The following is a 57,671-nucleotide window of genomic DNA, read 5'->3' as shown; positions in this document are numbered from 1 at the left end:
TTATATTTTTACTGAATCATGGTTTACACAATTATCTATATATTCTGAAAAAAATAGTATTAGTTTACAAAACTGGAATTGTTTAATTCTTATAAGAAATGGAATTAACAAAATTTTAGAAGAATATAGAAAAAAAAAAATAATAAAAAATTCTCTTGAAATATGTATTTATATTTATACAGGAAAATCTATTCAAAACATTTTAAAAAAACTTAAAACAGAATTAAAATTTATATTACTTACTTCAAAAGTAATAATAAAAAATTATGAATGTGCATCATCAAATGCTCATAAAATAAATACTATTCAAAACATTAAAATTTCTTTAAAAATTATCAATGGAATAAAATGTCCTAGATGTTGGCATTATCACTTAAATAATGAAAAAATTAATACAAAAAAAATACAAACAAACAATAATTTATGTACTAGATGCACTAAAAATATTAAAGGACCGTATGAAACACGTCTTTTCGTATAAAAAAATTCATATAAAAAAATTTATACTTTTTTTATGGATTACTGTATTAATCATCGTAATCGATTATATGACAAAAAAATGGGTAATACATACTTTTGATCTTTATCAGAATAAAACCATTTGTTCTTTTTTAAATCTATTTTATATACACAATAATGGAATGGCTTTTGGTTTACTATCACAACAAAAATTTTGTCCAGAATTCCTGATATTTTTTACAGGAACGATGGTAACAATTAAAATTGTTCAAATTTTTTATTCTTTTTTTATCAAAGAAACATATAAAAATTATATGTTTTATTGTTTTATTATAGGAGGAGCTATAGGAAATTTGATTGACCGCATCAAATATGGTTGTGTCATTGATTTCATCGATATACATATTTATACAATTCATTTACCAATATTTAATATTGCAGATATTAGCATTATGTTTGGAGCTTTAGCATCTATATTATATTCTATATTTTTAAAATAAAATATTTTTATACACATATTCTTATGTGTATAAAAATATAAAAATTGTTTTTTAAAAAAAAAATAAACTATATACGGAAAAATATATGAAAAATGCTATACATATTGCAGTAGTAGGAGCTTTAGGTAAAGTTGGGAAGCTATTAGTCTCTGAAATAAAAAAAAAAAAATGTTTGCAATTGGTCGCAAAAATAATAAAAAATAACCCAAGTAATAATTTAAAAAAAAAAACATTTAATCAATTAAATAATACTGATACTGATCAAATATTATATTCTTGTTTAAAAAAAGCAATACAAGAAAAAAAAATTGATATAGTCATTGACTTTAGTAACCCAGAATCAACAATACAACAACTAAAAATTTGTAAAGAATTTAAAAAAAACATAGTTATTGGAACTACAGGATTTAATATCAATCAAATAAAAATGATTCAAGAATATTCAAAAAAAATAGGTATAGTATTATCATCTAATTTTAGTATAGGAATTAATTTAGTCTGTGATCTGTTAAAAAAAACTGCTTTAATCTTAGGTCATAATAGTGATATTGAAATTATTGAATCACATCACAGAGAAAAAAAAGATTCTCCATCAGGCACGGCAATTCATTTAGGAAATGTAATTTGTGATACTCTAAAATGGAATTTAGAAAAAAGTGCAATTTATAGAAAAAAAGAAATAACACCTATTAGAAAAAAAAAACAAATTGGTTTTTCTATCATTAGAGCCGGAAACATTATAGGAGAACACAAAATAATTTTTATTAACGAATTTGAATCAGTAGAAATTAAACATACAGCTTTTAACAGAACTCCATTTGCAGAAGGAGCTATTCGAGCTGCTCAATGGCTTCTGTTTAAAAAAAATGGTTTATTTAATATGAACCATGTAATTAATGAAACATTTTAAAAAATATTATGTAAAGTGAACACAGTTACGTTATATCAATAGTCAATTCACATAAAATATTTTTATAAAAATAATTCTATTCAATTTATAGGAAAAAAAATTGCACAAAAAAGCAACGTTAGTACTAGAAAATGGTTTAGTATTTCATGGAAAATCTATTGGAATCAATGGTTCTATAATAGGAGAATTAGTCTTTAATACCGCAATGACTGGTTATCAAGAAATATTAAGTGATCCTTCTTATTTAAATCAAATTATTACTTTTACGTTTCCTCAAATTGGAAATACTGGAATAAATACAGAAGATGAAGAGTCATATCGTATTCATGCTTCTGGAATAATTATTCATACGTTAACAAAAAAATCTAGTAATTATCGTAGTCAACATAGTTTAAAAACTTATTTAATAAGAAATAATATTGTTGGAATTTCTAATATAGATACTAGACAAATAACTCGAATATTAAGAAAATTGGGTTCACAAAAAGGTTGTATTTTTACAGAAGAAACAGAGAGTTATTATTCTGCTTACCAAAAAATTAAATCTTTTTCAGGATTAGAACATAAAAACCTTACTACATTAGTATCTATTAAAAAAGATTATCAATTTTCTCCAAAAAAAAATAATGATTATAATAAAAATTATACACAACATTTAAATATTGCAGTATATGATTTTGGTATAAAAAATAACATATTAAATATTTTACATCAAAAAAAATGTATTTCACATGTATTCCCTCCAGAATCAACTGCTGAAAAAATCATTAATACATATAAAAAAAACAAAAAAAAACTTCATGGGATAATTTTATCTAATGGACCAGGTGATCCAAGACCATGTATTAACATTTTATATGAAATTAAAAAACTATTATCACTTCACATTCCTATATTAGGAATTTGTTTTGGGCATCAATTACTAGCTTTAGCTAATGGAGCAGTAATAAAAAAAATGAAATCTGGTCATCATGGAGCTAATCATCCTGTTAAAAATGTTATAACAAATAAAGTCATAATTACTTCTCAAAATCATAATTTTACTATAGATATAAATACTCTTCCAAAAAATATAATTATTACCCATATATCATTATTTGATACAACTATACAAGGTATTGAACTAGTTAATGCACCAGCAATAGGATTTCAAGGTCATCCTGAATCTGCTCCTGGACCTCAAGATGCTGTTTATTTTTTCGACCTATTTATACACAAAATTCATCATTTAAAAAAACAATACAATGATAATTACAATTAAATCTTTGAGAAAAAAAAATGCCAAAAAGACATGATTTAAAAACTATTTTAATATTAGGATCAGGCCCAATTGTTATTGGGCAAGCGTGTGAATTTGATTATTCTGGTGTACAAGCTTGTAAAGCATTAAAAGAAGAAGGATATAAAATAATTTTAGTTAATTCTAATCCTGCAACAATTATGACCGATCCTGATATAGCTGATGTAACATATATCGAACCAGTACATTGGAAAATTATTCAAAAAATTATAGAAAAAGAAAATCCAGATGCAATATTACCAACTATGGGAGGACAAACAGCATTAAATTGTGTATTAGATTTACATAAAAAAAAAGTTTTACAAAAATTTAATGTGGAAATTTTAGGTTCTTCCATTAATTCGATTAATACTGCAGAAAATAGATCTTATTTTGAAAAAGCTATGTATAGTATTAACTTAAAAACGGCAAAATCAGGTTTAGCTTACAATATTGTAGAAGCATTAAACATTTTAAAACAAGTACATTTTCCTTGTATTATTAGACCATCTTTTACTATGGGAGGTAGTGGAGGAGGAATAGCTTATAATTATGAAAAATTTATTCAAATTTGTAAAGAAGGTTTAAAATTATCTTCTAATAAAGAACTTTTAATTAGTGAATCGTTAATTGGATGGAAAGAATTTGAAATGGAAGTTTTAAGAGATAATAAAAATAATTTTATTGTAGTTTGCTCTATAGAAAACTTAGACCCCATGGGTATTCATACTGGAGATTCTATTACTGTAGCTCCTTCTCAAACTTTAACAGATAAAGAATATCAAAATATGAGAAATGCTTCAAAATCAATATTAAAAAAAATAGGCATTAAAAATGGAGGAGCTAATGTTCAATTTGCAGTAAATCCTATAAACGGAAAAATGATTGTTATTGAAATGAATCCCAGAGTCTCTCGTTCTTCTGCTTTAGCATCAAAAGCTACAGGTTTTCCTATTGCAAAAATTGCAGCTAAACTTTCTATTGGATATACATTAGATGAATTAAAAAATGACATTACTAATAAAAAAACTCCAGCATCTTTTGAACCATCTATAGATTATATAGTTACAAAAATTCCTCGTTTTAATTTCGAAAAGTTTAAAGGTTGTAATGATCGTTTAACTACTCAAATGAAATCGGTGGGTGAAGTAATGGCAATTGGTTCAACTTTTCAAGAATCACTACAAAAAGCAATTTGTAGTTTAGAAATTAATGAATACGGTTTAACTCCAAAAGTGTCGTTAAAAAATTGTGACGATAATATCATTCAAAAAATTGAATATGAATTAAAAGAAGCAGGATTTCAACGTTTATGGTATATTGCTGATGCTTTTCGACATAATATGTCTATTGAACAAGTACATAAACTTACCAAAATTGATCCATGGTTCTTATATGAAATTTTAGACTTGATATTATTAGAAAAAAAAATTAAAAATACAAAATTAGAAGAAATGAACTCACAGTTTTTAAAAAAAATTAAAAAAAAAGGATTTTCTGATATTAGAATTGCACAATTAATCAATTCACATGAGGAATTAATTCGTAAAAAAAGAAAAACACTAAATATATTTCCTATATTTAAAAGAATAGATACATGCGCAGCTGAATTTCAAACAGAAACAGCATACATGTATTCAACATGGGGAAACGAATGTGAATCTCAACCCACAAATAATTTTAATAAAAAAATAATTATATTAGGTAGTGGTCCAAATAGAATTGGTCAAGGTATTGAATTTGATTACTGTTGTGTACATGCATCTTTTGCTTTACAACAAATAGGATATGAAACAATTATGATTAATTGTAATCCAGAAACTGTTTCAACTGATTATGATACTTCTAATAGACTATATTTTGAACCGATAACATTAGAACATATTTTAAACATTATATATTTAGAAAATCCAAAAGGTGTCATTATCCAATATGGAGGACAAACTCCTTTAAAATTAGCAAAAAGTTTAGAAAAAGAAAAAATTAATATTTTAGGAACTAGCTCAGATTCTATAGACAAATCAGAAAATAGAAATCGTTTTCAAAAAATAGTTACTCAACTAAAATTAAAACAACCTAAAAATAAAACAGTGAAAACGATACAAGAAGCACAATTAGCAGTAAAATTATTACAATATCCAATTATGGTTAGACCCTCTTATGTTTTAGGAGGAAGTAGTATGGAAATACTGTATAATGAATTGCAATTAAAAAATTATTTTTTAAAAATACTACAAAATAAAAATAAAAATCTAACAATATTAGTAGATCAATATCTAGAAAATGCTATAGAAATTGATGTTGATGCAGTATGTGATGGAAGAAATGTATTTATTGGCGGTATTATGGAACATATAGAACAAGCAGGCATCCATTCTGGAGACTCAGCTTGTTCTTTACCTACTTATACTATTTCTCAAAAAATAAAAGAAAAAATTAAACAACAAGTCATTAAATTATCTTTAAAAATAGGTGTTATAGGATTAATAAATGTACAATTTGCTATACAAAACCAAAATATATTAATTTTAGAAGTGAATCCCAGAGCTTCAAGAACTCTTCCATTTATTGCGAAAGCTACAGGAATTTCTTTAGCAAAAATAGCAGCAAAAATTATAGGTGGACAAAAAATAAAAGATCAATCTAAAAATTATTTAAAAACAATTCACACATCTTATTTTTCAGTTAAAGAAGCCATCTTACCTTTTAATAAATTTCCTGGTGTTAATCCCATTTTAGGACCGGAAATGCGATCAACGGGAGAAACAATGGGTATTGGTTTTACTTTTTCAGAAGCATTTTCAAAATCTATGTTAGGTGCTCAAATTTATATAAATAAAAACAAAAAAGTATTAATATCAGTACAACAATCTGATAAAAAAAAGGTTATTAATTTAGCAATAAAATTAATAAATATTGGTTTTCAAATAGATGCAACCAAGGGTACACAAAAAGTGCTAGAAGATGCAGGAATTCAATCACAATTAATACATCAAATTTATGACAGTCAAGAAAATAATATTAAAAATAAAAAATATAGTTATATTATTCATACATATTCAATGAATTCTATACATCCAGAAAAAATAAATAGAATATTAAATTATGCTATGGAATATAAAATACATTTTGACACTACTCTAAATGCTGCATTTGCAACTGTTATGGCTTTAAGTTTTAATCCAACAGAAAATGTATATGATTTACAATCATTACATAAAAAATATATAACATATTCTTAAAATGAAAATCATCATATTTTTATATAAAAAAAATAATAACTATTATATTAATTATTAAAAAGGTTGAAAAAAAAATTTTTTATCTTCCCATCTTAATAAGGTTAATTTTTTACCCCAACAACATCCAGTATCTAATGGAAAAAACCTTTTTGGAGTACCTTTTCCATCTAAAGCAGACCAGTGACCAAAAACAAAAGAAAATTCTATAGGAATAGAATTTTCCATTAAAAACCAAGGAATTAAATTATTATCACTATCTTTAAGTGAAGGAGGTGACTTTTCTAGCATATTTAAATTACCATTTGATTCACAATATCTTATGCGAGTTAAAGCATTAATAGTAAATGCAAAATTATTGAATGGTGTCAAACTATCATTCCAAAAATTATTTTTATCAATATTAATTTTATTTAAATATTCACAACACTGATCACTAGATAAAATCTTTTCAGCATTTCTAGCACATTTTTGAGCTACTGATAAAGTCCATTGAGGAAAAATACCAGCATGTGATAAAATAAATTTATGTTGATAATTTACTCTTAATAAAGGTTGTCGACGTAACCATTGAATTAATATTTCACTTTCTTTATTCTGAAAGAAAGAAATCGTATCCTTTCTTAAAGGATTACCTTTCTGATAATTAAGATAAGATAAAATAAAAAATAAATCATGATTTCCTAAGACTAAATAAACTGCATCTTCCAATGAAAATAAATATTGTACTACTTCAAAAGATTTTGGACCTCTAGATACAAGATCACCAGTAACCCATAGTTGATCAATATTTTTATTAAATTTTACTTTTTTTAAAATTAATTTTAATTGATCAAAACAACCATGAATATCTCCTACTAAATAAATAGTCATATTTTTTCCATATTTAAAAAAATAAAAATTATAACTTGATATTATGTATATATTTTTTTTATTAAATAATTTGACAAAACACAATAATCTATTATTGTTAAATTTTGTGCCCTTAATAAAGGGTTAATATTTAATTTTAATAATGTATGTAATGAAAATAAAGATGATAAACTATGTTTAATAATTTTTCTCCTTTGAGAAAATGCAGTTTTAGTAATTAAACTTAAAATTTCTATATTAACAATTGGATATTTATTTTTATGAGGTTTAAATTTTATAAAATAAGATTTTACTTTTGGAGATGGGTAAAAAGAATTAGAATCTACAATTATCAACGGAATAATATCACAATAATACTGTGAAATAATTGAAATACGACCATAATGTTTATTTCCAGGTAATGCAATTAATCTACAACCAACTTCATACTGCACCATAAAATGCATATCATGTATAAAGTCTATTCGTTTCAAAAATAATAAAATTAATTGAATAGAAATATTATAAGGAAGATTTCCAATTACTCGAACAGGATAATGATTACTATTGTACTTAAAAATATTTTGATAATTAAAATGTAAAGCATTGTCATGAAGAATTTTAATTTTACTATTAATAATTTTTTTTTTTAAAAAATTTACCATTCTATGATCTATTTCAATAACAATCACATTTTCTGTTATTTTACACAAAGGAACAGTTAAGGCACCTAATCCTGGTCCAATTTCTAAAAAAAATTGTTGTATCTGAGGATTAATTAAACATATTATTTTTTTTATTATATCTTGATTTAATAAAAAGTTTTGACCTAAATTTCTATTAGGAATACTATTTTTGATAAAAATATCCAAAGAATTGTTCATAGTTTATCAGTTCTTCCATGGAATCATTAATTTTATTATAAAAATTCAAAATTAAAAAAGTATGTTATTTTAAATAAACATAAACAAAAAAAATAATATTTATATCTTTACAAACATATACTTCTAAATCATGAAATTTTTATATTTTACTTTATTTTTAATATTGTTAAAATAAATGTAATAATAGTTTTATCATATTTATTAAAACACAATAATTCAACAGTAACAATTAATTAAATAAAATATATTCAATTCAGTATTTTTTACACAATATAAATAAACAAAAAGATACAAATATATTAATAAAATCACTTAAATATTAACACTATATATTTCTTTTGTGATAATAATCATTTTTTTTTAAAACATAGAATAAAAAAAATTATGGAATCTTGGTTAATATATTTAAAAAGTCAACCTACTGGATATTCTATATTAATAATAGGAATAATATCTTTCGCAGAATCTTTATTAATAATAAGTTTTCTTTTTCCGAGTATTGTTTTTATGACAGCAATAGGAACATTAATAGGTAATAGACAATTAAATTTATACTCTGCATGGTTTGGTAGTACCATAGGTTGTTTATTTGGAGATTGGTTATCCTATTATATAGGATGGAAATTTAAAAAATGGTTAAACAATTTATTTTTATTTCAAAAATATCAAACAATATTTAGATTAACAAAAAGCGCACTATATCAATATAGTGTTCTTACTATTTTAATAGGAAGATTTATTGGTCCTACTAGACCAATTATTTCAATTATTTCCGGAATGCTTCAATTACCAATAAAAAAATTTTTTCTTCCTAATATCGTCGCATGTATATTATGGCCGATATTATATTTTTTACCTGGAATTGTTGCTGGTATTACAATAAATAATCCAGAATTAATAGCAAAAAAAGACAATTTCAAAATACTATTAATATTCATATTTTTAATAAATATCATTGGAATATGGTTTTTTTGGAGGTGGTGGAAAGCACATAAATATCAACAACTACTTTTTTCTTTAACTGTTAAAACAACATTTTGGATATCATGCATTTTATGTTTAATAGGAATATTAGGAATTATTTTAATCCAATTTCATCCTAAAATGTATATCTTTAGAACATTATTATGGAAAATATTTTTTTCCCCTACAATTCAAAATCATGATGAAACATTAAATAATTAAAAATTTTTTAAATTACATACAATAAATAATTATTTAATTTCCATACATATTCGGCACGAGAGGATTTGAACCTCTGATTTCTGTCTATTAATGACAGTTCATCACCAATTTATATTACGTGCCGAACTATTTCAAAAAACCTGATATTTTTAATAAAATATATATTTTTAATTATCAAATACTTGATAATTAAAGTAAAAAAATTACTTTAACAAAAAATCAATATGTAATAATTTTTTTTTAAAAGGGTGTCTTTGCACTTCTTTTATTTTTACTACATAATTAATGATATTATCAATATTTAAATTGATATTATTTTTATCAAAATGTAAAGTATTTTCAACTTTAGAAAAAATATTTTGATTAATTGAAATATATACAGGAATTATTTTTTTTCCATAAATTATAGCCGGAATTTTATTTTGATTTCTCAAAAAACGACTAGAACTTTTTCCTATTTTTATTCGCTTTTCTGCAAAGATAACTAACATATTTTTTCCATACAAATATATATAAATATATTTTAAAATACAATTGATTTATATTATTTTAAATAATTTTTTTTATATAATTCTATATAAATTTATGGACATCTTTCTAACATAACAAAAAATAAACTAATACATAATGATATCATGATATTTTCCTTTTTTATTTTTGTACTAAAAAATTAATGTTAGAAATATACAATAAGAAAACTAAATAAGTGAACGAAGCCATTTAATTTCTTTTTCCCATAAATTGGAGTTAATACTTTCTATAATAATTGGAATATGAAAAAAATTTTTATTATTCATTACCCATTTAAACAGTGATACTCCAATATTTCCATAACCTAAACTATGATGTCTATCAACTCTACTATTAAAAAGTGATTTTGCATCATTTAAATGTATACCTTTTAAATATTTAATACCAACTATTTGATCAAAATCTTCCAACACTTTATCACAAGAATATTCTGAACTAAGATCATAACCAGATGCAAATAAATGACAAGTATCTAAACATACTCCTACACGATTTTTATCTTTTATATTAGAAATAATATTAGATAAATGAGAAAAATTATAACCTACACTACTTCCTTGTCCTGCAGTATTCTCAATAACCACAATAATGTTTTTAACTGTTTCACAAGATATATTAATGGATTTAGAAATAATTTCTAAACATTTTTCCTCAGAAACTTTTTTTAAATGATTACCAGGATGTACATTCAAATATAATAAACCTAATTGTAAACATCTATTTAATTCATCTATAAAAGATTGTCTTGATTTTTCTAAAAAAAGTTTCTTTGGATGTCCTAGATTAATTAAATAACTACTATGAGGTAAAATTTGATTATTATTATAAGCATATTTTTTACATGCTTTTTTAAAACTAATAATACTGTTTTCACTTAATTTTTTAGATTTCCATTTTCTTTGATTTTTAGTAAAAAAAGAAAATGCAGTAGATTTTAATTGATACGCTCTTTTTAATGCTTTGAGTGGACCTCCTACAGCACTTACATGAAAACCTAAATATCTCATACATACCTTATTTAATTAAATTAATAAATACATTTTTTATTTTGATGTAAATCGTATATCAAAATAATTGAATATAATATTGTGAATTTTATTTTTAAAAAAAATATATATATATTAATACTATTAGATTACAATTAAATTGTATACTATTTAATTAATAAAAATAAAATTTATATATCATATAATATATATATTATATCAATACTTTTATTAATATTAAAAATATTTATTAATATTAATAATTTTTATACTTTGTAAAATTTTTAATATATATTCAGGAATACTATGTTAATAAATAAAAAAAAAAATTTTTGGGATATTTTACAAACTTTAATTAATTTTTGGAATAAAAAAGGAGTTATTCCATTACAATCAATTGATACTCCAGTAGGGGCTGGAACATTTCATCCAGAAACTTTTTTTAAATCTATTGGTCCTAATCCCTATTCTAATATTTATGTTCAACCTTGTCGTAGACCTTCTGACGGAAGGTATGGAATCAATCCTAATCGATTACAATATTATTATCAATTACAATTAGTAATTAAACCTGCTCCAATAAATATTCAAGAAATGTACTTAAATTCTTTAAAAAAAATTAATATTTCATTAGAAATGAATGATATACGATTTATAGAAGATAATTGGGAAAATCCAACTTTAGGTGCATCTGGAGTAGGGTGGGAAGTTTGGATTAATGGTATGGAAATTACACAATTTACATACTTTCAAAATGTAGGAGGTACAGAATGTAATCCAGTTACTGTTGAAATTACTTATGGATTGGAAAGAATATGTATGCACATTCAAAATAAAAAAAGTATATATGATTGTATATGGATGAATAATAAAAACTATACCATAACATATCGAGATTTATTTTACAAAAATGAAAAAGAACAATCACAATACAATTTTATTTATTCAGATACAAAATTGCTTATAAATCTTTTTCAATTACATAAGAAAGAATGTAAAAGATTATTAACATTAAAAAATCCTTTAATTTTTCCAGCTTATGAACATTTTTTATATGCAAACCATAATTTTAATTTAATAGAAGCAAAAAAAATATTTTCTGTTACAGAACGACAAAAATATATTCTTCAATTAAGAATGTTATCAAAATTAGCTGCTACCATTTATTTAAATAAATACTCATAAATACATTTTTTAATAAACAAAGAAAAAAATAATGAAAAAAACACTTTTAGTAGAAATATATATAGAAGATATACCTCATAAAGAACTAAAAAATATTGCATTATCTTTTTATTATAATGTTATGAATGAATTAAAAAAATTAAAAATAAATTATGAAAAATTAGAATGGTATGCTTCCACAAGGAGAATAGCAATTACAATTAATCAAATGAAAACAATAAGATTTATGAAGACTAAAACAATCATAGGTCCTCCAATTGAATATGTAATGAATAAGGATAATACTTTTAATAAAGTAGGTTTATCATGGTTACAAAAAAATAAAATTGATGAAAAAAAAATATATTTTTTGGAAAAAAACCATAAAAAACATATTGCACAAAAATCTTTTGAACAAAAACAAAATATTGAACCATTTCTTTCTAAAATTATTCAAAATTCTATTAAAAATATTAATTTTAAAAAAAAAATGAGGTGGAAAGAAAATATATCTTCTTTTATTCGTCCAGTAAGAAATATTTTAGCATTATTAGATAAATCAGTATTAAAATTAAAAATGTTTGGATTAATATCTAAAAATTTCACGTATGGACATCACTTAATGTATAACAAAAAAATTCATTTAAAAAATCCTCAAGAATATTTAAATACATTAATTGAAAAAGGAATGGTAATAGTAGATTTTAATAAAAGAAAAAAAATATTAAAACAAAGAATGTCACATGCAGTACAAATGATTAAAGGAGAAATTAAAATCAATTCTCTGTTTTTAGAAGAAATAAACGCTTTAATTGAATATCCTGATGTGTTATTAGGAAAATTTGATCCAAAATTTCTAAATATTCCTCAAGAAATAATTATATATATATTGCAAGTATATCAAAAAAATATTCCAATATATATTAATCAAAAACTTAGTAACTATTTTCTTATAGTTACTAATATATTATCTTCTAATAACAAAAAAATAATTTTTGGATATCAACAAGTCATACATGCTAAATTATCTGACATTGTATTTTTTTTAAATCAAGATAAACATGTTAAACTCATTGATAATCTTAAAATATTAAAAAAAGTTATATTTCAACAAACACTTGGTACATTATATGATAAAACTATTCGAATTTATCATTTAATAAAATGGACATATGATCATATTAAAAAAAAAATACATCATGCAGTTAGAGCAGCTTTATTATCAAAATGTGACTTAGTAAGCCATTTAATTTTTGAATTTCCAGAAATGCAAGGGCTTGTCGGAAAATATTATGCATTACAAAATGGAGAAAATATAAAGGTAGCTCAAGCAATTCAAGAACATTATTATCCAAATTTCTTTGATGATATTTTACCTAAAAGTGAAATTGGATGTTTATTATCTATTTCTGATAAAATTGATACTATTGTAGGATTATATATAGTAGGAGAAAATACTAAATCTCATCATGACCCTTTTAAAATTAAAAGATTATCTATTGGAATTATGAGAATTTTAATAGAAAAAAAAATATCTATTAATCTAAAAAAATTAATAACAAAAAATTTATATTTGTATAATTATAAAAATTCAAAAAAAATAAAAGATAATATATTACATTTTATGTTTAATCGTTTATATTTTTTATATAAAAAAAAAAATGTTAATCGAAAAATCATAAATTCTATTTTAAAATATTGTAACAATAATCCTTTTGATGCTTCTCAAAGAATTGAAGCTATACATGAACTTTATAACAGCGAAATGTTTTCAAATTTAATCATTACATATAAACGAGTTTCAAACATTTTAAAAAAAAATAAAAATATAATATTTTTAAAAAAAGTTAATATTGTATTATTAAAACATGAATTAGAAATATCTCTATATAAAAAAATTAAACAAATCAATCAAATAATTAATGATTTGCTATTAAAAAAAGAATATTTAGAAATTTTAAAGAAATTATCTCAGTTAATTTTTTACATCGATACTTTTTTTAAAAAAATATATATTAAAGATGAAAATATAAAAATTTATTTAAATCGTTTAACTTTAATTAAAGAAATAAAAAAAATTTTTTTAAAAATGTTAGATTTCGATTTTTTCATTATTGGAACATAAAAAATATTAATAATTGTAAAAAAAAACTATATTATCAACAAAGATTAACACAAAAAAAATTATGAATAATTATTAAAATAATATAATTATTACAATAATTATTCATAAACATAACATTTATTATTTTATATCATAAATCACAGCAATTTATTAAACAATTATTGTTATTATAATAAAAATATTTCACTTTTATTTATTCATATTATGTAATGTTAATAAATAACTTACATTATTAATGTTTATATACACATAAACAAAATACATAAAAAGTTCAACTGTTAATATTATTAATATATATAAAATTTTATATATTATAATATAATTATGTTCTTAAAACTGCGTTAAAATCATTTTTTAAAACGGACAAAATATTATTGACTAAAATATTAATTTTTTTTTCATTTAAATCACCTTTAAGATTTAAAAATAACAAATTAATAGAAATACTTTTTTTTCCTGATTCAATATGATTACCTTGATATACATCAAATACATTAAATTCTATTTCTTCATTACCAATGCTTTTTTTACATGAACGCAATATAGATGCATAAGTAACGGATTTTGATATAATAATAGAAATATCTCTTTGACTTCGTGGAAAATATTTAATTTTTTTCACTTTTTCTATAGAAAAAAATGAAATTTTATCTAAAAATAATTCAAATAAAAAAACAGAATTTTTAAAACAAAACTTTTTTTCTAACAACAAATCTAAAGCTCCTATTTTTCCAATTTTTTTTTCATTTAAATAAATATAAGCACTTATATTAGGATTTAACCCAAAAATTGGTTTTGGAACAAATTGCACTTTTTCTTTAATTCCACAATATATTAACAAAGCTTCTATATCACCTTTTATATGATAAAAATCTACATTTTTATTTTTTTCGTTCCAATGGATTGAAAAATTTAATCCAGTAATTAAACCAGATAAACATCTAATCTGATTAGATTGTAATAATTCTTTTTTATTAGGAATAAAACATAATCCTATTTCAAATAAACGTAAAAAAAATTTTTGTCTTTTTTGATTATATAAAGCGGATATAATTAAACCTATCCACAAAGTACAACGCATCGAAGACATATCTTTTGATATAGGATTTTTAATCATTAAAGGATGAATATTAGGATTAAACAAATATTGCATATCTGGATTAATAAAAGAATAATTAATTACTTCAGAATAACCTCTACTCATTAATATTAACTTTAAATTTTTACTATAATCAAAATTATATTTGTCACTACAAGATATATTTTTCTGAATATTAAAATTATTATTAGGTAAAATATTCATGGGAATTTTATCATAACCATACAATCGAATAAAATCAGCAATTAAATCTTCTTGTAAATATACATCTTTCCTCCAATAAGGGGGAATCATGAACCAACCTGTTTTAAAAAAAACAATATTATAACCTAAATAAAAAAAAATATTATATATATCAGTAGCATTAACAAAAAAACCTAATATTTTGTTTAAATAAACATGACATAAAAAAATTTTTTTAGAATGATTATTATTATGATATGTAATATTCTTACTATAAGATAACGGTCCTATTTCTCCTCCACAAATTTTATGAATTAAAAAAGTTGTATAATTCACACTATGTTCTTGTTGTATAATATTAACAGACCTTTTATAAATATATAATTCATTTCGATCTAACATATCATATTGAAAACAATTTTGTGACAATTGATGAGAAGTTAAACAAGCAGAACCTATAAAAATATTCTTTGTATTTAATTTCACAGATGAACATTGTAAATTAATATTATTAGATAATAATAAAATTTTATTTTTTTGAGAAATAATTGAAATATTAGTTTTTAAAGAAATTGCAACACCATTCGGTAATATTACATTTTCTATTTTTTTATTTTTTGTGATGTTTAAATCATCAAAATTATTGTCAATATTAATAATATGAACAGGTTCACCTATTTCAATCAATACATAATTAATAATATCTAAAATAACATTTTCTGTATATACACCAGAATTTCTCAACCTTTCTTGCATCCAAAAAGGAGTCGTGACTTGAGCATTAATATTTTTAATAATTCTACCAATATATCTTTTACAACCACTATCTTTTTCTATATTAATTTTTAATTTACAATTTATTTGTTCTCTTATACAATAAGATGGTAAAACAGGTAAATTTATATTATTAAAAGAAGATAATTCTCTCGCCAAACCTAATAAACTTATTACATCTGAACGATTAGGAGGTATATTAACTTTAATTATATTATTATTTTTTTTTATAAAATACTTTTTTACAAGTTCTCCCGGTTGTGCATTATTAGGAAATAATATTATTCTATTAGTTCCATACATTAAATGTAAATCTGAATAACTACAAAATTTTTTTATTTGTACATTTTTATTATTTTCTATATTTAGATTACTATCCAACATTACTGCAACTTTATTAAAACAATTTAATTCAAATAGATCAGAAATTATTTTAACTACTATATTATTTCCAATTAATATTTTATATAAAAAAACATTTTTTTTTTTTATTTGTCGTTCAACAGACAAAATTTTACCTACAATTATTTGATCATCTATTCCTGTATCATGTACTACTTCTTCAACTTCAAATCCACATTGTGTTAATTGTTGACATAAAATATCAGTACGAATAAAAAATAAATTAAATTTTTTTTTCAACCATGCTTCACTAAATTTCATTTTTCTAAAACCTATATAACATTATTTAAATTGTTGAAGAAAACTTAAATCATTCTGAAAAAATGAACGTAAATCTATTATACCATAACGTAACATTATTATACGTTCTATACCTATTCCAAAAGCAAAAGCTGAATATAAATTATTCTTCACTCCCATTTCTTTTAAAACATTAGGATGAACCATTCCACATCCTAATATCTCTAACCATTCAGATTTTTTATCATCATTTTTTCTAAAAATATCTATTTCAGCGGAAGGTAAAGTAAATGGAAAATAAGCACTTCTAAATCTTGTCTTTACTTTTTTTTTAAAAAAATTTTGTATAAAATTAAATAATAAATACTTTAAATTTGAAAAATTTAAATTTTTCTCTATTACTAAACCTTCTAATTGATGAAACATTGGAGTATGAGTTGAATCGTAATCATTACGATATACTTTACCGTAAGAAATCATTCGAATAGGAGGTTGCCTTCGTTCCATGGCTCGAATTTGAACACTAGATGTTTGAGTACGCAACAATATTTTTTTATTTATCCAAAAAGTATCATTTTGATTACGAGCTGGATGGTTAATCGGAATATTTAAAGCATCAAAATTATGATATACATCTTCAATTTCAGGTCCAGAAGTTATTGAAAAACCTAAATTTAAGAAAAAATTTTCTATATCACCTATAGCAACAGTAATAGGATGTAACGAACCAAAATAAGCACCACGACCAGGTAATGTTACATCAATGGAAGATTTTTGTAATTCATTTTGAACATCTAATACATCTATTTTATTTTTTTTTAATCTTATTTTATTTTTTATAAAATTTTTAAAAAAATTGATTTTAAGACCTAATTGTTTTTTTTTTTCTTTCGAAACTTGTTTTAAAGATTGCATTAAATGAAAAATATAACCTTTTTTACCTAAATATTGAATACGTAATGTATCTAATTCTTTCCAAGTAGTAATCTTGTTAATTTTTTTTTCAAATTTAATTAAAAAAGAATGATCAAAAAACATAATTTTCTCTTATTAAAAATATATAATTTTATAACTATATATTGCTGTTTATAAAAATAAAATCAAATAGTATACTATTTTATTCATAATTTTTATTATATACTCTTTTATTAATTTCAATAATTATTACAATGGGAGTTATATTTACTCCCACGTAATATTATTTAGTTTAAAAATTAAATAATCTTTAAATCTGATTGTGACTTTTTTACTAATTCAGAAAAAGCTATTTTATCAAAAATAGCTAGGTCTGATAAAATTTTACGATTAATAATAATCGAAGAATTTTTTAATGCAAATATCAATTTGCTATATGAAACATTATTATTTCGAGCAGCAGCATTAATACGAGTAATCCATAACTGACGAAATATGCGTTTTTTTTGACGACGATCACGGTAAGCATACTGACCCGCTTTAATAACTGCTTGATTAGCTACTCTATACACTCTCGAACGAGCACCATAATACCCTTTTGCTTTTTTTAAAATTTTTTTATGACGAGCATGAGCAACAACACCTCTTTTAACACGGGTCATATATACTTTTCCTTCTATAAAAAAAAAGATTTAATAATTTATACATATGGTAAAAATAATTTGACTGAATTATGATTAGATTTTGAAATGATAACTTTTGCACGCAAATTACGTTTATATTTACTACTTTTTTTAGTAAGAATATGACGTAAATTAGTTTTCTTACATTTAAAAGAACCGGAAGCGGTTTTTTTAAATCGTTTATATGCACTACGCAATGTTTTAATTTTAGGCATATTGACATTCCATGTTATATATAATTTATTTTTTATATTTAAATAATTGTTAACATCTTTAAAATATTAATTATTTTTCTTTGGTATTAAAATCATAATCATTTGTCGACCTTCAATTCTCAGGGGAAAAGATTCAACTATGGAAATATTTTTCAAATCATTTTTTACTCTACTTAAAATATTAATTCCAATATGTTGATGTGCCATTTCTCTACCTCGAAAACGCAATGTAATTTTTACTTTATTTCCTTCTTCTAAAAATTTAATAATACTTTTTAATTTAACTTGATAATCTCCTTCTTCCGTACTAGGTCGAAACTTTATTTCTTTAATTTGAATCACTTTTTGTTTTTTTTTTTGTTCTTTAAAAGATTTACTTTTTTGATATAAAAATTTTCCATAATCCATAATTCGACAAACTGGAGGAATAGCATTTGGGCTAATTTCTACTAAATCTAATCCTAATTGATCTGATTGTGCTAAAGCATCTTTGAAACTACAAATTCCTAACTGATCACCATCAACACCAGTTAAACGCACTTCAGCGACTTGAGTAATTTCATTATTAATACGATTAGGTTTTGTGAATGTATTGCGTTTTATACCTTTAATATTTTATACCTCCCAATTAATATTACTACGAGTGTTAATTTCTAATGTAACATGAGAAATAAATTTTTTTAATTCTAATAAATTTATTTTTATTCCCGTATTTGTACGTATACTAATTTTATTTTCTAATCGTTCTTTTTTTCCACATACTAATATATACGGAACTTTTGCAAGTACATGTTCTCTAATTTTAAATTTCATAGATACAGCTCTTGTATCGATTACAGTACGAATTCCTACACAAATTAATTGTTTTTTAATTTCATGAATATATAAATAATATTCTTCTGCAACACTAATTAATATTACTTGTATCGGAGCTAACCATACAGGAAAAATACCATTATATTCTTCGATCAAAATACCTATAAATCTTTCTATAGAACCTAAAATTGCTCTATGTATTAATATTGGATTTTCTTTTTTATTATCTTTATTAATATATACTGCATTTAATAATTTAGGTAAATAAAAATCTAATTGTATCGTACCACATTGCCAACTACGTCTTAAAGAATCTTCTAATACTAGTTCTATTTTTGGTCCATAAAATGCACCTTCGCCTGATTTTAATTCAAATGACAACTTATTTTTTTTTAATACAAATAATAAATCTTGCTCTGCTTGATCCCAAGTTTGTTCATCTCCTATACGTTTTATAGGTCGAGTAGCAAGTTTTATATCAATTTTTTTAAAACCAAAAATACGATAAATATCTAAAATCATTATGATACATTTTTCAATTTCTTTTCTAATTTGATTTTTTGAACAAAATATATGTCCATCATCTTGAGTAAATTCTCTTACTCTTAATAAACCATGTAAACTTCCTGAATATTCATTACGGTGACAATGACCAAATTCAGACATACGAATAGGTAAATCTTTATATGATTTTAAACCATGATTAAAAATTTGTATATGAGCTGGACAACTCATTGGCTTAATACAATACTCTTTTTTTTCAGAAAAAGTAGTAAACATGGAAGTATTATAATTTTCCCAATGTCCACTTTTTTCCCACATTTTTTTATTAATAATAATTGGAGTTTTAACTTCTTCATATTCATTATCAGTTAATTTTAATCGAATAAAATTTTGTAATTCTTTAAATATCGACCAACCTTTGGAATGCCAAAAAACCATTCCTGGAACATCATCTTGCATATGATATAAATCTAATTTTTTTGCTAAAATTCTATGATCTCTTTTTTTTAAAGAAGATATTTGACTAAAATAACTATTATATAGTTCACTATTAGGCCAAGAAATTACATATATTCTCTGTAATACTTTTTGTTTTTTATCTTTATTCCAATATATTCCAGAACATTTTTCCACTTTAAAATAAGTACAAAAAGATATATTAGAAGCTTGTGTTAAATTCAAAAAAATATCAGGATGATCATTATGAAAATAAACAGTAATATTTTTATTATCTTCTTTTATACTATTTTGTATTATGTTTATCTTATAAGGTTGATCAAAAAAATATTTTTTTGCATCTTGAATAGAAAACATTTTAAATTTAATATCATATTTTAATAATGACAATTCTTTCATTTTATTTTCAATTGTTTGCAATTCAATTTTACTAAAATTTTTTTGAGTATCAAAATCATAAAAAAATCCATTTTTAGTCAAAGTAAACTGAACCAATTGAATATCAGGCCATAATTGTTTTACTGCATAACCTAATAAATGACCACATGTAACACGAATTAAATTCATAGCATATACATCTTTATTACAAATTACAGATATACAAACATCATGATTTAAAATAGTATTAATATGAATCACTGTATCATGGTTAACTAATCCACCCACACAAGAACTGATTAAATCCGGTTTATAATCTTTTAACACTTGTATAAAAGAAACATTTTCTTCATATGTACATTTTGTTCCATCAAGAAAAGTAATAACCGGCATATTTTATCCTTAAAATAATGTATATAAACGATATTTACTAATAATTTTTTTTAAAAATATTGATAAAAAATAAATTACAATATCAATATGCCAGTAAATACTAACTGGCATATGTAAAATTATTAAAATCTAGAATCTAACGCTTGTGCTAATTGATCAATTAAAATTTCACTATCTTTCCAACTTAAACATGGATCAGTAATAGATTGACCATATTGTAATGATTGTCCTGGAATAACATTTTGAGTGCCTTCAACTAAAAAACTTTCTATCATTACACCACAAATTTGCTTCATTCCATTTCGAATTTGTTTACAAATTGATTGAGATACTTCCATCTGACGTAATGGTTCTTTTAAACAATTTGCATGACTAAAATCTACCATTAAATATTCTGGAAGATTAAATTCATTTAACAAATTAACTGCTTGTTGTATATCTTTTGTATGATAATTTGGTTGTTTTCCACCACGCATAATTATATGACCAAATGGATTTCCACTAGTATGATTAATAGTCATTTGTCCATTTTTATTAGGAGCTAAAAATAAATGTCTCACTTGAGTTGCTCGGATAGCATCAATAGCTATTCTTATATTTCCATCTGTTCCATTTTTAAAACCTACAGGACAAGATAAAGCAGAAGCCATTTCTCTATGAATTTGACTTTCAGTAGTTCTAGCTCCAATAGCTCCCCAACTAATTAAATCCGCGATAAATTGACCTATAACCATATCTAAAAATTCTGTTGCTGCAGGCATACCTAATTTATTAATATCTAATAATAATTTTCTCGCAATAGATAAACCTTTATTAACTCTAAAACTTCCATCTAAATCAGGATCAGAAATTAATCCTTTCCAACCTACTACAGTTCTTGGTTTTTCAAAATAAGTCCGCATAATAATTTCTAAACGATCCGCATATTTTTTACGCAATTCATATAGTTTAGATGCATATTCAACAGCTGCTAAAGGATCGTGAACAGAACAAGGACCAATTACAACAAGTAATCTTGAATCTTTTCCAGTAATAATATCAGAAATATGTGCTCGCGATTGGATAACATTATCCATAATTTCAGGAGTTATTACATAACGTTTTGCTAATTCTAATGGTGTAATTAAAGGATCAATTCTGATTGTTCTCAATTCATCTGTTTTTTTCATGTTTTTCTCTAAAAAAAAATTATCAAAAATAAAAATTAATATTAAATATTAAATATTTAATATTTAATATTGTTTTTTTTAAAATTATAAAATATTAAGATAAATATTGGAATAATATTTTTTATAACAAAAAATTGTTATAAAACATGAGGAAGGAAAAAAAAGAATAGTGATATTAAAGAACTGAAAAAAATTATCATAAGTATGATTAAAAATATTATTATTATTTTTCTATAAAAAATGTTACAAATTATAATTTTTATCCAACATTTTTATATAAATTTTTAATAAAAATATAAAATTAAAAAATAAAAAATAATACAAATAATTATTAATATTAATATATTTATAATATATAATAAAAATAAATACAAAATTATATAAAATAAAAAATGATTAATAAAAATATATTGAAAAAATATCTAATTAATAATACCAAAATTATATATTAAATATTTTTAAAAAAATTAAACATTAAAAAAATTATTTTTAAATGAAATACATTAACAAAAATAAAAAAATAAAAATAATAAAATAATAAAAAATTAATAGAATTGTACCTTACATAATATCTTGAAAACAAGACTAACAAAAAATTTTATCATATATATGAAAATATAATGTTGATATTATTATGATAATAATTGTTATTATTATTAATTTTAAATCATTTTTTATATAAGAAATATACCTTTCAAAAAAAAAAAAAACAAAAATAAATAAATGAAAAAATATCTTTTTTATGATTAAAAAATCATCAATGAATATTTTTTAAGACAAATATGTGATTTAATTAAAAAAATGTTTTAGTTTTTTAAAAGAGAGAAAATGAGAAATAAAAATAAGAAAAAAAATAAGAAAAAAATAACAGTCATCTAAATAAAATTTAGATTTTTTAAATTAATTCAATAAATTTTTTTATAAAAAAATTTATTGTTAAAAATAAACAATAAAAATAGATATCATATGTATATAAAATATGAGTAATATCATTAAATATTTTTCAAATTTATTAACAATAATTATATTTATAATATAATATAATTATTGTTAATAAATGTTTTTAAATATAATTATTTTAATGATATTAATATAATTATAATTGTATTTAATAGTCATAATTATGTATAATAATGATGTAAAAAATAATTTAAATAAAAATTATAGAATTTTTTAAAATAATTTGAAAAAAATTAACGCTTTGTTTTTTAAAAAATTTTTTTATATAAAAATATATAAAATAGTTGATTGAAAATATCAAAAAGAATATAATTTTAAATATTAAAAAAATATGTATTTTATATATCAAAAATACATTAAAATATAATTTATTTAGGGTAATGTATACTAAATAAATATTCAACATTTATTTAATAAAATAAAATATGTGTAAAATATTATGGAATGGAATATAATTACAGTTACTCAGCCGGCATATGAATATATATATTCAATAATAAAAAAAAATGAAAAAAATAATATTGGAATTTTAATCAATATTAAAAAATCAGGATGTGCAGGATTTAAATATACTTTCGAATTAATTTACAAAAACAGTAATAAAAATTTTTTTTCTGAACAAAAAAATAAAAAAATTATCATAAAAAAAATAAATTTTTTTATACCTCTAAAAATATGTAAAATAATTGAAGGAACAACAATAGATATTGTACAACAAGGTTTAAATAAACAAATAAAAATACTTAATCCTAAAACACAAAGTACATGTGGTTGTGGAGAAAGTTTTGAAATGAAATTATAAAATTCATTTTTATATCCATTTTACAAGTATAAATTTTTTCTTACCTTTACATAAAATAGTATATTTTTTAAATAAAACATCTTTACATGTAATAAAATAATTAGAATTACTTTCTATTTTTCCATTAATTTTAATTCCTTTAGATACAATTAAATTAGAAGCATGTTTCCAAGAAGTAGACAACTTTACTTCTGTTAATAATTTTCTTAACTGTATATTATCTACATATTTGAAATAAAAGATAGGAATATTTTTAATAGAACTATTTGTGAAAAAACATTGAAAATCTGATTCTTCTAATCCAATAATATTATTGGAAAATAAATTATTAGAAATATTTTTTGCTATTGTATATTCTTTTTTTCCATGAACTAAAATAGTTATTTCTTTTGCTAATATTTTTTTCATTTCTATTATTAAATTTTTATCTTTTTTTTGAAAAGTATTTACTTCATGCATTGAAGTAATATTTAAAATATTAGCAAAATATAAAGCTTCACTATCAGTGATATTCATCCAAAATTGATAAAATTCATATGGAGTGGTTTTTTTAGGATCTAACCAAATATTTCCTGATTCAGTTTTTCCAAATTTTTTTCCATTAGATTTAATAAATAAAGGAATAGTTAAACCAAAAACTTGTTTGTTTAATTTTTTTCGAATTAAATTAATACCTGAAACAATATTTCCCCATTGATCAGATCCTCCTATTTGAAGAATAGTGTGATATTTTTTATACAAAAAAAAATAATCATACGCCTGTAATAAACTATAAGAAAATTCTGTAAAAGAAATACCTTGATCAATTCGTTGAATTCTTTTTTTTACTGACTCTTTATTAATCATGCTATTAATAGAAAAATATTTTCCAATATCTTTTAAAAAGGTTAATAAATTAATCTCATTAAACCATTCATAATTATTTATTATTAATGCTGAATTACAATGATGATTAAAATTTAAAAATTTTTTTATTTGAGTAACAATATTTTTTTCCCAAATTTTTATTACTTCAAAACAAATATCTTCTCTTTTTTTCTCTTTAAAACTAGGATCACCTATTAAGCTAGTAGCTCCTCCAATTAAAACTATTGGTTTATGTCCACATTTTTGAAATAACCTCAACACTAACAAAGGTAATAAATGTCCAACGTGTAAACTTTCTGCTGTAGGATCAAAACCACAATATAATGAAATACTTTTCTCATTAATTTTTTTTATTAAATCTTGATTATTTGAAATATTAAAAATTAAATTTTTTTGATGTAATTCTTCTATAATATTCATTGTAAAAAAAAATCCTATAATAAATCAATGTTATTAAATAAAACTCTTATTATTGAATTGATACAAATTTTTTTATATTAAATTTTTTAATTTTTTTCACTATCTACATCAAATAAAAAATTTATATCTTTAAATTGTGAATGAACACTTATTTTTTTTGAAAAAAAAACTAAAATATTTTGTAAAAATGTTATAGAAAAATACGAAAATAAAATTTTTGAATAATAACAATTTGTATATTTTCTTTTTTTAATTAATTCCGGACCAATAATTATTAAATCTGGTGCAAACAATAATAATTTTTTACATAATATTTTTTTAAAATATTTTGTGAAAAGAATGATAACTTGTTCTTGAATACATTCAAACCATATAACTGTGTGATAACGAAATGGAGGTAATAATAAATTTTTTCTATTTTTACACAATTCATTTAAAAAATAAGAATAATTTTTTTTAAATAATGTAGTTAATAAAAAATTTTCTTCTGGTGTTTGAATAACTGTTCTTATTTTTAATTTTGAATTCATTAAAACAAACAGAACACTGTAATACAATTTTCCACAATATTCAATAGACCTGAAGTTATTAGAATATAAATATTTTTCTAAAGATAGAAATGCCACTAAAGAAACATTTTTAATTAAAAAACGATTTGCAAAATCAGGGGTAGATAAAATAATTGTTGAAGAACAAAAATCTAAACAATAATTTTTATCAACATTTTTTTTAATTTCTTCAGAAGTAATATTTTTGGAAAAAGATAATATCTTTACATTTGGAAAAATGTCACTTAAATATTTTTTTGCTAACTCTATATCAAATAAACGAACAGAAAAAGAAAAAAAACCACAGTATATACAAAAATTAGGAATGTTTTCTTGACAAAAACAATAAGGACAAAATAAATTATTGCAACTTTTATTAAATTTATAATAATTATTACACCTAAAACATTGTAACATTTTTTTACAATTATCACATTGCAATAGATTATAAAATATATTATTATCTTCTAAAATTAACAAAATAACTGTATTTTTTAAAAGATGTCTACTTATTATTTTAATTAGTTGAACAGAATAAATTCCTATATTTCTCTCTTTCTTTAAATAAATTAAAGTATTTTTATATACATGATATTTTGTAATTTTTTCTTGAAAAACTGATACTCTTATTTCATGATATCTTTTTTCTACAATTTCTTTATAGGATGTGATACTTAAAGATGAAGACGTTAAAAAAATAGGGATATTTTCTTTTTTTGCTCTTTCTATAGCTACTAATTTTGCATTAAAAATAAATTTATTATAATAAATATGATTTAAATCACATTCTTCATCAACAATGATTAATCCTAATTTTGTTAAAGGTAAAAAAATACCCATTTTTGTGGAAATAATAATTTTCGGAATAGACGTTTTACTAAAATCCCAAATCTTTATTTTTTTTGTTTCATTTAACTTAGTATCATAAATTAATACATCAACATCATAATTATCATAAAAAAAATTTTTAATATAATACACCAAAGTTGTATTCGTACAAGGAACAATCAAAAGACTAGTTTGTCCTTTATTTAATATTAAGTATAATAAAAATAAATAGACTTCTACTTTTTGTAGAAAATTTATATCTGAAAAATAAAAAGGACAAGTATATTTATTTTTTTTTAAAATTTTTTCTATCTCTTTTAAAAACAAAATATTTAAATTAGGATAATGTTTTCTCTGAAAAACATAAACAATTTTTTGTACATAATGTGTTTTCTGTAATATACAAAAACCTTTAATAGATAAAGAAGATAAAACAGCATTGCTAATTTTATATTTTTTTATTTCTAAATTATAAATATTTTTTTTCTTTAATAAAGATAAAGTAAATATTTGTTTTTTTCCCAATTTACTAGGTAATTGTAATTTTTTTTTACCAGAATCAGTAATACTCCAACATAAATATTTTTTTGTATAAATTATTCCTTTTCTTAATAATAAAGGAAGAATATTTAATACAATTTTTCCAAGGTAAATATGAGAATAATTAGAATACCATATTAAAAGATTCCATAAACTTGTTCCAAATAAAGAATGTGTGTCTATTACTGTATCGATACTCTTTAATTTATATTTTATTAAATGACTTATTTTAAATTTATTATGATATCGTAATACAATTCCAATTAACAATCGATTTCTAAATGGAACTTGTACTCTCACTCCAATTTTAGGCACGATCGTATATGAATTACACATATAATAAAAACATCGGTGAGATAAAATTGGTATAACTATTTCAAGAATCATCACAAATAAAAATCCAGTTAGAATAATAATATTTAAATTATATTAAAAAATATTGAAAATATTTTATATGATTATATTTTGTTTAATTTAATTTAAATATAAAATTAAAAAAATTGAAAAAATAATTTAATTGTATATATAAAATATGCTTTATTATTTTAATATATTTCAAATAAATAAAACATATTGAATTAATTAATATTTAAAATATAAAAATTATATTATATTAATTTTTTTTAAATAATCTTTACATTGTTTATTTACAGTATCTACTGTAACTTGAGTTATATAATCAATTTCAAGATTTAAACAATCCATTTCTCTTGCATGTAAAAAATTTGTATTTTTAAATGTTTCTGGAATAATAAATACCGAAAAAAAATTATTAATAACACGACCGACAGTTAAACTTACTCCATTTATACAAACACATCCTTTTTCAAAAATATATTGCATACAAGCAAAATTTTTACATTCCATCCATATTTCTTTATTCATTTCATTATTAATAATTCTATTTATTATAACTGTTCCTGTTATATGCCCAGAAACTAAATGACCACCTAATTCACTATTAATTTTTAAAGCTCGTTCAATATTAATTAAACAATTTTTTTTTAAAAATTTAAAATTGGTTATCTGTAAAGTTTCTTCTATTATATCAAATAATACACATTTCTGAACAATATTTTGAACAGTTAAACAACATCCGTTATTAGATACAGAATCTCCTATTTTTAGGTCATTTAATAATGATATTGGAAACTTTAATTTCATAGAAATACAATTTTGTTTTCTTTTAAATGAAATAAATTTTGCTTGACCCATAACAATTCCTGTAAACATTTTGTGTCCCTATATAAAATTTTTTAAAATAAAATAAATAAAAATATATTTAATTAAAACAATTAATATATAAAAATATATAATGCATTTAAAACAATTAATATTATTGTATTTAATAAAAAAAAGATTTATAATCAAATTTAAAAACACGTCTGTAGCTCAGAAGGTTAGAGCGCCATCATGACATGGTGGAAGTCATCGGTTCAATTCCGATCAGACGTATAATTTTTTATATAACATATTTTGGCTTACTTTAACTTTAAAAACATATTTTTATATGACATTGTTTAAAAACATTATTTTTAATCAAATAAAAAAATACTTTAATTTAAATTATTCTTTTTTAATTTTATATAGTGGTGGTATTGATTCAAGTGTTCTGTTACATCTAATAATTAAATTAAAAAAAATATATACATTAAAAAAAAATAAATTCAGAGTTTTACATATTAATCATAAAATTCAATCAAAATCTTATTCATGGTATCAACATTGTAAAAAAGAATGTCAAAAATATAATATAAACTTAATTTATAAGGAAATAAATCAAAAAATTCAAGAAAAATCTAATACAGAAGAAAAAGCGAGAAAAGCGCGATTAAAAATCATTCAAAAAATTCTTCAACCAAAAGAAATAATAATAACTGGTCACCACCTTAATGATCAATGTGAAACACTACTACTCGCTTTAACAAGAGGTAGTGGAATAGATGGTCTTTCTGGAATGAAAGAATGTTCTTACATGTTTCATAATATTTTATTACGACCTTTATTAAATGTGCCAAAAAAAAAAATATACCAATATGCCATTGAAAATAATATAAAATGGATTGAAGATTCTTCTAACTTCGATATACATTATAATAGAAATTTTTTACGAAAAAAAATAATTCCATTAATAGAAAATAAATGGCCAAACTTTATTTATAGTTGTTATAAAACATCTCAATTATTTCATCAAAATAAATTTTTAATTGAATATTTTATTAAAAATATATATAAAAAATATTTAAATTCAGATTTATCTTTAAATATTAAATTTATTAATAAATATAATATAGAAATACATAATATTATTTTAAGAAAATGGTTTTTTTTACATATTAAAAAAATGCCTACAACACATCAATTAAATAAATTATATTTTGAAGTTATTAAAAATAAAAAAAAAAATAATCCTATTATGTTAATAAAAAATTATGAAATTCAAAAATATAAACAAAATATATATTTTTTTATTAACAATTATAATATTAAAAATACATCAATGATATGGAATAAACCTTATAATATATTAAAACTACCATTACAAATAGGGTATATTTCAAAAAAAAATGTAAAAAATAAAACAAATATATTCCCTCCTGCCCCACTAAACAATCAAATAGTTAAAATTAATTTTTTTTTAAAAAAAAAAATGTTATTTATATATCAAAAAAAACATACAACAATAAAAAAAATGTGGCAAAAATTTAATATTCCCCCTTGGCAAAGAAATAAAATACCTTTATTATTTTATGATGATGAATTTATTGGAGCAATTGGATTATTTTATACAAAACAAAATCAGATAAATAAAAAAAATTGGGAAATTCATTGGTTTCATAAAATTAAACAATCACATTAACGAAAAAATTATTTTAAAGTACAAGTTTTTAATAAAAAATGAACTTGATTTTTATTAATTCTACTATATAATTTTTTGAAAAGAGCAATTTTATGATTTAATAATGGATGTACAATATCTTCCCATTTTAAAGATATATTCAAAAATTCTTCACTTTTTTGAGCTAAATCTGGCATTATGGGTTTCAAACACGTTATAATTATTTTAAATAAATTAATAGATAAAGAACAAATATTTTGTACTCGATTTTTTGATATATCATTTTTAAGATTAAATATATTCCATGGAGCTTCTGTGTTAACATACTGATTCGCAATATTTGACATTTTTATAATTTCGGAAACTACCAAAGAAAAATCTCTATTTTCAAAAAAAGATTCAATTTTTCTTGAACTTGATATTAATATTTTATATAAATGTATATCAGTTAGTTCTTTTGATAAATATCCTTTAAAATAAACATTAATAAAATAAGCACTTCTAGATGCTAGATTTACTATTTTATTCACTATATCTGCATTAATTTTTTCATGAAAAGTTTCTAAATTCATTTCAATATCTTCTACTTTAGAAGATAATCGACTTGCATAATAATACCGTAGACTATCTGAATCTAAATATTTTATCCAATCTTTTGCTAAAATCATCGGTCCTTTCGATTTAGAAATTTTTTTTTGATTTATTGTTAAATAACCATGTGCAAAAATTCCTGTTGGTTTTCTTAAATCAGCAGCTTCTAATATTGCTGGCCAAAATAAACTATGAAAATAAATAATATCTTTACCAATAAAATGAAATAATTGATGAGGAGAATCAATTTTCCAAAAATCTTCAAAATTAATATCTTTGTTATAATGACAAAAATTTTTAAATGTACTTATATAACCTATAGGAGCATCCATCCATACATAAAAATATTTATTAGGAAAATTAGGAATATTAAAACCAAAATAAGGTTGATCTCTAGAAATATTCCAAGGTTTTAAACCTGTTATAAACCATTCTTTAATTTTATTTAAAACAGAAGATTGTAGTACTCCTGAATATATCCAATTCTTTAAAAAAGTTTCTAATTGTGGTAAATCAAAAAATAAATGTTCTGTTTTTTTTAATAAAGGTTTTGTATTTGACAAAATCGATTTAGGATCAATTAAATCAGTCGCTGTATAAATAGAACTACAATTTTCACAATTATCTCCATATTGTTGTTTAGTATGACAATATGGACAAGTTCCTTTAATAAATCGATCCGGAAGAAAAATATTCTCTTTAATATCATAATATTGATATATATTTTTTTTTTTTAAAAAATTTTTTTTCTGTAACGTAGAAAATATTTTTTTAACAAAAAACAAATTTTCTGTTGTATGTGTTGAATAATAATTATCGTGAATAACATTAAAATTTAAAAAATCATTTTTATGCTCTATTAAAGTACGATGAATCAACTGTTCAGGAGTAATATTTTCTTTTTTAGATTGAATCATAATTGCTGTACCATGAGCATCATCTGCACAAATAAAAATTACTTTTTGACCTCTCATACGTTTATATCGTACCCAAATATCAGCCTGAATATGTTCTAATAAATGTCCTAAATGAATGGAACCATTAGAATAAGGAAAAGCACAAGTAACTAAAGAATTTGTATAACTCATAAATTTAATAGTACCCCCTTAAATTAATAAAATAATAATTTGAAATTTTATGAACATTCCAGAATAATATTCTGGACTATTCTGGAATAATAATGTTAATTATTAATTAATTATAAATATTTTTTAATATATTTATATTTTTAATATATTTTATTTTAAACAAATAACAATATTTAATTAGTCCATTCCGTATGAAAAATTCCTTTCTTATCAATACGTTGATAAGTATGTGAACCAAAAAAATCTCTTTGAGCTTGAATTAAATTAGCATTCGAAATATTAGTACGATAACCATCGTAATAAGTAATAGAAGCAAGAAAAGTAGGTATACTTATACCTTTTTGAATAGATAAAATAACAATTTTTCTTAAATCATCATGATATGTATTAGCAATTTCTAAAAAATAAGGAGATAAAATTAAATTTAATAAATGTTTATCTTTATAATATGCATCATGAATTTTTTGTAAAAAATTAGCACGAATAATACATCCAGAACGAAAAATATTAGCAATACTACTTAAATTAAGATTCCAATTATATTTGTCTGAAGCTTGTTGTAATTGTGAAAAACCTTGAGCATAAGATATTACTTTACCTAAATATAAAGAACGACGAACTTGTTCAATAAAAATATTTTTTTTTAATATGACTGGATGACATATAGGTCCTTTTAATACTTGATTAGCCTGTATTCTCTGAGCTTTCATACTAGATAAATATCTAGCAAAAACTGATGCAGCAATTAAAGTTAATGGTTCCCCTAAATCTAAAGAAGCTTCGACTACCCATCTTCCTGTTCCTTTATTTTCAGCCACGTCTAAAATTGAATCTATCAAATATTTTCCTTTGTTATCTTTTTTTCTTATAATTTTTGCAGTTATTTCAATTAAATAACTTTTTAATTCTCCTTTGTTCCAAAGTTCAAATATATCAGCAATGTCTTCATTTTTTAATTTTAATAATATTTTTAACAAAAAATACGATTCTGCAATTAATTGCATATCTCCATATTCAATACCATTATGTACCATTTTTACATAATGACCAGATCCATCAGGACCAATATAATCAACACAAGAATCTTTATCTAATTTTGCAGCAATTTTTTGAAAAATAGGTTTAATAAAATTATACGCTTTTTCAGTTCCACCTGGCATAATACAAGGTCCATTCAAAGCTCCATCTTCTCCACCTGAAATACCTGCTCCAATAAAATAAATATTGTTGTTGGATAATGCTTTTTCTCTTCTAATAGTATCTTTATAAAAACTATTTCCACCATCAATGATTATATCTTGAGGCTGTAAAAAAGGTAATAAAGATTGAATAATATCATCAGTAACTTTTCCAGCTTTTACCATTAACAAAATACGTCTAGGTCTGTCTAAAGATTTTACAAAATCTTTAATAGTAAAAAAAGGTATAATATCCTGATGAGGATGTTTTATCTTTATTGATTGAGTTTTATGTGATGAACGATTAAAAATTGAAACAGAAAAATTATTTCTTTCCATATTTAAAGATAAATTATATCCCATAACTCCCATACCAATAACACCGATTTTTTGCTTGAACATATTTCTTCCTAATAATATTTTTATATTAATAAAATAAAATGTTTAATAAAATTATACATCATTAACATAATAAACTTTATAAAAAACAAAAGAATAAATAAGAAAAAAAATTATAATAAAAATATTTATATCATTAACAAGATGATGTTTTTTTTTTTAAAAAACGTTTTTGTAAATTAGATATAATAGAATATATATTTATATTTTTACTATGTAAAAGTACTAAATAATGGTACATTAAATCTGATGCTTCATTCACAAAGTTATTTTTATTAGATTGTACAGCAGCTATTATTGTTTCAATTGATTCTTCACCCAATTTTTGAGCAATTCTTGATATTCCTGTTTTATATAATTTACAAGTATAAGATGTTTGATCTTGTAATGATTTTTTCGATTCAATTAATTTATCTAAAGAGTGTAAAAAAAACAATATTGGTCGATGAATATTATGATCGGAATAAAAGCAACTAATTTGATTTAAATGACAAGAAACACCTACTGGTTCAACCATTATTAATAAACAATCACTATCACAATCAGAAATAATTTTTTTTATTTTTAAAAAATTACCAGAAGTTTCTCCTTTTTTCCATAGTCTTTTTTTCGTTCTAGAGTTTAAAACAACTTCTTGATCTTGTATACTTTTTTCTAATGCTACATTATTCATGTAAGCATGCATTAATACTTCCCCTGACAAATAATTTTGAATAATAACAGGAACATTTCCATTAGTTTTTTTCCAATCAATTTTTGATAAAATGTCTATATCATTTAACATAACCGAACCTCAATATTATTTTTAAATAAAAATTGTTTTAAATCTAAGATATTAATAATGTTTTTATGAAATACTGATGCAGCTAAAGCACCATCAACTTTTGCTATATTAAATACATGATAAAAATCTTCTTTTTTCCCAGCTCCTCCTGAAGCAATTAAAGGAACATGACATAAATTTCTAATATATGTTAACTGTTTTACATCATAACCATTTTGATTACCATCTTCATTCATAACATTTAAAACAATTTCTCCAGCTCCTAATTGTTGTACTTTTTCTACCCATTCATCAGTATATAAAGATGTTTGTATCATTTTTTCTTGAATTCCAGTATATTGAAAAACATGATATTGTTTATTTATTGTGTTATACCAAGAATCTATTCCTACTACAACACACTGAACACCAAATGTATCAGCAAGACGGCTAATTAAAAAAGGATCATGAATAGCAGGAGAATTAATAGAGATTTTATCAGCTCCTAAAGATAACATTGTTCTTGCTTCTTTTATATTTTTAATACCTCCTGCCACACAAAAAGGAATATTAATTAATTCAGCAACTTGTTCTACCCATTTTTTATTTAATAAAGTATTATTAGAAGATGCAGTAATATCATAAAAAACTAATTCATCTGCTCCATTATCTGCATATTTTTTAGCTAATTTAAGAATATTGCCTATTTTTTGATGATTTTTAAATTGTATTCCTTTAACTACAATTCCATCTTTTACATCTAAACAAGGAATTATTCTTTTTGCCAACATTCTATTGCCTCTTTAATTGTAAATTTATTTTCTAATAAAGCTCTTCCTATAATTACACTGTTGACTTTTGTTTGTTTTACTTTAATAATATCAGATATTGAACCAATACCTCCTGATGCTTGAATACATAAATGAGGAAATTGCTTAGTCATATCATTATACAATTTACAATTTGGTCCATGTAATGTACCATCTTTAGAAATATCAGTACATAAAATATGTTTTAATCCATATTCTGAAAATATTTCTATTAATTCTTCTAATACAAAAATAGATTTTTTTTTCCATCCATGTGTATAAATTAACTTTTTGTTATTTTCTTGAATATGTATATCTAATGCTAATACTATTTTTTCTCCTGTATATATTTTAAACCAATTTTTTACTTCATTAATATTATTCGTTGCTGCAGAACCGATCACTACTCGAGTATTATCATATTTTAAAAAAAATTCTATATCTTTATCATTTCTAATACCACCACCAATTTGTATAGGAATATTGATAAATTGAAAAAGAGATTCAATAAAACGATGTTGTTTATTATGAGGATTCATAGCTGCTTGCAAATCGACTATATGTAGTCTTTGTATATTATTTAAAGAATATAAATCAATTAAATCTTTTAATTGATATGAATAATGTAAAACTTCCGTATAATTTCCTTGATATAATCGAACAATCTTTTCATTTAACAAATCTATAGCTGGTATAATCATTTACTATAACTCCAAAAAATTTCTTAAAAAAATTGATCCTACTACTCCTGATTTTTCAGGATGAAATTGTACTCCATAAAAATTATTAAAATGAATAATGGAACTAAAGTCTTCTCCATAATAAGTGCTAGCAAGCGTATATTTCATCATAGGAAAAATATAACTATGAACAAAATAAAAACGATCCATATTTGTTATTCCTTTTAACAAAGAACATTTTTTTTTAATCGAAATTGTATTCCATCCCATGTGTGGAATCGGATAAATATTTTTTTTAAATACACGAATAGAAGAATTAATAATATTTAAACCTTTAACTATTCCTCCTTCTGAACTAAATGATCCAAACAATTGCATACCTAAACAAATTCCAAGTACGGGTTGTGTACATATACAAAGAGCTTCAGATAAATTATGTAAAGTTAATTGTTTCATTGCTTCCCGAGCAGTTCCAACTCCAGGAAGAATTATTTTTTTTGCATTTAAAATAATAGAAGGATTATTTGTCACTTCAACAGTATAACCTAATTTTAAAATAGCCCATTTTAAAGATGCTAAGTTAGCACAATGAGTATCAACAATTACTATACTCATTTATAAAATTCCTTTTGAACTTAATAAAACATCATGTTTTAAATGTTTTATAGCTTGCCTTAAAGTTTGACCAAATGATTTAAATAATGCTTCACATAAATGATGATCATTATTTCCAGTAGCTTGAAAATGCAAAGTAATTTTCATAGAAAAAACTAAAGTTCTAAAAAAATGTTGAATCATTTCTGTATGAAAATTTCCAATAGTAGAATTTTTGAATTGTACATTAAATACTAAATATGGTCGATTCGATATATCTAAAACACAATGAGAAATACTTTCATCCATTGGTAACATAAAACCAAAACGATGATTATTTTTTTTATTATATCTAATCACTTTATATAATGCTTTTCCTAAAACTAACGCAGTATCTTCTACAGTATGATGTTCATCAACATTTAAATCACCTTTCAAAACATGAATATCAAAATTAATACCACTATGTACAGCAATTTGCTCTAACATATGATCAAAAAATCCAATTCCAGTCGTAATAATATTAAGACCTTTATTATTATTAATGTGCGTTTTAATACAAATACTAGTTTCTTTAGTATTTCTAAAAACAGAAAAACATCTTTTTTGATTTGTAATTTTTTTTTCAATATCTATCCAAGATAAAAATTGTTGTTTATAATGCAAACCTTGTATACCAATATTTTGTGCTAACTTCATATCTGATAATCGATCACCTATAACATAACTATTATTTTTATTAATTAAATTATTAATGATCCAACCCTTCAAAAGTTGTAATTTCGGTTTTCTACACTCACAATTATCTTCTGGTTTATGAGGACATATTAATATGTCATCAAAAATAACTCCTTGAGATCTAAATATTTGTAATATAAAATTATGTGTATTATAAAAATTATAAAAAGGAAAACAATTACTGCCTAAACCATCTTGATTTGTAAATAAAACTAAACAATATCCTAATTTTTTCAAATTTAATAAAGTAGTAATTACATGAGGTTCTAAAACAATTTTTTCCAAAGTATCAATCTGATAATCTAATGTTGGTTCTGAAACTATTGTTCCATCTCTATCAATAAATAATATATTATTCGACATACCTTTCCTTTAAATTTATTTACAAGCTATATTCTTTGAATATTCTTAATACTTCTAAACAATCTTCTTTTGTACCTATAGAAATTCTAATATGATTTTGAAGCAAAATTTTATCATTTTGAGGTCTAATAACAATACCAGAATGAGATAAATAATTAATAATAGAATTAAATTCGAAAAGTTCTAATAAAACATAATTACCTTCACTATTAAATATTTTTTTTATATATTTAACATGTTTTAATTGTTGAATAAACCATACTTTTGTTTCATTTATTTTTTTTACACGTTGTTGCATAGTTTTAATCATATTTTGATTTAAAAAATGTACAGCAATATTTGAAACTACAGAAGCAATAGGATAAGGAGTAATAATATTTTTTAATACATTAATAATTTTGACATTGGATAAAATAAAACCACATCTTAAACCAGCTAAACCAAAAGCTTTTGATAATGTTCTTAGTAAGACTAAATTAGGAAAATCATTTATTAAAAATGATAAATTATTTTTTATAGAAAATTCAATATATGCTTCATCTACAACTACTAAAGCGGTTTTGATAAAAAATTTTAATAAAAAAATTATTGTATTTAATTTAATTATATGTCCAGTAGGATTATTTGGTCTACATATATAAATGATTTTAATATTTTTACTAATTTTTTGAATTTTAATAAAATTAATATCCCAATGATCATTAATTAAAGATATTTCATGATTTTGTATACCCATTATTTCTGCATTCACTTTATACATTGGATAAGTAGGAGGAAAAGTAATAATAGCATCAATATTAGGTTCACAAAAAGCTTTCATTAATAATTCAATACCTTCATCTGCACCTCGAGTAATAATAATATTATTAAAATCCACATAAGAATACTTAGCATATTGCTCAATGAGTTCTTTAGGTTGATTTTCTGGATAGCGATTTAACATATTGTGTTGTATTTTAATGTTTATATCATGTGGCAACTCATTTGCATTTAACCAAATATCACCTTTTTTTTTTAATGTTCGAGCTGACTCATAAGGAATAAAATTTTTTAAATTTTTTTTTGTTATCTTTTTTAATAAATCAAACATCATTCAAGTTATCCATAATTGTTGATAAACGGAATGAAACAGCATTTTTATGAGCAATTAGCTGTTCTGATTCAGCTAAAATTTCAATCGTATGTGCAATATTAGATAATCCGGAACAAGTTAATTCTTGTACTGTCATGCTTTTTTGAAAATCAGATACTCCTAATCCTGATATAGAACGAGCAGATCCATAAGTTGGTAAAACATGATTAGTTCCTGACGCATAATCACCTGCAGACTCAGGAGACCATAAACCTAAAAAAATAGAACCAGCATTAATAATATTTTTTAATAAAGACCTTGGATTTTTTGTTTGAATAATAAGATGCTCTGGAGCATAAAGGTTAGATATAAATATACATTCCATAATATCATTAGTAATAATAATTTTACTATTATTAAGAGAACTATTAATACAATCTATTCTATCAGAATTTTTTAAAAAATTTTTTATGTGAATTATTACTTCTTCAGCAATATTAATACTGGAAGTAACAAGTATAATTTGAGAATCATAACCATGTTCAGATTGTGATAACATATCTAAAGCAATAAAATCTGCCCTTGATGTTTCATCAGCAATGATTAATAATTCAGAAGGACCTGCTAACATATCAATACTAGGACCATTAATAATTTTACTTACTTGTAATTTTGCCTCAGTTACATAAGCATTCCCAGGTCCAAAAATTTTATCAACTTTATTAATAGATTCAGTTCCAAAAGCTAAAGCAGCTATTGCTTGTGCTCCTCCAATTTCATATATAGTTTCAATTCCGCAAGAATATGCAGAGTATAAAATTTCATTACTAATTTTAGGTGGAGAACATAAAACAATATTTTTACATTGAGCAATCATCGCAGGAATAGCTAACATTAATACTGTTGAAATTAAAGGAGCTGTACCTCCAGGTATATATAATCCAACAGATTCTATTGGACGAATTAATTTTTGACAACGTATTCCAGGTTGAATTTCTATATCAATTTCATGTAATTTTTGTAAATTATGAAATTTAAAAATATTTTTTTTAGCAATTTGTACTGCTTTTTTAAATTCTTGAGAAACCAAATTCTTTGAATTGATAATGTCTATATTTTTTTTTTTAATATCTTTAATAGTAAAATTGTCAAATAATTTAGAATATTTATATAATGCTTGATTCCGTTCTTTTTTGACTGTATGTATAATATTTTCTACATCTTTTGCAATTTGTTTTTTATTAGTCACAGCAGGACGAGATAAAATTTGTTTTTTATCTTGTGCATTTAAATTTGACCAATAATATATATTTTTACATATATTCATTATTTTACTCCATCATTTTTTCGATCGGTAACACTAAAATAGAACTAGCTCCTAAACACTTTAATTTTTCCATTGTTTCCCAAAAAAGTGTTTCACTACTCACCATATGCATAGCTACTCTATTTTTATCTCCAGAAAGTTTTAAAATAGTAGGTTGTTCAGCTCCTCTTAACAGTTTTTTTACTTCTTCTAATTTAATAATAGGAGCATGCAACATAATATATTTAGATTCTCTTGCTTTAATAACACCTCGAATTCTCGTAATTAATTTGTTAATTAAAGCTGTTTTTTGAAAAGATACATGTTTTGATTGAGATATAAGACATGCTTGAGAACGATATACAATCTCTACTTCTCGTAAACCATTAGCTTCTAATGTAGCTCCTGTAGACACTAAATCACATATTGCATCTGCTAATCCCACTTGAGGAGCAACTTCTACAGAACCATTGAGAACGAAAGATTGAAAAATAATTGATTTTGCATCAAAAAAATTTTTTAAAATATAAGGATAAGAAGTTGCAATTCTAAGATTAGAAAAATTTTGTATAGATGTATATTTTCTATTAATGGGTATACCTAAAGATAACCGACATTTTCCAAAATCTAAACGTTGCAAAATTTTATAAGATATATCTTTTTTTTGAAATTGACGTCTTAATATTTCTTCTTCTAATACATTTTCTCCTACTATTCCTAAATCGACTACTTTATCTATTATTAAACCAGGTATATCATCATCTCTTACACACATTACATCAATAGGCATATTTTCGGAAAATGCAATTAATTTATTTGTATCTAAATTAATTTTAATACCACACCTCAGTAACATTTTTTTTGAATCTTGACTTAATCTTCCAGATTTTTGTATTGCAATACGCAATCTATTATTAATCGACATGTTTATAAATTCCTGTAAAAATGTTATCAAAAATCAAAAATCTATTTTTTTATCATATATATCATTGAATAATGGTATTAATCTATTAAAATAGATATTCATATTTTTAAAACATTCTCACAATTTAAAATTGTTACAATTTAAATATTATTTATTATATTTTATAATAATAAAAAAATAGCTTAAAAAAATAAGATAACCAAAGAATTAATTAAATATTTGTTTTAAACAAAAAACAAAAAAATACATACCATTGATTAAATTAATTATTTTATATAATTCATTATTATAAATATATCAGAAATAATACAAAAAAAAATAACAATCAAGATATTTTAATTAAAAAATACAATTTTAATATTATTTATTAATAAATTTTATATTAAATATAATAAATTAATTATTTTAAAAGAGTGTTGTTAATATACAATTACTTAATTAAATATATATTTAAGTCATAAAAAAAATTTTTTATTATTTTATTTAAATAATTTTATAATTCAATTAAAACTATAATGGAAGTACTTTTATTTTGGTATACAGAATCTTGATAAAATGCTAAAACATCAGGGTGATGTGATAACCATATAGGAATATTGTTTTTAAGTATATTTTTTCCATGTCCATGTATAATATTAGCACAAAATAAATGCTCTTTTTTACATGTAAATATTAATGTGCTTAATTCTAAAATTGCTTGTTTTTTATTTAATCCATGTAAATCAACAAAAATGTCAGGACGATACTTACCTTTTTTTAAATTTTTTAATTTATTTTGACTTACACCATTACGTAAATAACAAATCGGATTAGTTGAAAAATTAACAGCATTAACAAAATTAGATAAAAAATAAGTATGTATTTCTTGTTCTAAATTTTTTTTAAAACTATCATTTTTTTTATTTTTTAAATGAGATGAAGAAGATATATGGAAAATAGTATCTTGTACTAACTCACGTGCTCCTGTACAATGCTCTCGAAATAAAAAAAAATCTGGACATATAGATTGTCCAATTATCTTATTCATAATTACATTCATACCTCAAGAATATTAAACGAACATAATATTTTTTATAATAAAAATGTTGTATTTTATACATATATAACAAAATTCATTTTAATTTTTTTATTAAATTATTAATTATTATACACATAATATTTAACTTCAACGATATTAAAATAGTTAATATTATTAAAAATAAAAAATATTAAATGTATATACTTTATATCAAGGAAAAATTTTTATGTCCGGAAACACTATTGGAAAAATATTTAAAGTAACAACATTTGGAGAATCACATGGAATTTCTTTAGGAGGAATTATCGATGGTATGCCTCCTGGAATGTATTTATCATGTTCTGACATACAAAAAGATCTAAATAAAAGAAAACCAGGAAATTCAAAATATACTACACAACGTCGCGAACATGATATTATTGAAATATTATCAGGAATATTTGAAGGAAAAACAACAGGAACCAGTATAGGTCTAAATATAAAAAATCAAGATACACGTTCTGAAGATTATCAATCTATAAAAAATAAATTTCGTCCTGGTCATGCAGATTTTACTTATACTTACAAATATGGAATACGCGATTATAGAGGAGGAGGAAGATCATCTGCAAGAGAAACAGTAATTCGTGTTGCAGCTGGTGCAATAGCAAAAAAATATTTAAAAGAAAATTGTAATATAAAAATATTAGGTTATCTTAAACAAATGGGTCCAATTAAATGTAAAGAAACAAATTTATCTTTTATTAAAGAAAATCCATTTTTTTGTGCAGATAAAAAAAAAATTGTTGAATTAGAAAATTTTATTAAGCAATTAAAAAAAGATAAAGATTCAATTGGAGCTAAAATTAGAATAATAGTAAACAATGTCCCTATTGGACTTGGAGAACCAGTTTTTGATCGATTAGATGCAGATTTAGCACATGCATTAATGAGTATTAATGCAGTAAAATCAGTAGAAATAGGAGATGGTATTAATGTAGTTGAACAAAAAGGGAGTTTACATCGAGATGAAATGTCTTCAAAAAAATATCTTAGTAATCATTCAGGAGGAATTTTAGGAGGAATTAGCAATGGTAATCAAATAATATTGACTATCGCTTTAAAACCCACTTCAAGTATTGCTATTCCAGCATCTACAATAAACGAAAATTATCAGGAAACAAAAATAATCACTACAGGAAGACATGATCCTTGCGTTGGTTTAAGAGCTGTTCCAATAGCAGAAGCTATGACAGCAATTATCTTAATGGACCATTTTTTAAGATATCGTGCACAATGTTCACATGTTAATACTTTTATGAAAAATTTTTTTTTAAAAAAATAACAAAAAATATCTTTCATATAACCTAAAAATATAATTACATTAATAATGTTCCATACATTTGATATAAATATTTTTCATAAATTTCAAATAAATATATAATATACAAATTTTTTTTAATATGAAAAAACACATATAATATATACATAATATTATAAAAAAATATATTTAAATACTATTTAAATACATAATAAAAATATAATAATACAAATAAATTCATATTTTTAAACAATTTTATAAAAAAATTATTATATACTCCAATAAAAAAATATATTTTTATAAAAATTTTAAAACTATACAATAAAAAAAAACTAATAACTATTAAGAATAGTAAATATTAGTTTTATTACAATACTATTTTTCAAGAGATAAATAAAATGTTTAAAGGAAGTATAGTGGCATTAATTACCCCCATGGATGAAAAAGGTAAATTATGCCCAAAAAGTTTAAAAAATTTAATCACATATCATATTAAAAATAATACTTCAGCTATTGTATCAGTAGGCACAACAGGAGAATCTTCTACATTAAGTCAAAAAGAACATATAAATTTAGTATTACGTACTGTAGATTTAGTAGAAAAAAAAATTCCGATTATTGCTGGTACAGGATCAAATGCAACTGAAGAAAGTATTAATTTAACTCAAAAATTTGAAAATGTAGGAATATCAGCATGCTTAAGTGTTACACCATATTATAATAGACCTACTCAAAAAGGATTATACGAACATTTCAAATCTATTTCTGAAAATACTAGTTTACCGCAAATTCTATATAATATACCTATACGTACAGGATGTGACTTACTTCCGGAAACTATTGCTAAACTTGCTAAATATAAAAATATCATAGGGATTAAAGAAGCAACAGGAGATTTATCTAGAATTAATCAAATTAAAACATTAATCAAAAAAAATTTCTTATTACTAAGCGGTGATGATGCAACAGCATTAGATTTTATAAAACTTGGAGGAGATGGAGTAATTTCTGTAACTGCAAATATTGCAGCAAAAGAAATGGCTCAAATGTGTAGAATCGCTTTAAAAGAAGATTACTATAATGCTCAATTAATTAATCAATTATTAATGCCTCTTCATAAATATCTTTTTATCGAAACCAATCCTATCCCGGTAAAATGGGCCGCTCAAAAATTAGGTTTAATTGAAAATTCAAAACTAAGACTACCATTAACAATGTTATCTAGTGATAATAAAAAAATATTAAATAATATCATTAATCAATTTGTTATTAAAACATGTAATTCTAGTTAAACTAAAATTACAACTTTATAACATTATATAAACAAATCAATTTTTTTTTAAACATGTAAAATCAATTAATATATATCAAAACTGAATAAAAAGTAAAAAAACATACGGAGTATCTTTTTACTACGTATGTTATTAAAGAAATAATTGTATATATCTAATATATTTAACATTAAGTAAACTATAATGTATTAAATTATATTAACAAATATTTAAACCATAATTAATTCTAAAATATTTTGATATATACGAGATAATATTTTTAAATCTAATAATTGAACGTTTTCGTTAATTTGATGAATAGTACGATTAATTAAACCTAATTCTATTACTTCAGATCCCAAATCGGATAAAAAACGACCATCAGATGTACCTCCTGAAGTTGAATTTTTAGGAAAATTACCAGTTTCTTTAAAAACAGCTTGTTGCACTATATCTATTAATATACCAGGTTTGGTAAAATAAGGTTTCGCTGAAATATTATAATATATAGAATATTTTAAATTATATTGAGATAATAATTTTTGTATATTATTTTTAATATCTTCTATATCTCTAATACCATTCGTACGTAAATTAAAATTAATAATTATTTCACCAGGTGTCACATTATTTTTTTCAGTATCTACTTTAATATTAGAAATTTGTAACATAGTAGGAGGAAAATTATGATTACCTTGATCCCATTCTTTATTCATTAAATCAACTAAAAATGGTAAAGATTTATGAATAGGGTTAATTGATAAATGAGGATACGCAATGTGCCCTTGTATTCCTTTTATAACTAATTCAATATTCACGGAACCGCGTCTTCCATTTTTAATAATATCTCCAATATAATTAGTACTTGTAGGTTCACCTACTAAACAATAATCAATTTTTTCTTTTTTTTCTTTTAAAATATTGATTACTTGAGCAATACCATCTATGCCTTTATCTTCTTCATCCGAAGTAACTAAAAAAGCAATTCTTCCTTTATATAAACCATGATTTTTTAAAAAAAAACGTTCAATAGCTATTATCATCGCAGCTAAAGAACCTTTCATATCAGCAGCCCCTCTACCATATAAACAATTATTTTTAATAATGCCTTGAAAAGGATGTGTATTCCATAAATTTAAATTACCAGGAGGGACAACATCTGTATGACCTAAAAAAGCAAAAGTCTTTCCTGATCCTTTATATGCCCAAAAATTATTTGTATTATTAATATTTATTTCTTCTACATTAAAATCTAATTTTAATAATCTATCTATTAAAATTTTTTGACAACCTTTATCATAAGGACTTATAGAAGGAATTTGAACTAATTCTTGTGTAAGTTTAGTAATATCACTTAACATAAAACTTTTTCCTTTATAATTAATTACAATAATTTCATTTTTTTATTATATTTAAAATAGCTATCAAATTATAATAATATGTATATTTATACAATTGAAGTAAAATTAATAATTTTAAAAATATCCAAAATATTTTTAAAAAATAATAAAAATATTTTATATATATTAATTTTAAAAATTTTATAAAAAACATTTATTTATTTAATAATAATTCAGATTTTTTTACTATATTATTTATTGTAAAACCAAACTTTTTAAATAATTCTGGAGCTGGAGCAGACTCCCCAAACATATCTATTCCTATCACTACACCATCTAAACCAACATATTTATACCAAAAATTAGATGAACTAGCTTCAATAGCAATACGTTTATTTACTTTTTTAGGTAATACTAAATTTTTATAAGTTGGATTTTGAACATCAAAAATATTAGTACAAGGCATAGAAACAACTCTTACAGAGTACCCTTTTTTACTTAAAATTTTTGCTGCACACATAGTTATCCATAATTCTGAACCGCTACTAATTAATATTAAATTTGGATAAGCATTAAAATCTTGTAATACATAACCACCTTTATAAATATTTTTTATTTGCATACTATTTCTATTAATTGGAACTAAATTTTGACGTGATAAAATTAAAGCAGTAGGAGTATATTTACTTTCTAATGCTGATTTCCATGATATTGCTGTTTCTAATTGATCACTAGGACGCCAAACATTTAAATTAGGTGTAGTTCTTAAACTAATTAATTGTTCTATTGGTTGATGTGTCGGTCCATCTTCACCTAAACCGATAGAGTCATGAGTATATATAAAAATATGTTTTATTTTCATCATAGCGGCCATTCTTACTGCATTCCTTGCATATTCTACAAACATTAAAAATGTTGCTGTATAAGGAATAAAACCTCCATAATTAGCTATACCATTAGCAATAGCAGTCATACCAAATTCACGTACTCCATAATGAATATAATTACCTGAAATATTATCTTTAATTGATTGTGAACCAGACCACATAGTTAAATTACTAGGTGCTAAATCTGCAGAACCTCCAATTAATTCTGGAAACCATTTACCCCATTGTTCTAAAATATTTTGCGACGCTTTACGTGTTGATAATTCATTGTTAAGATTACATATACTTTGTATATATAATTCACTATTTTTTTCCCATGTTTGTGGTAATAAACCATTTATTCTTCTATTATATTCATTAGATAATTCTGGATATTCTATACTATATTTTGTAAATAATTCTTTCCAATTTTTTTCTAATTTACTTCCTTGATCATGAAAATTCCATTTAGAATATATTTCTGTAGGTACATAAAATGCTTCATATTCCCAATTTAAGAATTTTTTTGTTAATAATATTTCATCAACACCTAAAGGAGCACCATGACATTCTTCTTTTCCACTTTTATTAGGAGAACCATAACCAATAATAGTATCGCAAATAATTAAAGAAGGTTTTTTTTGTTGTTTTTTTGCTTGATGAATTGCTTGATATATATTATTAAAATCATGACCATTAACATTATCAATAACATTCCAATGATAGGCTTTAAAACGTTTTGCAACGTCTTCAGTAAACCATCCTTTTGTTTCACCATCAATCGAAATATTATTACGATCATAAAAAACAATTAATTTTGATAATTTTAAAGTACCAGCTAATGAAGCTACTTCATGAGAAATACCTTCCATCAAACAACCATCTCCAGCAAAAACCCAAGTATAATGATCTACAATTGAATAATTTGGTCTATTAAAATAAGCTCCAAAAGTACGTTCCGCAATTGCTACTCCAACAGCATTTGCTAAACCTTGACCTAATGGTCCGGTAGTCATTTCTACTCCAGGAGTATGTCCAAATTCAGGATGACCAGGAGTAATAGAATTTAATTTTCTAAAATTTTTTATTTGTTCTATAGAAATATCATAACCTGAAAGATGCAATAAACTATACAATAACATTGAAGCATGACCATTCGACAAAATAAATCTATCTCGATTACTCCATTTTGGATTTTTTGGATTATGTTTTAAAAATTTTCTCCACAATACATCAGCAATATCCGCCATACCCATAGGAGCTCCAGGATGACCTGATTGTGCTTTTTCAATAGCATCAATACTTAACATACGTAAAGCATTAGCAGTTTTTTTTAAAATTAAAGACATACATTTTCCTTATTAAGACAATTTTATATATACAAGTAACATAATATAAAAATATTTATATATATTGTGATAATATTTTTTCTAATTTTTTTTGGTCAAAAACAAATTGACGTATACCTTCAGATAATTTTTCTACAGCCATTGCATCTTGATTGTGTTCAAAATAAAAATCAGATTCTGTAAATAAAAATTTAGGAATAATTTTTGAACTATTAACTGAATTTTTGTCTAATTGAAGCGATATCATAGTTTTTTTTTCTTTTAAAGATTGTAATAATTCCGGAGAAATTGTTAAATAATCACATCCTGACAATGCTAATACTTGCTCTATTGTACGAAAACTAGCTGCCATTATAATTGTTTTATATTGATTTTTTTTATAATAATCAAAAATTTTTTTTACAGATAATACTCCTGGATCAATATCTATTGAATAATATGGTAGTAAATTTTTATTTTTATACCAATCAAAAATTCTTCCAACAAAAGGTGATATTAAAAATACTTGAGCATCAGCACAAGCTTTTGCTTGCGCAAAAGAAAATAATAATGTTAAATTACATTGAATATTTTCTTTTTTTAATTCACGCGCTGCACAAATACATTGCCATGTTGCAGCTAATTTAATTAATATTCTTGAACGATTAATACCTGATTCCTCATATAAATTAATTATATCGCGAGATTCTCTTAAAGAATCTTCATAACTAAATGAAAACATTGCATTCACTTCAGTAGAAATTCGACCAGGTATATTGTTTAATATTTCTATTCCAATTAAAACAGATAATTTTTTTACTGCATTTTGTAATTGTATAAGATATGTACCACCTATTTTTTTTGAATATGTTACTGCTGTTTGTAATAAATGATTATACATACCAGATTCTACAGCTTTTAATATTAATGAAGGGTTTGTAGTTGCATCTTGAGGTTGATATTTTTTAATGGAAATAATATCACCTGTATCTGCAACAACAATACTCATTTTTTTTAAATAATCTAATTGATTCATTTTTAATTACCTCAATTTATAATAAATATATAATTTGTAAAATTACAACTTTTATTATTATATAAATGTATGTAAATAATTTACACAAAAAACTATGATTTTTATCATATCGTATGATTATATTTTTTTATAATTAATACAACATTAGTTCCTCCAAAACCAAAATTATTGGACATAATAGTATATATTTTTTTATAAACAGTTTGTCTAATAATATTTAAATGATGAAAAAAAGGATCTAAGTGTTTTATATTTATATTAGGAGCTAAAAAATTATATTTTAGCATTAATATACAATAAATTAATTCATGCACTCCAGATACTCCTAACGCATGACCTGTAATGGATTTTGTAGAAGATAACATAGGTTGACACACTTTTTTTTTTTTAAACACTTCGTATATCGCTTGACCTTCTTTTTTATCTCCTATTTGTGTAGAAGTTCCATGTGTATTAATATAATCAATAGGACAATGAATATCTTTTAAGACTTTATTCATACATAATATTGCTCCACTATCAGAAGGAGTAGTAATGTTAAATCCATCAGAAACAGATGAATATGCTATAATTTCTGCATAAATATTTGCTGAACGAGAAATAGCATGGTTTAATTCTTCTAAAATAACTATTCCTCCTCCTCCTGAAATTACAAAACCATCTCGATCAATATCATATGGACGAGAAGCATTACTAGGTTGACAATTATATTTTTTAGACAATATTCTCATAGAATCAAATGCTAATGCTAATTCCCAACTTAATTCTTCACCTCCACCGGCAAAAATAATATCTTGTTTTCCCTGTTTAATTAATTCAAAAGAGTGTCCTATACAATGTGAAGATGTAGTACACGCGGAACTCATCGTATATGATATTCCTTGAATATTAAAAATAGTGGAAAGTACTGCAGAAATTCCAGAAGGCATAGAATTAATCATAAAATATGGATTCATCCGCATCTTTCCATACTTATTTTTTGGTATATTGTTAATATTTAACATACAAGATTTCATTGGAATAGAACCAGATCCTACAATTAATCCCACCCTAGGATTATTACGATATAATGTAGGACATAAACAAGACATTATAATAGATTGTTGCATTGATAAATATGTATATTTAATTGCATCATTCATATATTTTAATATATTATTAGGAATTAAAACATTAATATTATGTAAATTCAGATTTCCCCATATTTGACTTTTCATTTTTTTTTGTTTCATTTTTTGAGAAAATTGTATTCCTGATCGCCCTTTTTGTAAAGACTGAACAATATCTTGTTCAGTATTTCCAATACTAGAAACAATTCCAAATCCTGTAATAACTACTCTTTTCACTATTGTTACCTTATTATTATAATAATCATAAAATATTTTTGTTTAAATATTTTTTAAAATATCTATAACATTATATGTGTATTAATTTTTTTAAAAATCAAATTATTATCTATATAATATTTAATAAAAATATATAATTTTGAGAAGACAAATGAACATAAATGAACAACAAGGAATCTTATATATAGTTCCCACTCCTATAGGAAATTTGTCTGATATGACATATAGAGCCACAAAAATATTAAAAACTGTTGATTGTATTGCTGCAGAAAACACACGTCATACTCAATTTCTATTACAAACATACGATATAAATAATAAATTAATATCGTTACATAAATATAATGAAAAAAATAAAACTAATATAATAATTAATTATCTAAAAAATAAAAAAAATATTGCATTAGTATCTAATGCAGGAACACCAATGATCAGTGATCCTGGATTTTATTTATTACAACAATGTTTACTATATCAAAATATTAAAATTGTGCCACTTCCAGGTGCATGTGCTATTATTACTGCTTTAATCGCATCTGGATTACCAACAAATCAATTTATTTATGAAGGTTTTTTACCTTCTAGTAAAATTGCTCGTATAAAAAAAATACAATTATTATTAAATGAAACAAGAACAACAATATTTTATGAATCACCTCATAGATTACTATTTACTTTACAAGATATACAGCAAATTTTAGGTAAAGATAAAAATATTGTAATTGTAAAAGAATTAACCAAAATCTGGGAATCTATTATTAGAATGCCAGTAATACAAGCTATTCAATTAATTAACAATCATAATTTTATACTAAAAGGAGAAATAGTACTGTTAATTCAAGGTATAATAAAAAAAAAAAAAAAAAACAATAACGTAAAAATTTTGCATACTTTTAATATTTTAAAAAACGTTTTAACTACGCAAAAAGCAGCCTATTATACTTCGAAAATTCATAATTTAAAAAAAAATTTTTTATATAAATATATTTTTAAAAAATAAATAAAAAAATGACACCAAGATAACCTTACTATATAATATAGTAATGAAGTTGACTAAGACAGTCGCTGCTAATTTTTTAAAAAATATTTTAGGAGAGGAAAGTCCGGGCTCCTAGGGCTAAAGTGCCAGGTAACACCTGGGAGATGTAAATCTACGACTAGTGCCACAGAAAATATACCGCCTAATTTTTTATATATTGTAATAAAAAATATATAAATTTTAAAATTTTTTATATTTAAATTAAGGTAAGGGTGAAATGGTGTGGTAAAAGCACACCGCATAATTGGTAACAATATATGGCAAGGTAAACTCCACTTGGAGCAAGGCCAAATAAGAATTTTATAGCTCAAAGCCCTAGCTCAAAAAATTCGGGTAGGCTGCTTGAATTAGTAAGTGATTACTAATCTAGATTAATGACTGTTTAATACAGAACCCGGCTTATTAGTCAACTTCTAACATTAATAATAAAATTATATAATATTTTATATTCCAGAAACACGAATATTATCAAATAAAATTGAACCTGAACGAATACTATGATTAATATTTATATCACTGCTAATTTTTACTATTCCTAAAAACATATTTTTTAAATTTCCAGAAAGTGTAATTTCACTAACAGCATGTTGTATAATCCCTTTTTTTATTAAAAATCCTGTAGCTCCATAAGAAAAATCTCCTGTTATCATATTTATTCCACTACCCATTAATTCAGTAATTAATAAACCTGAATACATATACGTAATTAAATTTTTAAAAGTAATATGTTTATCAAAACTAACAACCCAATTAGAAATTCCTCCACAATTACCTGTAGTTACCATATTCAATTTACGAGAGGAATAAGTATCCAACAACCAAGTAGACAAGTAACCTTGATACACAATATTTTGTATTGATTTATTTATTCCTTCTTCATCAAAAGGTTGCGTTCCTAGTCCTTTAAATAAAAATGGATTTTCAATAATATTTAACCATTCCGGAAATATTTTTTTTCCCAATTTATCTAATAAAAAAGTAGTTTGTCGATATACACTATATCCATTAATAGATTTAGAAAAATCATAAAAAAATGAAGATGCTAAATTTGATGTAAATATAACTGGTAATTGTGTACTTTTTATTTTTTTTGGAGACAGTTTCATAATCGCTCTTTGAGCACTTTTTTTACCAACTGTATCAATATTAAGTAATAAATCATTGAGATCAGGTACAATAGAATAACAATAATCTCTTTGCATACCCTCATGGTTTTCTGCAATTATTTCAGAAGAAATTGAAGAAACAGATGAACTATAAGATTTAATTATTCCTGTACTATTTCCTATGATAAATGTATTGATATTACTATCAAAATTAGATCCTTCACTATTAGAAATTTTTGTATCATAATTTAAAGCAGATTGTTCAGTTTGTAATGCAATTTTAATTCCTAATGTTACATCTAAAGAGTAATTAAAAAATGTTTGCAAAGATTGTGATGTTGTACATAATGACATTGATAAATCTGGTAACCCTGCACAATTATCTCGTTGAGTATACGATATAATACTTAACACTTTTTGTATTAATTGATCAATTGAATAAAAACTTAAATCAGAAGTTGTAGCACTGCCTTTCTTATTTCCTTGATAAATTGTAATAGTTAAGCTAATATCATTATGAAATGAAACATTTTCAGTTAGCAAATTTCTAACTAAAATTCTCATTCCTTTTTTTTTAAAAATAACCACTTCTATTTCATCATAATCAACTTTTTTTTTTTTTAAAATATATTGCATAATTTGAATTAATTTAGTTGTTTTTTCATTTTTAGTAATAATTTTAAACATATATTTTCCTTACATCAATTAAATTTTTAATCATTGTTTGTTTTTAAATTTTTATATAAACATTAAATAATGTAAAAAAAATTTCAACATTTTATTTTTAATCTTAAATGAATATTATTAAATTTTTTTAATAACAGACATAAATTAGTATACATAATATTTAATTTCTAATAATGTTAAGTTGTTACATTTTTAACATATCACACAAAAATATTTTTTATAATATACAATATTTATTGGGAGTAATAATATGTACGATACCGAAAATATTTTAGTAACAATTGAAATACCTTACCAATCATCTCCAATAAAATATGAAATAGATAAAAAAACAGGACTATTGTCTGTTGACAGAATTATGCCTACAACTATGTTTTACCCAACTAATTATGGTTACATTAATAATTCTTTATCTTTAGATAAAGATCCATTAGATGCATTAGTAATTACACCATACCCTCTTTTTTATAATTCTATAATTAAATGTACACCAATAGGTATGTTGAAAATGATTGATGAAAAAGGTGAAGATTGTAAAATTTTGATGATACCTCATAAATCCATCTCGAAAGAATATGAAAATATAAAAAATATTGAAGATATTTCTAATTATTTAAAACAACAAATCATCTTTTTTTTTGAAAACTATAAAAAATTAGATAGTAAAAAATGGGTTAAAATTATTGGATGGAACGATCAAAGATCTGCTAAAATAGAAATAATTCAATCTTACGAAAGATTTCAAAAAAAAAATAAAGCTCAATAACCATTTAAATATTATTTTATTAATATATAAATATTTTTTACACATTATATTAATATAAATATATCATTTTAAAAAGATTTAATTGTTATATACATAACACTATTATGTATATATTTTAATTATTTTAATTTATTTATATATTATATTTATGTAAATCTTTTTTATTTTACATTATATATTATATCTTTTTTTATTAATAAAATTTTATATATATAAGAAGGTATATATTATGTCACATATTTGTCAAATTACTAAAAGAAAAGCCATGTTTGGTAACAATAGATCACATGCTATGAATGCAACAAAAAAAAAATTTTTGTTAAATATTCACACTCATCGATTTTGGGTTGCAGAACAAAAAAAATTTATCAAACTAAAAGTTAGCACAAAAGGAATGCGTTATATAGATAAAAAAGGAATTAATGTAGTATTAAATGAAATGAAATTGTTATCTAAAAAAAAATAAATAGGTGAAAATATGGCAAAAGGAGCCAGAGAAAAAATAAAATTATTGTCTACAAAAAGTAAACATTTTTATACAACTACAAAAAATAAAAGAAACACTCCAGAAAAAATTAAATTAAAAAAATATGATCCATTTATTAGAAAACATTGCTTATATAATGAAATAAAATTAAAATAAATAATTTATTTTAATAACAATATTCTATAAAAAAATAAAAACAAAAAATTACAATTTATATTGTTTTTTATTTTTTTATAGTCTTAATGTAATAATAAAAAATGATTTTGAATGTTAGTAAATAATTCAAAAAAAACTTTTTCAAAAAAAATATTAAATATCGGAATACTAATATATATCAGATAACAACCACTCAATACTGTCATAGGAAAAAAAATTGAAAAAACAGAAATTTGTGGAGAAATTCTGTTTAAAAAAGCTAAGGTTATCATTAAAGTAAACATAAATATTATGATAGGTTGTACTAATAACATACTTTTCAAAAAAATAATGCTCATAAATTGAACAATTTTTAAAAAATTTTTTGTATTAAATATATTTAATTCAATTGGAATTTTATAAAAACTTTGAATTAAAATATTAATTATCCATAAATGACCATTTAATGATAAAAAAATATATAAACTAAATAAATTTAAAAAACGTGTAATAACAGAAATATTCATTCTTGCATTAAAATCAAAAAAATTTGCAAAAGATATTCCAATTTGAGAACTAATTATTTCTCCTGATAAAATTGATATAGAAAAAATTAATTTAATTAAAAAACCTAAAACAAAACCAATTAATAATTCATGTAAAGATAAAAAAATGATTAATATAAAATTGAATGATTGATTATGAAAAGGAATAATAAAAAAAATAGAAAAACCTAATGATAACGAAAAAAAAAATCTTATTTTATTATTTAAAAATTCTTCTCCAAACATAGGAATAAAAAAAAAAAAAGAAAAAATTCTGATAAATGACAAAATAAAAAAAATAGATAAATGCATTAATTCTAATAAACTATTCATATTTTCCATATTGATCACACAATAAAAAATGGTATATTAATAAATAAATCATGTATATAATTCGTAATAATATTAATCATCCAAGATCCTAACAATGTTAATACTAATAAAACTGAAATCATTTTAGGTATAAAAGACAAGCTTTGTTCATTAATTTGTGTAATAGCTTGAATAAAACTAATAATTAAACCACTAATTAAAGCAGTAATTAATAAAGGAGCAGATAAAAGTAAAGCAACTTTTGTTGCTTCATGAAACATATTCATAACTGTATATTCTGTCATATCAATCCCTAATATTGAAAAATTGTCAAAAAAATACAATAAAAAAAATGTTTATTTAAGTATGAAAACTATAAAACAAAGAACGAATTAACAAATTCCATCCATCAGATAATATAAAAAACATTAACTTAAATGGCAAAGATACAGTAGAAGGAGGTACCATCATCATTCCTAAAGACATCAAAACACTAGCAACTAATAAGTCAATAATTAAAAATGGAAGAAAAATAGAAAAACCAATCTGAAATCCTGTTTTTATTTCACTGGTCATAAAAGCAGGTAATATAATTTTCATAGGAACAGAATCTCTATCTTTTAAGACTGTAATTTTAGACAAATTTGCAAATAAAATTAAATCAGAATCTTTAATTTGTTTTAACATAAAATTACGAAAAGGATATATTGCTTTATCTACAGCTTCAATCATATCTATTTTATTTTGAGAATAAGGAATATACGATTCCTGATATGCTTGTTCAAAAACAGGGTTCATAATAAAAAATGTTAAAAATAAAGACAAACCGATTAAAATTTGATTAGGAGGAGAGTATGGAGTACCTAAAGCGTTTCTTAATAAACCAAAAACAATAATAATACGCGTAAAACTAGTCATCATAAGAATAAAAGCTGGAATAAAACTTAATGAACTTAAAAATATTAATAATTCTAAAGGAAAATATGAAGATCCTAACTGACTCTTCCCTTGTAAAAATTCATTAATAACATCTATAGGACTCGCAAAACTCCATAAAGGAAAAAGCAATAATGTAAGCAACATTACAATATACTGATATTGCATCTAATTACTCCATATTTACATTTACAATAATTATATAGTTTTTTATATTTATTTTTTCAATTAAATATTATATATGTTTATAAAAAATAAATAAAAAAAATATACTTATAATTTTGATTACAAAATCGTACATAATTAAATAGAATGCATAATATTTATAATACGTATACCATATTTATTATCAATAACAACAATTTCTCCTTGAGCAATAACATGATTATTAATTAAAATATTTAAAGGACTACCTATTTCTTGTTCTAAAGTAAGTACAGAATTTTTCTTTAAATGTAATAAATCTTTAATTTGCATTTTTAATGTTCCCAGTTCAATTGTAATTTTTAATGGAATATTATCAATATAAATTCTATTATTATTTGTAATATCGCTATCGTTTAATTTATCTCCATTTTTATTCTTTTCTAAATTTAACTGATTGTGTAAAGAATCAAAACTTTCTGGAGTTAGATTTTTACTTATTTTATTATTTTGTACATTTTTTTTTTCTTCATTTGTATTATTGAAATCTTGCATATATCACATCCTACTTTTTACTTTCAAATATATTAATAAAATTTCTGTAAACAACAAGCATGAAATGTTTGATTTTTACAATATTTACCAGAAGCAATTAATTGACCATTCGCTGTTAAATACATTTCTTTCGGAGAAATAATTGGAATAATATCACCTACTTGCCATTTTCTAACATTGGATGAAATACAATGAAAATGCTTTAAATATCCATTTAAAACTATATCTATATTATATATTTTACTAACACTTAACTTATTTTTTGTAGCATTCTTTTGAATATTATCAAAATTAACCACATTAACTGTATGTATTTTTTTTATACTTGATATAGGAAAAAATATAAAAAAACTTTCTTTTCCATTATTAATGGTAATATCATAACGTACTTGAATACAATTACTTGTATAGTTGAAACAAGCAAAATCTTGTTTATTTAAAATCCATTGAAAAGTATATTGTATATTTTCTGTAAAAATATACTTTTTTAAAAAAAAACAATATATTTCAGTTAAAATAAACACAATTTTTTTATTAAAAAAATTTATAGTATGAGAATTATGACAATTTTTTTGAACATTAAAATCTGATTCTAAAATAGAATCAGTCATATTTACAATCATATTTTTAATTAAATTTATTGAAAATAATACTAATATTATTTCTGTTCCAAAATTTAATTGAATTTTAAAAAATTTATCTGAAAAAAAAAGTTGATATATATACTTCATACTAGTGTTAATACGTACATCTGAATATAAAAATTTAATTTTAAGATTAAAATATTTTTGAACTTTTTTTTT

51 protein-coding genes, 2 tRNA genes and 1 other RNA gene (1 of these 54 running past the window's edge) are annotated in these 57,671 nt (G+C 22.4%); 18 read left to right on the top strand and 36 right to left on the bottom strand.

The window, feature by feature from the left end:
* The 5 genes from ileS to carB all read left to right on the top strand — a co-directional run.
* A protein-coding gene (ileS, locus tag D9V80_RS00615; RefSeq protein ID WP_158353219.1) for an isoleucine--tRNA ligase crosses the window boundary here: on the top strand, nt 1-481 show its 3' end. It extends 2,354 nt beyond the left edge of the window; 481 of the gene's 2,835 nt are visible here — the last part of the coding sequence; its start codon lies off the left edge, out of view; it ends in the stop codon at nt 479-481.
* On the top strand, nt 459-959 hold the full coding sequence (gene lspA, locus D9V80_RS00610; protein ID WP_187306500.1) for a signal peptidase II: 501 nt from the start codon (nt 459-461) through the stop codon (nt 957-959). Before ileS ends, lspA begins: the two co-directional genes overlap by 23 nt.
* 85 nt (nt 960-1,044) lie before the next feature.
* Nucleotides 1,045-1,869: a 4-hydroxy-tetrahydrodipicolinate reductase gene (gene dapB / locus D9V80_RS00605; RefSeq protein ID WP_158353215.1), complete on the top strand. Its 825-nt coding sequence runs from the start codon at nt 1,045-1,047 to the stop codon at nt 1,867-1,869.
* 100 nt (nt 1,870-1,969) lie between these two features.
* On the top strand, nt 1,970-3,130 hold the full coding sequence (carA, locus tag D9V80_RS00600) for a glutamine-hydrolyzing carbamoyl-phosphate synthase small subunit (RefSeq protein ID WP_158353213.1): 1,161 nt from the start codon (nt 1,970-1,972) through the stop codon (nt 3,128-3,130).
* Between the two features lie 17 nt (nt 3,131-3,147).
* Complete coding sequence (gene carB, locus D9V80_RS00595) at nt 3,148-6,390, top strand: carbamoyl-phosphate synthase large subunit (protein ID WP_158353211.1); 3,243 nt, start codon at nt 3,148-3,150, stop codon at nt 6,388-6,390.
* 54 nt (nt 6,391-6,444) lie between these two features.
* Here the strand turns inward: carB and apaH are convergent, their stop codons facing one another.
* Both apaH and rsmA read right to left on the bottom strand, forming a co-directional pair.
* On the bottom strand, nt 6,445-7,260 hold the full coding sequence (gene apaH, locus D9V80_RS00590; RefSeq protein ID WP_158353209.1) for a bis(5'-nucleosyl)-tetraphosphatase (symmetrical) ApaH: 816 nt from the start codon (nt 7,258-7,260) through the stop codon (nt 6,445-6,447).
* A 41-nt stretch (nt 7,261-7,301) separates the two neighbouring features.
* The gene (gene rsmA, locus D9V80_RS00585; RefSeq protein WP_158353207.1) at nt 7,302-8,123 is read right to left on the bottom strand and encodes a 16S rRNA (adenine(1518)-N(6)/adenine(1519)-N(6))-dimethyltransferase RsmA; all 822 of its coding nucleotides are present in this window, start codon (nt 8,121-8,123) and stop codon (nt 7,302-7,304) included.
* A 384-nt stretch (nt 8,124-8,507) separates the two neighbouring features.
* Between rsmA and D9V80_RS00580 the strand changes: the two genes are divergently transcribed.
* Nucleotides 8,508-9,308: a DedA family protein gene (locus tag D9V80_RS00580; RefSeq protein ID WP_158353205.1), complete on the top strand. Its 801-nt coding sequence runs from the start codon at nt 8,508-8,510 to the stop codon at nt 9,306-9,308.
* 50 nt (nt 9,309-9,358) lie between these two features.
* On the opposite strand, the gene D9V80_RS00575 is transcribed toward D9V80_RS00580, so the two are convergent.
* From D9V80_RS00575 to nfo, 3 genes are all read right to left on the bottom strand, one after another.
* Nucleotides 9,359-9,432 (bottom strand) — tRNA-OTHER (locus tag D9V80_RS00575).
* A gap of 79 nt (nt 9,433-9,511) precedes the next feature.
* Complete coding sequence (rplY, locus tag D9V80_RS00570; RefSeq protein WP_158353202.1) at nt 9,512-9,799, bottom strand: 50S ribosomal protein L25; 288 nt, start codon at nt 9,797-9,799, stop codon at nt 9,512-9,514.
* 207 nt (nt 9,800-10,006) lie between these two features.
* On the bottom strand, nt 10,007-10,846 hold the full coding sequence (gene nfo / locus D9V80_RS00565) for a deoxyribonuclease IV (RefSeq protein WP_158353200.1): 840 nt from the start codon (nt 10,844-10,846) through the stop codon (nt 10,007-10,009).
* Between the two features lie 285 nt (nt 10,847-11,131).
* Here nfo and glyQ point away from each other — a divergent pair, with 285 nt between their 5' ends.
* Both glyQ and glyS read left to right on the top strand, forming a co-directional pair.
* Nucleotides 11,132-12,010: a glycine--tRNA ligase subunit alpha gene (gene glyQ / locus D9V80_RS00560; RefSeq protein WP_158353198.1), complete on the top strand. Its 879-nt coding sequence runs from the start codon at nt 11,132-11,134 to the stop codon at nt 12,008-12,010.
* A gap of 31 nt (nt 12,011-12,041) precedes the next feature.
* Nucleotides 12,042-14,114 carry a glycine--tRNA ligase subunit beta gene (gene glyS / locus D9V80_RS00555; protein ID WP_158353196.1) on the top strand — a complete coding sequence of 691 codons (2,073 nt, stop codon included), beginning with the start codon at nt 12,042-12,044 and terminating at the stop codon, nt 14,112-14,114.
* Nucleotides 14,115-14,436: 322 nt separating this feature from the next.
* On the opposite strand, the gene pheT is transcribed toward glyS, so the two are convergent.
* The 7 genes from pheT to D9V80_RS00520 form a co-directional block, all read right to left on the bottom strand.
* On the bottom strand, nt 14,437-16,833 hold the full coding sequence (pheT, locus tag D9V80_RS00550; protein WP_158353194.1) for a phenylalanine--tRNA ligase subunit beta: 2,397 nt from the start codon (nt 16,831-16,833) through the stop codon (nt 14,437-14,439).
* Nucleotides 16,834-16,854: 21 nt separating this feature from the next.
* On the bottom strand, nt 16,855-17,850 hold the full coding sequence (pheS, locus tag D9V80_RS00545) for a phenylalanine--tRNA ligase subunit alpha (protein WP_158353192.1): 996 nt from the start codon (nt 17,848-17,850) through the stop codon (nt 16,855-16,857).
* 176 nt (nt 17,851-18,026) lie between these two features.
* Nucleotides 18,027-18,389: a 50S ribosomal protein L20 gene (gene rplT / locus D9V80_RS00540; RefSeq protein WP_158353189.1), complete on the bottom strand. Its 363-nt coding sequence runs from the start codon at nt 18,387-18,389 to the stop codon at nt 18,027-18,029.
* A gap of 38 nt (nt 18,390-18,427) precedes the next feature.
* Entirely contained in the window at nt 18,428-18,625 is a 198-nt protein-coding gene (gene rpmI, locus D9V80_RS00535; protein WP_158353187.1) for a 50S ribosomal protein L35, read from the bottom strand.
* A 66-nt stretch (nt 18,626-18,691) separates the two neighbouring features.
* Nucleotides 18,692-19,237, bottom strand: coding sequence for a translation initiation factor IF-3 (gene infC / locus D9V80_RS00530; protein WP_158353185.1), 546 nt, complete (start codon nt 19,235-19,237; stop codon nt 18,692-18,694).
* Nucleotides 19,238-19,240: 3 nt separating this feature from the next.
* The gene (gene thrS, locus D9V80_RS00525) at nt 19,241-21,172 is read right to left on the bottom strand and encodes a threonine--tRNA ligase (protein WP_158353183.1); all 1,932 of its coding nucleotides are present in this window, start codon (nt 21,170-21,172) and stop codon (nt 19,241-19,243) included.
* Between the two features lie 122 nt (nt 21,173-21,294).
* Nucleotides 21,295-22,341, bottom strand: coding sequence for a 3-deoxy-7-phosphoheptulonate synthase (locus tag D9V80_RS00520; protein WP_158353181.1), 1,047 nt, complete (start codon nt 22,339-22,341; stop codon nt 21,295-21,297).
* A 1,399-nt stretch (nt 22,342-23,740) separates the two neighbouring features.
* On the opposite strand from D9V80_RS00520, the gene D9V80_RS00515 reads away from it, so the two are divergent.
* Nucleotides 23,741-24,103, top strand: a complete 363-nt coding sequence (locus D9V80_RS00515; RefSeq protein WP_158353179.1) for an iron-sulfur cluster assembly accessory protein — start codon at nt 23,741-23,743, stop codon at nt 24,101-24,103.
* Nucleotides 24,104-24,112: 9 nt separating this feature from the next.
* On the opposite strand, the gene tyrS is transcribed toward D9V80_RS00515, so the two are convergent.
* The 3 genes from tyrS to D9V80_RS00500 form a co-directional block, all read right to left on the bottom strand.
* Entirely contained in the window at nt 24,113-25,390 is a 1,278-nt protein-coding gene (tyrS, locus tag D9V80_RS00510) for a tyrosine--tRNA ligase (protein WP_158353176.1), read from the bottom strand.
* An 86-nt stretch (nt 25,391-25,476) separates the two neighbouring features.
* The gene (locus D9V80_RS00505) at nt 25,477-27,693 is read right to left on the bottom strand and encodes a hypothetical protein (RefSeq protein ID WP_261978570.1); all 2,217 of its coding nucleotides are present in this window, start codon (nt 27,691-27,693) and stop codon (nt 25,477-25,479) included.
* Between the two features lie 216 nt (nt 27,694-27,909).
* Entirely contained in the window at nt 27,910-28,539 is a 630-nt protein-coding gene (locus tag D9V80_RS00500; protein WP_158353172.1) for a riboflavin synthase subunit alpha, read from the bottom strand.
* A gap of 148 nt (nt 28,540-28,687) precedes the next feature.
* On the opposite strand from D9V80_RS00500, the gene D9V80_RS00495 reads away from it, so the two are divergent.
* Nucleotides 28,688-28,761 (top strand) — tRNA-Val (locus D9V80_RS00495).
* A gap of 55 nt (nt 28,762-28,816) precedes the next feature.
* Nucleotides 28,817-30,166, top strand: a complete 1,350-nt coding sequence (gene tilS, locus D9V80_RS00490) for a tRNA lysidine(34) synthetase TilS (protein WP_158353170.1) — start codon at nt 28,817-28,819, stop codon at nt 30,164-30,166.
* 8 nt (nt 30,167-30,174) lie between these two features.
* Here the strand turns inward: tilS and metG are convergent, their stop codons facing one another.
* The 11 genes from metG to smrB all read right to left on the bottom strand — a co-directional run bounded on the left by metG (nt 30,175) and on the right by smrB (nt 41,678).
* Nucleotides 30,175-31,824: a methionine--tRNA ligase gene (gene metG / locus D9V80_RS00485; protein ID WP_158353168.1), complete on the bottom strand. Its 1,650-nt coding sequence runs from the start codon at nt 31,822-31,824 to the stop codon at nt 30,175-30,177.
* A gap of 173 nt (nt 31,825-31,997) precedes the next feature.
* Entirely contained in the window at nt 31,998-33,404 is a 1,407-nt protein-coding gene (gene gnd / locus D9V80_RS00480) for a decarboxylating NADP(+)-dependent phosphogluconate dehydrogenase (RefSeq protein WP_158353166.1), read from the bottom strand.
* 133 nt (nt 33,405-33,537) lie between these two features.
* The gene (hisIE, locus tag D9V80_RS00475) at nt 33,538-34,185 is read right to left on the bottom strand and encodes a bifunctional phosphoribosyl-AMP cyclohydrolase/phosphoribosyl-ATP diphosphatase HisIE (protein ID WP_158353164.1); all 648 of its coding nucleotides are present in this window, start codon (nt 34,183-34,185) and stop codon (nt 33,538-33,540) included.
* Nucleotides 34,179-34,955: an imidazole glycerol phosphate synthase subunit HisF gene (gene hisF, locus D9V80_RS00470; RefSeq protein ID WP_158353162.1), complete on the bottom strand. Its 777-nt coding sequence runs from the start codon at nt 34,953-34,955 to the stop codon at nt 34,179-34,181. Before hisF ends, hisIE begins: the two co-directional genes overlap by 7 nt.
* Nucleotides 34,937-35,674 (bottom strand): HisA/HisF-related TIM barrel protein, encoded by a 738-nt coding sequence (locus tag D9V80_RS00465; RefSeq protein ID WP_158353160.1) that lies wholly within the window; start codon nt 35,672-35,674, stop codon nt 34,937-34,939. The genes hisF and D9V80_RS00465 overlap by 19 nt, the downstream gene beginning before the upstream one ends.
* A gap of 3 nt (nt 35,675-35,677) precedes the next feature.
* Nucleotides 35,678-36,268 (bottom strand): imidazole glycerol phosphate synthase subunit HisH, encoded by a 591-nt coding sequence (gene hisH, locus D9V80_RS00460; RefSeq protein WP_158353158.1) that lies wholly within the window; start codon nt 36,266-36,268, stop codon nt 35,678-35,680.
* Nucleotides 36,269-37,348, bottom strand: a complete 1,080-nt coding sequence (hisB, locus tag D9V80_RS00455) for a bifunctional histidinol-phosphatase/imidazoleglycerol-phosphate dehydratase HisB (protein WP_158353156.1) — start codon at nt 37,346-37,348, stop codon at nt 36,269-36,271.
* Between the two features lie 19 nt (nt 37,349-37,367).
* Nucleotides 37,368-38,441 carry a histidinol-phosphate transaminase gene (gene hisC / locus D9V80_RS00450; RefSeq protein ID WP_158353154.1) on the bottom strand — a complete coding sequence of 358 codons (1,074 nt, stop codon included), beginning with the start codon at nt 38,439-38,441 and terminating at the stop codon, nt 37,368-37,370.
* Entirely contained in the window at nt 38,431-39,747 is a 1,317-nt protein-coding gene (gene hisD / locus D9V80_RS00445; RefSeq protein WP_158353152.1) for a histidinol dehydrogenase, read from the bottom strand. Before hisD ends, hisC begins: the two co-directional genes overlap by 11 nt.
* A gap of 4 nt (nt 39,748-39,751) precedes the next feature.
* On the bottom strand, nt 39,752-40,651 hold the full coding sequence (gene hisG / locus D9V80_RS00440; protein WP_158353149.1) for an ATP phosphoribosyltransferase: 900 nt from the start codon (nt 40,649-40,651) through the stop codon (nt 39,752-39,754).
* A 493-nt stretch (nt 40,652-41,144) separates the two neighbouring features.
* A complete protein-coding gene (gene smrB / locus D9V80_RS00435) occupies nt 41,145-41,678 on the bottom strand; it encodes an endonuclease SmrB (RefSeq protein WP_158353147.1) in 534 nt (177 codons plus the stop codon).
* Between the two features lie 217 nt (nt 41,679-41,895).
* Here smrB and aroC point away from each other — a divergent pair, with 217 nt between their 5' ends.
* Nucleotides 41,896-42,993, top strand: coding sequence for a chorismate synthase (aroC, locus tag D9V80_RS00430; protein WP_158353145.1), 1,098 nt, complete (start codon nt 41,896-41,898; stop codon nt 42,991-42,993).
* 374 nt (nt 42,994-43,367) lie between these two features.
* Nucleotides 43,368-44,261, top strand: a complete 894-nt coding sequence (dapA, locus tag D9V80_RS00425; protein ID WP_158353144.1) for a 4-hydroxy-tetrahydrodipicolinate synthase — start codon at nt 43,368-43,370, stop codon at nt 44,259-44,261.
* A gap of 209 nt (nt 44,262-44,470) precedes the next feature.
* On the opposite strand, the gene dapE is transcribed toward dapA, so the two are convergent.
* From dapE to D9V80_RS00405, 4 genes are all read right to left on the bottom strand, one after another.
* Nucleotides 44,471-45,601: a succinyl-diaminopimelate desuccinylase gene (gene dapE, locus D9V80_RS00420; RefSeq protein WP_158353142.1), complete on the bottom strand. Its 1,131-nt coding sequence runs from the start codon at nt 45,599-45,601 to the stop codon at nt 44,471-44,473.
* 193 nt (nt 45,602-45,794) lie between these two features.
* Nucleotides 45,795-47,795 carry a transketolase gene (gene tkt / locus D9V80_RS00415; protein ID WP_158353140.1) on the bottom strand — a complete coding sequence of 667 codons (2,001 nt, stop codon included), beginning with the start codon at nt 47,793-47,795 and terminating at the stop codon, nt 45,795-45,797.
* A gap of 55 nt (nt 47,796-47,850) precedes the next feature.
* Nucleotides 47,851-48,810 carry a transaldolase gene (tal, locus tag D9V80_RS00410; RefSeq protein ID WP_158353138.1) on the bottom strand — a complete coding sequence of 320 codons (960 nt, stop codon included), beginning with the start codon at nt 48,808-48,810 and terminating at the stop codon, nt 47,851-47,853.
* A 104-nt stretch (nt 48,811-48,914) separates the two neighbouring features.
* On the bottom strand, nt 48,915-50,156 hold the full coding sequence (locus D9V80_RS00405; protein ID WP_158353136.1) for a beta-ketoacyl synthase N-terminal-like domain-containing protein: 1,242 nt from the start codon (nt 50,154-50,156) through the stop codon (nt 48,915-48,917).
* A 151-nt stretch (nt 50,157-50,307) separates the two neighbouring features.
* Between D9V80_RS00405 and rsmI the strand changes: the two genes are divergently transcribed.
* Together rsmI and rnpB are read left to right on the top strand one after the other, a co-directional pair.
* Nucleotides 50,308-51,156, top strand: coding sequence for a 16S rRNA (cytidine(1402)-2'-O)-methyltransferase (rsmI, locus tag D9V80_RS00400; RefSeq protein ID WP_158353134.1), 849 nt, complete (start codon nt 50,308-50,310; stop codon nt 51,154-51,156).
* Between the two features lie 45 nt (nt 51,157-51,201).
* Nucleotides 51,202-51,613, top strand: an RNA gene (gene rnpB, locus D9V80_RS00395) — RNase P RNA component class A.
* A 25-nt stretch (nt 51,614-51,638) separates the two neighbouring features.
* On the opposite strand, the gene D9V80_RS00390 is transcribed toward rnpB, so the two are convergent.
* On the bottom strand, nt 51,639-52,988 hold the full coding sequence (locus D9V80_RS00390; RefSeq protein WP_158353131.1) for a metallopeptidase TldD-related protein: 1,350 nt from the start codon (nt 52,986-52,988) through the stop codon (nt 51,639-51,641).
* Nucleotides 52,989-53,238: 250 nt separating this feature from the next.
* Between D9V80_RS00390 and ppa the strand changes: the two genes are divergently transcribed.
* The 3 genes from ppa (at nt 53,239) to rpmG (ending at nt 54,397) form a co-directional block, all read left to right on the top strand.
* Nucleotides 53,239-53,754, top strand: coding sequence for an inorganic diphosphatase (ppa, locus tag D9V80_RS00385; protein WP_158353129.1), 516 nt, complete (start codon nt 53,239-53,241; stop codon nt 53,752-53,754).
* 229 nt (nt 53,755-53,983) lie between these two features.
* Nucleotides 53,984-54,220 carry a 50S ribosomal protein L28 gene (rpmB, locus tag D9V80_RS00380; RefSeq protein ID WP_158353127.1) on the top strand — a complete coding sequence of 79 codons (237 nt, stop codon included), beginning with the start codon at nt 53,984-53,986 and terminating at the stop codon, nt 54,218-54,220.
* A gap of 12 nt (nt 54,221-54,232) precedes the next feature.
* Nucleotides 54,233-54,397: a 50S ribosomal protein L33 gene (gene rpmG, locus D9V80_RS00375; RefSeq protein WP_158353125.1), complete on the top strand. Its 165-nt coding sequence runs from the start codon at nt 54,233-54,235 to the stop codon at nt 54,395-54,397.
* A gap of 83 nt (nt 54,398-54,480) precedes the next feature.
* On the opposite strand, the gene fliR is transcribed toward rpmG, so the two are convergent.
* The 5 genes from fliR to D9V80_RS00350 all read right to left on the bottom strand — a co-directional run.
* Nucleotides 54,481-55,263: a flagellar biosynthetic protein FliR gene (gene fliR, locus D9V80_RS00370; protein ID WP_158353123.1), complete on the bottom strand. Its 783-nt coding sequence runs from the start codon at nt 55,261-55,263 to the stop codon at nt 54,481-54,483.
* Between the two features lie 5 nt (nt 55,264-55,268).
* On the bottom strand, nt 55,269-55,538 hold the full coding sequence (fliQ, locus tag D9V80_RS00365) for a flagellar biosynthesis protein FliQ (protein WP_158353121.1): 270 nt from the start codon (nt 55,536-55,538) through the stop codon (nt 55,269-55,271).
* Between the two features lie 55 nt (nt 55,539-55,593).
* Entirely contained in the window at nt 55,594-56,337 is a 744-nt protein-coding gene (fliP, locus tag D9V80_RS00360; protein WP_158353118.1) for a flagellar type III secretion system pore protein FliP, read from the bottom strand.
* 135 nt (nt 56,338-56,472) lie between these two features.
* Complete coding sequence (gene fliN / locus D9V80_RS00355) at nt 56,473-56,868, bottom strand: flagellar motor switch protein FliN (protein ID WP_158353116.1); 396 nt, start codon at nt 56,866-56,868, stop codon at nt 56,473-56,475.
* A 32-nt stretch (nt 56,869-56,900) separates the two neighbouring features.
* Nucleotides 56,901-57,671 (bottom strand): hypothetical protein (locus D9V80_RS00350; RefSeq protein WP_187306499.1); only part of this gene is annotated, 771 nt, incomplete at its 5' end.

The sequence above is a fragment of the Buchnera aphidicola (Thelaxes californica) genome, assembly GCF_005080825.1.
Taxonomy (GTDB): Bacteria; Pseudomonadota; Gammaproteobacteria; order Enterobacterales; family Enterobacteriaceae; genus Buchnera_I; species Buchnera_I aphidicola_V.
Note: the sequence above shows the minus strand (reverse complement) of the source record. Positions and strands in the feature narration are given on the sequence as shown.

What these genes read in the sequence shown, in the direction of transcription:
- nfo (WP_158353200.1), bottom strand. Translation starts at nt 10,846, where the DNA reads ATGAGATATTTAGGTTTTCATGTAAGTGCTGTAGGAGGTCCACTCAAA.
- apaH (WP_158353209.1), bottom strand. Translation starts at nt 7,260, where the DNA reads ATGACTATTTATTTAGTAGGAGATATTCATGGTTGTTTTGATCAATTA.
- glyQ (WP_158353198.1), top strand. Translation starts at nt 11,132, where the DNA reads ATGTTAATAAATAAAAAAAAAAATTTTTGGGATATTTTACAAACTTTA.
- hisD (WP_158353152.1), bottom strand. Translation starts at nt 39,747, where the DNA reads ATGAATATATGTAAAAATATATATTATTGGTCAAATTTAAATGCACAA.
- hisH (WP_158353158.1), bottom strand. Translation starts at nt 36,268, where the DNA reads ATGAGTATAGTAATTGTTGATACTCATTGTGCTAACTTAGCATCTTTA.
- carB (WP_158353211.1), top strand. Translation starts at nt 3,148, where the DNA reads ATGCCAAAAAGACATGATTTAAAAACTATTTTAATATTAGGATCAGGC.
- fliQ (WP_158353121.1), bottom strand. Translation starts at nt 55,538, where the DNA reads ATGACAGAATATACAGTTATGAATATGTTTCATGAAGCAACAAAAGTT.
- D9V80_RS00390 (WP_158353131.1), bottom strand. Translation starts at nt 52,988, where the DNA reads ATGTTTAAAATTATTACTAAAAATGAAAAAACAACTAAATTAATTCAA.
- aroC (WP_158353145.1), top strand. Translation starts at nt 41,896, where the DNA reads ATGTCCGGAAACACTATTGGAAAAATATTTAAAGTAACAACATTTGGA.
- D9V80_RS00500 (WP_158353172.1), bottom strand. Translation starts at nt 28,539, where the DNA reads ATGTTTACAGGAATTGTTATGGGTCAAGCAAAATTTATTTCATTTAAA.
- tilS (WP_158353170.1), top strand. Translation starts at nt 28,817, where the DNA reads ATGACATTGTTTAAAAACATTATTTTTAATCAAATAAAAAAATACTTT.
- D9V80_RS00515 (WP_158353179.1), top strand. Translation starts at nt 23,741, where the DNA reads ATGGAATGGAATATAATTACAGTTACTCAGCCGGCATATGAATATATA.
- hisG (WP_158353149.1), bottom strand. Translation starts at nt 40,651, where the DNA reads ATGTCGATTAATAATAGATTGCGTATTGCAATACAAAAATCTGGAAGA.
- D9V80_RS00465 (WP_158353160.1), bottom strand. Translation starts at nt 35,674, where the DNA reads ATGATTATACCAGCTATAGATTTGTTAAATGAAAAGATTGTTCGATTA.
- rsmI (WP_158353134.1), top strand. Translation starts at nt 50,308, where the DNA reads ATGAACATAAATGAACAACAAGGAATCTTATATATAGTTCCCACTCCT.
- thrS (WP_158353183.1), bottom strand. Translation starts at nt 21,172, where the DNA reads ATGCCGGTTATTACTTTTCTTGATGGAACAAAATGTACATATGAAGAA.
- tyrS (WP_158353176.1), bottom strand. Translation starts at nt 25,390, where the DNA reads ATGAATATTATAGAAGAATTACATCAAAAAAATTTAATTTTTAATATT.
- pheS (WP_158353192.1), bottom strand. Translation starts at nt 17,850, where the DNA reads ATGTTTTTTGATCATTCTTTTTTAATTAAATTTGAAAAAAAAATTAAC.
- hisB (WP_158353156.1), bottom strand. Translation starts at nt 37,348, where the DNA reads ATGTCGAATAATATATTATTTATTGATAGAGATGGAACAATAGTTTCA.
- dapB (WP_158353215.1), top strand. Translation starts at nt 1,045, where the DNA reads ATGAAAAATGCTATACATATTGCAGTAGTAGGAGCTTTAGGTAAAGTT.
- glyS (WP_158353196.1), top strand. Translation starts at nt 12,042, where the DNA reads ATGAAAAAAACACTTTTAGTAGAAATATATATAGAAGATATACCTCAT.
- D9V80_RS00505 (WP_261978570.1), bottom strand. Translation starts at nt 27,693, where the DNA reads ATGATTCTTGAAATAGTTATACCAATTTTATCTCACCGATGTTTTTAT.
- hisIE (WP_158353164.1), bottom strand. Translation starts at nt 34,185, where the DNA reads ATGTTAAATGATATAGACATTTTATCAAAAATTGATTGGAAAAAAACT.
- dapE (WP_158353142.1), bottom strand. Translation starts at nt 45,601, where the DNA reads ATGTTAAGTGATATTACTAAACTTACACAAGAATTAGTTCAAATTCCT.
- rpmG (WP_158353125.1), top strand. Translation starts at nt 54,233, where the DNA reads ATGGCAAAAGGAGCCAGAGAAAAAATAAAATTATTGTCTACAAAAAGT.
- tal (WP_158353138.1), bottom strand. Translation starts at nt 48,810, where the DNA reads ATGAATCAATTAGATTATTTAAAAAAAATGAGTATTGTTGTTGCAGAT.
- fliN (WP_158353116.1), bottom strand. Translation starts at nt 56,868, where the DNA reads ATGCAAGATTTCAATAATACAAATGAAGAAAAAAAAAATGTACAAAAT.
- hisC (WP_158353154.1), bottom strand. Translation starts at nt 38,441, where the DNA reads ATGATGTTTGATTTATTAAAAAAGATAACAAAAAAAAATTTAAAAAAT.
- rplY (WP_158353202.1), bottom strand. Translation starts at nt 9,799, where the DNA reads ATGTTAGTTATCTTTGCAGAAAAGCGAATAAAAATAGGAAAAAGTTCT.
- smrB (WP_158353147.1), bottom strand. Translation starts at nt 41,678, where the DNA reads ATGAATAAGATAATTGGACAATCTATATGTCCAGATTTTTTTTTATTT.
- hisF (WP_158353162.1), bottom strand. Translation starts at nt 34,955, where the DNA reads ATGTTGGCAAAAAGAATAATTCCTTGTTTAGATGTAAAAGATGGAATT.
- D9V80_RS00580 (WP_158353205.1), top strand. Translation starts at nt 8,508, where the DNA reads ATGGAATCTTGGTTAATATATTTAAAAAGTCAACCTACTGGATATTCT.
- fliP (WP_158353118.1), bottom strand. Translation starts at nt 56,337, where the DNA reads ATGCAATATCAGTATATTGTAATGTTGCTTACATTATTGCTTTTTCCT.
- rplT (WP_158353189.1), bottom strand. Translation starts at nt 18,389, where the DNA reads ATGACCCGTGTTAAAAGAGGTGTTGTTGCTCATGCTCGTCATAAAAAA.
- dapA (WP_158353144.1), top strand. Translation starts at nt 43,368, where the DNA reads ATGTTTAAAGGAAGTATAGTGGCATTAATTACCCCCATGGATGAAAAA.
- ppa (WP_158353129.1), top strand. Translation starts at nt 53,239, where the DNA reads ATGTACGATACCGAAAATATTTTAGTAACAATTGAAATACCTTACCAA.
- pheT (WP_158353194.1), bottom strand. Translation starts at nt 16,833, where the DNA reads ATGAAATTTAGTGAAGCATGGTTGAAAAAAAAATTTAATTTATTTTTT.
- D9V80_RS00520 (WP_158353181.1), bottom strand. Translation starts at nt 22,341, where the DNA reads ATGAAAAAAACAGATGAATTGAGAACAATCAGAATTGATCCTTTAATT.
- metG (WP_158353168.1), bottom strand. Translation starts at nt 31,824, where the DNA reads ATGAGTTATACAAATTCTTTAGTTACTTGTGCTTTTCCTTATTCTAAT.
- tkt (WP_158353140.1), bottom strand. Translation starts at nt 47,795, where the DNA reads ATGTCTTTAATTTTAAAAAAAACTGCTAATGCTTTACGTATGTTAAGT.
- gnd (WP_158353166.1), bottom strand. Translation starts at nt 33,404, where the DNA reads ATGTTCAAGCAAAAAATCGGTGTTATTGGTATGGGAGTTATGGGATAT.
- rpmI (WP_158353187.1), bottom strand. Translation starts at nt 18,625, where the DNA reads ATGCCTAAAATTAAAACATTGCGTAGTGCATATAAACGATTTAAAAAA.
- lspA (WP_187306500.1), top strand. Translation starts at nt 459, where the DNA reads ATGAAACACGTCTTTTCGTATAAAAAAATTCATATAAAAAAATTTATA.
- rpmB (WP_158353127.1), top strand. Translation starts at nt 53,984, where the DNA reads ATGTCACATATTTGTCAAATTACTAAAAGAAAAGCCATGTTTGGTAAC.
- fliR (WP_158353123.1), bottom strand. Translation starts at nt 55,263, where the DNA reads ATGGAAAATATGAATAGTTTATTAGAATTAATGCATTTATCTATTTTT.
- rsmA (WP_158353207.1), bottom strand. Translation starts at nt 8,123, where the DNA reads ATGAACAATTCTTTGGATATTTTTATCAAAAATAGTATTCCTAATAGA.